At 37.8% G+C, this 57671-nt stretch carries 38 protein-coding genes (1 of these 38 running past the window's edge); 3 read left to right on the top strand and 35 right to left on the bottom strand.

The window, feature by feature from the left end; translation table 11 throughout:
• From B5D25_RS07580 to ectB, 3 genes are all read right to left on the bottom strand, one after another.
• Positions 1–2051: non-ribosomal peptide synthetase (locus tag B5D25_RS07580; RefSeq protein ID WP_143000654.1), on the bottom strand; the 2051-nt coding region annotated here is incomplete at its 3' end.
• 31 nt (positions 2052–2082) lie between these two features.
• Positions 2083–3780 carry an ABC transporter ATP-binding protein gene (locus B5D25_RS07585; RefSeq protein WP_078787373.1) on the bottom strand — a complete coding sequence of 566 codons (1698 nt, stop codon included), beginning with the start codon at positions 3778–3780 and terminating at the stop codon, positions 2083–2085.
• Positions 3755–5050, bottom strand: a complete 1296-nt coding sequence (gene ectB, locus B5D25_RS07590) for a diaminobutyrate--2-oxoglutarate transaminase (protein WP_078787374.1) — start codon at positions 5048–5050, stop codon at positions 3755–3757. The genes B5D25_RS07585 and ectB overlap by 26 nt, the downstream gene beginning before the upstream one ends.
• A gap of 588 nt (positions 5051–5638) precedes the next feature.
• On the opposite strand from ectB, the gene yfbR reads away from it, so the two are divergent.
• Both yfbR and B5D25_RS07600 read left to right on the top strand, forming a co-directional pair.
• Positions 5639–6238 carry a 5'-deoxynucleotidase gene (gene yfbR / locus B5D25_RS07595; protein WP_078787375.1) on the top strand — a complete coding sequence of 200 codons (600 nt, stop codon included), beginning with the start codon at positions 5639–5641 and terminating at the stop codon, positions 6236–6238.
• A gap of 137 nt (positions 6239–6375) precedes the next feature.
• Positions 6376–8034 carry a glutamate--tRNA ligase gene (locus B5D25_RS07600; RefSeq protein ID WP_078787376.1) on the top strand — a complete coding sequence of 553 codons (1659 nt, stop codon included), beginning with the start codon at positions 6376–6378 and terminating at the stop codon, positions 8032–8034.
• A 169-nt stretch (positions 8035–8203) separates the two neighbouring features.
• Here B5D25_RS07600 and ftsH read toward each other — a convergent pair whose 3' ends face one another.
• From ftsH to B5D25_RS07615, 3 genes are all read right to left on the bottom strand, one after another.
• Entirely contained in the window at positions 8204–10642 is a 2439-nt protein-coding gene (ftsH, locus tag B5D25_RS07605) for an ATP-dependent zinc metalloprotease FtsH (protein ID WP_078787377.1), read from the bottom strand.
• Between the two features lie 8 nt (positions 10643–10650).
• On the bottom strand, positions 10651–11901 hold the full coding sequence (gene glyA, locus B5D25_RS07610; protein WP_078787378.1) for a serine hydroxymethyltransferase: 1251 nt from the start codon (positions 11899–11901) through the stop codon (positions 10651–10653).
• Positions 11902–12126: 225 nt separating this feature from the next.
• Complete coding sequence (locus B5D25_RS07615; protein WP_078787379.1) at positions 12127–12546, bottom strand: rhodanese-like domain-containing protein; 420 nt, start codon at positions 12544–12546, stop codon at positions 12127–12129.
• Positions 12547–13045: 499 nt separating this feature from the next.
• Here B5D25_RS07615 and B5D25_RS07620 point away from each other — a divergent pair, with 499 nt between their 5' ends.
• Positions 13046–14437 carry an MATE family efflux transporter gene (locus tag B5D25_RS07620; protein WP_078787380.1) on the top strand — a complete coding sequence of 464 codons (1392 nt, stop codon included), beginning with the start codon at positions 13046–13048 and terminating at the stop codon, positions 14435–14437.
• Between the two features lie 37 nt (positions 14438–14474).
• Here the strand turns inward: B5D25_RS07620 and B5D25_RS07625 are convergent, their stop codons facing one another.
• The 29 genes from B5D25_RS07625 to B5D25_RS07765 form a co-directional block, all read right to left on the bottom strand.
• A complete protein-coding gene (locus B5D25_RS07625; RefSeq protein WP_078787381.1) occupies positions 14475–15365 on the bottom strand; it encodes a hypothetical protein in 891 nt (296 codons plus the stop codon).
• A 135-nt stretch (positions 15366–15500) separates the two neighbouring features.
• A complete protein-coding gene (locus B5D25_RS07630; protein ID WP_078787382.1) occupies positions 15501–15962 on the bottom strand; it encodes a hypothetical protein in 462 nt (153 codons plus the stop codon).
• Positions 15963–16174: 212 nt separating this feature from the next.
• Complete coding sequence (locus B5D25_RS07635; protein WP_078787383.1) at positions 16175–16498, bottom strand: hypothetical protein; 324 nt, start codon at positions 16496–16498, stop codon at positions 16175–16177.
• A gap of 94 nt (positions 16499–16592) precedes the next feature.
• Positions 16593–16934: a type II toxin-antitoxin system RelE/ParE family toxin gene (locus B5D25_RS07640; protein WP_078787384.1), complete on the bottom strand. Its 342-nt coding sequence runs from the start codon at positions 16932–16934 to the stop codon at positions 16593–16595.
• Entirely contained in the window at positions 16927–17244 is a 318-nt protein-coding gene (locus tag B5D25_RS07645; RefSeq protein WP_078787385.1) for a type II toxin-antitoxin system RelB/DinJ family antitoxin, read from the bottom strand. The genes B5D25_RS07640 and B5D25_RS07645 overlap by 8 nt, the downstream gene beginning before the upstream one ends.
• A gap of 225 nt (positions 17245–17469) precedes the next feature.
• Positions 17470–28713 (bottom strand): hypothetical protein, encoded by an 11244-nt coding sequence (locus B5D25_RS07650; RefSeq protein WP_078787386.1) that lies wholly within the window; start codon positions 28711–28713, stop codon positions 17470–17472.
• Positions 28714–28762: 49 nt separating this feature from the next.
• Positions 28763–29845, bottom strand: a complete 1083-nt coding sequence (locus B5D25_RS07655) for a hypothetical protein (RefSeq protein ID WP_078787387.1) — start codon at positions 29843–29845, stop codon at positions 28763–28765.
• A gap of 69 nt (positions 29846–29914) precedes the next feature.
• Entirely contained in the window at positions 29915–30700 is a 786-nt protein-coding gene (locus B5D25_RS07660) for a hypothetical protein (RefSeq protein WP_078787388.1), read from the bottom strand.
• 5 nt (positions 30701–30705) lie between these two features.
• On the bottom strand, positions 30706–31812 hold the full coding sequence (locus tag B5D25_RS07665) for a hypothetical protein (protein ID WP_078787389.1): 1107 nt from the start codon (positions 31810–31812) through the stop codon (positions 30706–30708).
• A 248-nt stretch (positions 31813–32060) separates the two neighbouring features.
• Positions 32061–33674 (bottom strand): O-antigen ligase family protein, encoded by a 1614-nt coding sequence (locus tag B5D25_RS07670; protein ID WP_078787390.1) that lies wholly within the window; start codon positions 33672–33674, stop codon positions 32061–32063.
• Positions 33675–33815: 141 nt separating this feature from the next.
• Positions 33816–34922, bottom strand: coding sequence for a hypothetical protein (locus B5D25_RS07675; protein ID WP_242870211.1), 1107 nt, complete (start codon positions 34920–34922; stop codon positions 33816–33818).
• 237 nt (positions 34923–35159) lie between these two features.
• Complete coding sequence (locus B5D25_RS07680) at positions 35160–35384, bottom strand: hypothetical protein (RefSeq protein ID WP_078787391.1); 225 nt, start codon at positions 35382–35384, stop codon at positions 35160–35162.
• Positions 35385–35453: 69 nt separating this feature from the next.
• Positions 35454–35981, bottom strand: a complete 528-nt coding sequence (locus tag B5D25_RS07685) for a hypothetical protein (RefSeq protein WP_078787392.1) — start codon at positions 35979–35981, stop codon at positions 35454–35456.
• A gap of 24 nt (positions 35982–36005) precedes the next feature.
• Positions 36006–37289, bottom strand: a complete 1284-nt coding sequence (locus B5D25_RS07690; RefSeq protein ID WP_078787393.1) for a signal peptidase I — start codon at positions 37287–37289, stop codon at positions 36006–36008.
• 11 nt (positions 37290–37300) lie between these two features.
• Positions 37301–39595, bottom strand: coding sequence for a DUF2357 domain-containing protein (locus B5D25_RS07695; RefSeq protein ID WP_078787394.1), 2295 nt, complete (start codon positions 39593–39595; stop codon positions 37301–37303).
• 136 nt (positions 39596–39731) lie between these two features.
• The gene (locus B5D25_RS07700) at positions 39732–41303 is read right to left on the bottom strand and encodes a hypothetical protein (RefSeq protein WP_078787395.1); all 1572 of its coding nucleotides are present in this window, start codon (positions 41301–41303) and stop codon (positions 39732–39734) included.
• A gap of 173 nt (positions 41304–41476) precedes the next feature.
• Complete coding sequence (locus B5D25_RS07705) at positions 41477–42229, bottom strand: signal peptidase I (RefSeq protein WP_078787396.1); 753 nt, start codon at positions 42227–42229, stop codon at positions 41477–41479.
• Positions 42230–42282: 53 nt separating this feature from the next.
• On the bottom strand, positions 42283–42996 hold the full coding sequence (locus tag B5D25_RS07710; RefSeq protein WP_078787397.1) for a hypothetical protein: 714 nt from the start codon (positions 42994–42996) through the stop codon (positions 42283–42285).
• 153 nt (positions 42997–43149) lie between these two features.
• Positions 43150–44037: an EAL domain-containing protein gene (locus tag B5D25_RS07715; RefSeq protein WP_078787398.1), complete on the bottom strand. Its 888-nt coding sequence runs from the start codon at positions 44035–44037 to the stop codon at positions 43150–43152.
• Positions 44038–44488: 451 nt separating this feature from the next.
• Positions 44489–45241, bottom strand: a complete 753-nt coding sequence (locus tag B5D25_RS07720) for an NAD-dependent protein deacylase (RefSeq protein WP_078787399.1) — start codon at positions 45239–45241, stop codon at positions 44489–44491.
• Positions 45242–45320: 79 nt separating this feature from the next.
• Positions 45321–46625 carry a CdaR family protein gene (locus B5D25_RS07725; protein ID WP_078787400.1) on the bottom strand — a complete coding sequence of 435 codons (1305 nt, stop codon included), beginning with the start codon at positions 46623–46625 and terminating at the stop codon, positions 45321–45323.
• Entirely contained in the window at positions 46615–47484 is an 870-nt protein-coding gene (cdaA, locus tag B5D25_RS07730; protein WP_078787401.1) for a diadenylate cyclase CdaA, read from the bottom strand. The genes B5D25_RS07725 and cdaA overlap by 11 nt, the downstream gene beginning before the upstream one ends.
• 24 nt (positions 47485–47508) lie before the next feature.
• The gene (locus B5D25_RS07735; protein WP_078787402.1) at positions 47509–48879 is read right to left on the bottom strand and encodes an MFS transporter; all 1371 of its coding nucleotides are present in this window, start codon (positions 48877–48879) and stop codon (positions 47509–47511) included.
• A complete protein-coding gene (locus B5D25_RS07740; protein ID WP_143000655.1) occupies positions 48851–49369 on the bottom strand; it encodes a hypothetical protein in 519 nt (172 codons plus the stop codon). The genes B5D25_RS07735 and B5D25_RS07740 overlap by 29 nt, the downstream gene beginning before the upstream one ends.
• A gap of 226 nt (positions 49370–49595) precedes the next feature.
• Entirely contained in the window at positions 49596–51284 is a 1689-nt protein-coding gene (locus B5D25_RS07745) for a sodium:solute symporter family protein (RefSeq protein WP_078787404.1), read from the bottom strand.
• 92 nt (positions 51285–51376) lie between these two features.
• Complete coding sequence (gene asnB, locus B5D25_RS07750) at positions 51377–53245, bottom strand: asparagine synthase (glutamine-hydrolyzing) (RefSeq protein ID WP_078787405.1); 1869 nt, start codon at positions 53243–53245, stop codon at positions 51377–51379.
• A 281-nt stretch (positions 53246–53526) separates the two neighbouring features.
• On the bottom strand, positions 53527–55011 hold the full coding sequence (locus tag B5D25_RS07755; protein WP_078787406.1) for a DUF1846 domain-containing protein: 1485 nt from the start codon (positions 55009–55011) through the stop codon (positions 53527–53529).
• A 26-nt stretch (positions 55012–55037) separates the two neighbouring features.
• Entirely contained in the window at positions 55038–56750 is a 1713-nt protein-coding gene (locus tag B5D25_RS07760; RefSeq protein ID WP_090168560.1) for an FHA domain-containing protein, read from the bottom strand.
• Positions 56751–56939: 189 nt separating this feature from the next.
• Positions 56940–57671, bottom strand: partial view of an MSCRAMM family protein gene (locus B5D25_RS07765; protein WP_078787408.1) — the 3' portion only. 4068 nt of this gene lie beyond the right edge of the window; 732 of the gene's 4800 nt are visible here — the last part of the coding sequence; its start codon lies beyond the right edge, outside the window; the stop codon is at positions 56940–56942.

The raw sequence follows: 57671 nt of genomic DNA on the forward strand, positions 1-57671 counted from the left end.
AGATATTTTTCAATACTTCCATCTGTATCATCAACCGTTACTTCATCAACAGGAATAGTTACCTTATCAACTATTTCCTGAACATAATCTCCATTCTTATCCGAGAATTTTGTTCTAAGAATCTCATATCTGTCAGCAAGGAATGCCATACAGTCACGAAGAGTTTCAAGCTTTAATTCACCCTCTACCTTCATAGCTTCCGTAACGTTATAAGCAATCTTTGTATCATCCATTTCATGAGCTATGAACATTCTCTTCTCATGATCTGACATTGGATATGACGGTCTAACTTCAGCCTTTTCTATACGAATATTTGACGAACTTCCCGAATCGATCAAAGAAGCCATTTCAGAAAGAGTTCTGTTACTTAAAAAGTCCTTCATTCCAAGGCTGATATTCATTTCATCATTTATATAATTCAGAGCCTTAATAGCCTTTAAACTGTGACCGCCGAGTTCGTAAAAGTCATCATTTCTGTCTATCACTTTAAGACCGAGGACCTTCTTCCAAATTTCAGCCACTTTCTTCTCAGTATCAGTTACGGCTTCCTCAACTTCTCTTTCCGAAAGTTCTGTACTGAGCGGTCTTTCCATAAGCTCTCGTCTGTTGACTTTAAGATTGTCCGTCATCGGCATCTCATCAACATATTCAACAGCTTGAGGTATCATATAGTAAGGCAGACTTTCTTTAAGAAGACCCATAACTTCTTTTCTGGAAATATCACTCTCCTTACATCTAAGATAAACTGCAAGAATCTTATCCTCGCCTTCACCCTTAACTACAGCTACAGCCTGCTTGATGCTTTCATGCTTTTCAAGACAGTTTTCGATATCGCCAAGCTCTATTCTGTATCCTCTTATCTTTACCTGAAAATCGACTCTTTCGATATATTCAAGCATTCCGTCATCATTTATAAAAACTCTGTCACCTGTTTTATATACAAGTCCTTCGATGCCAGGAACAGTCTTAAATGCAGCTTCTGTCTTCTCATCATTATTGAAATAACCACATCCGACATTCTTGCCGCCGATATATAACTCACCCGGTTTATGATCTTCAACCGGCTGCATATTTTCATCCCAAATATAAAGATCGACATTATCAAGCGCTTCACCCAGAACAACAGCTTTGTCTCCCTTTTTGTATAAACTCATAGTTACATAAACTGTTGCTTCTGTCGGTCCATATGCATTCCATAACTTGCCACATCTGTCTGCAAGAAGATCACCAAGCTGAGTACTCCAGCTTTCTCCTCCGCAAAGAGCCTGAAGTTTGTTATTTCCCATCCATCCGCTTTCAATCAGCATATACCATGTAGATGGTGTAGCCTGCATAACAGTTGGATCTGTCTCTTCACAAAGCTTCTTAAGTTCTCTTCCGTTTATAGCAGTATAGTAATCCGAAAGAATTATCTCCGCGCCCTTACAAAGAGGAAGGAAAATCTCAAGAACAGACATATCAAATGTTACTGTTGCAGTAGCTAGAAATCTGTCTTCATTCTTAAATTCCAACACCTTTGCAATTGAATCTACGAAATTAATAACATTTCGATGTCTTATCTGAACACCCTTAGGCACACCGGTGGAACCGGAAGTAAAAATGACATATGAAAGCGTATCTTCATTAATATCAAGATTTAAATCCTCAGGTGATTCATTATTTAATTGTCCTTCAATATCGTGATAACAAAAGAAATTATCGATAGTATCAAGATCATTCTGATACCCATTAGAACAAATGGCAAATTTAAGATCTGCCGTTTCAGCAATAAGATTGATTCTCTTTACCGGCTGCTTTGGATCAAGCGGAACATAAGTTCCGCCCGCCTTCAGAATAGCCATCATGGAAATGATCATATCCTGGCTTCGATCCATGTAAACGCCCACAAGAGTTCCTTCATTCACTCCCTTATTTCTAAGGAATCCGGCAAGTCTGTTAGATGCTTTATTTATGTAATCGTATGTATACTCCTTGCCTGCAAAGTATACTGCTTTAGCCTGAGGATTCTTCCTGACCATATCCTCAAACATCACATGTATTAAATTATTCATTTACTTCTCCCAAAAAATGCTGTAACCCGGATTACATGATACTTTCCGAATTAGTATACAGTCTGTAAAATGCATCCTTTTTCTCGATCAATGCGTCAAAACTTCCCTTTTCTATGACCTTACCCTGATCCATAACAATAATCTCATCATATCTTTTCATGATGTCTTCAACCAATCTATGCGATACTGCAACAACCGTAAGTTCTTTAAGATCAAGAATCGTCCTCTCAATCTCATAAGAATTCTTAGCATCGAGTGATGATGTTGCCTCATCCAAAAGCATGATAGGTTTACGTTTAAGAAGCGCTCTTGCGATGGCAACCCTCTGTCTTTGTCCGCCCGAAAGCCTTCCTCCACTTTCTTTGAGAGATCCATCAAGCCCACCTTCTATAAGATCAAGGAATTCATTAACACCACTGTCTCGGAGAGCACGTTCAAGCTCTTCTTCGGTACACTCTCTTCCAAGTGTAATATTCTCCCTTAGAGTCTCATCAAACATATATACATTTTGATGTATAACTGCCATGAGATCATATAATTCATTTTTATTAACTCTTTTTACGTCCGTTCCGTCCAGAGTTATACTTCCCTTATTCAAATCATAATAACGTAAAAGCAACTTTATAAGTGTTGATTTACCGCTACCGCTGGAACCCACAATTACGTATTTTTTACCTTTTTCGAGCCTTAAGTTCATCCCGTCGATAACTATTCTGTTATCATCTTCATATCCAAATGATGCATCTTTAAATGCAATTTCATTTTTAAAACCATCAAAATGAATATCAGTTTTTTCTTCATCTTTGATATTCATCATTTGGATCAGTTTACTCTTGATTTCCTTCATGCTGGCTACAAGTGTAAATTTAGCAGCGATCTCTTCCATAGGCGATACAAGATTTCCACCCAGAGCCACTATTGCAAAAAGGCTTCCGATTTTTAAAACACCTTTAAGCACATAATAACCACCGAGACCTATGGCAACCGCCTCTGTCATAATACTGAAATATGTGGATAATGAAGCCAGTCTGGAAATAGCTTCTATAGACTTAAATTTTCTGTTTTCAACCTTCTTGTTATATTCATCGAATTCTCTAACAGCATTTTTCTTGGTGCCGTAAGTTTCAATAACCTCATAGCCAAGGAAAATATCCTTGATCTTTGAGGTAAACGAACCAAGACTTCTACTGTACTCTCCCTGCTTTCCGGATAAAACCTTTCCGAAACATTTTGGCAGTGTAAGTATAGCAAATGCCGTAATTATCATCCATAAAGATATAATGGGATTATAGTAGATAAGAGCAACCATACTACCAATCATTATGGCAATATGTCCGACCGTCTCAAGAAGCGGTCCGAAATAGTTCTTGTCCATGAGATTAATATCATTTGTCAGGTTGGAAATATATGTTGAAGTATTCTCCTTCGAGAACTCACTGTAGCCTTCTCTCATAAGGCCCCTGAATACAAGGCCTTTAAGATATCTGAGAGTCTTCTCCATATATTTCGCCTGAACAACTCTATTTCCGTAATCTAACAGAAAAACTACAAGGAAGAAAACAACTACCATGACGCATCCCATCTTAAAATCATGACGGGATCCAGCTTTGGCACTGTCTACTATTACCTGAAGTGAAATGGGTACAAGAACAAACGCCCCACCTATCAGAAGTTTAAAAAGGATAGTCAGTGCCAGCCACGCCTTATGCGCAGTTAGAACTCTTCTCATCGCCCTCTCTCTTTCTTCTTATCAAGCATTTTTCAATAGATTCTCTAACTATCTTGCAACCTTCTTTAAGTTCATCAAATTTGATAGTAAGTGCCGGCATAAGTTTGACAACACTGTCTCCACGTCCCGCTCTTTCTATGATCATATTTTTTGAGAAACATTCCTGGCAGACTTCCTTTGCAAAATCTCCACCGCCAAGTTTGCTGCAATCAATGCCCCAGATAAGTCCGATACCTCTTGCATAAAGGTTCGGATCAAGAGGGAGTATATTCTGTTCAATATAATTTTTAATGAATTTCTCTTTTTCTTTGACGCTTTCTTCAAGCTTAGATTCTTCTCTGTAAATAAGAGCAGCCTTTGCTGCAACGAAAGCCATCTGGTTTCCACGGAATGTTCCGTTATGTTCACCCGGCTCCCATATATCAAGTTCAGGTTTTAAGAGAAGAAGTGACATTGGAAGCCCATAACCACTGATTGATTTAGATAATACAACCATATCAGGTTCGATTCCTGCTCTCTCGAAAGAGAAGAATTCTCCTGTTCTTCCGCATCCTACCTGAACATCATCAACTATAAGTAAGATATCATTTTCTTTACAGATTTTACTTACTTCCTGAAGCCACTCTGTAGGCGCTACATTTATACCGCCCTCCGCCTGAGTAGTCTCAAGGATCACAGCAGCCGGCTTATCGACACCGGAATGATCATCTGTAAGAACCTGTCTCATAAATGCAAGTGTATCTATACCTTCAAACTCCTGCGAAGGATATGGAAGGAAACTTACATTTCCAAGTGGAACTCCTGCTCCACGTCTTATATCAAGTCCACTTGTAACCGAAAGGCTTCCAAGTGTCATACCATGAAATGCCCCCATAAAAGCAAGCACGTTGGTTCTTTTCTTTACTTTTCTAGCGAGCTTCAGTGCAGCCTCTACAGCATTAGTTCCTGTAGGTCCACAGAACTGTAACTTATAATCAAGATTCCTTGGTTCAAGAATTAACTTATTAAAAGTAGTCATAAACTCTTTCTTGGCAACTGTGTACATGTCAAGTCCATGACTAATTCCATCCGACTCGATATAGCTAAGCAATGCCTTTTTTATATATTCATTATTATGCCCGTAATTTAATGCCCCTGCACCGGCAAAAAAATCAATATACGCATTGCCGTCTTCATCAAAAAGTTTTGAACCCTTTGCCCTGTTAAATACTTTCGGGAATGAACGACAATATGATCTTACATTCGACTCCATCTTCACAAATACATTCATTCAGTTAAATCCTCCTCTTTTTATGCGTGTCCTGGCTGAAATTGTGCATTTTAGTCAATATATGTCGCCCTTTTAACATTATTTTTGACATTTTGCACAATGAAATCATTATATAATAGTAAATTATTATTATCAAATAAATATATCCTTAATAATCTTTTGAATCTTCTTAAGGTTTATTAATTATTTTCAAAAAAATATAACCATCGTTATTTCGCCATATTTCGTACTTTATCAATACTTTTGTTATTTTTATCAAGGAAACGCCTTAATATCATATTATGACTTTATTAATTTATTATTATAAAGTAGCCTACACATTGAGCATCGGCATGAAATTTTGTCACATCATGTTCATATTTTATAATTTTTCTATCTTTTTTTATAATATTATACATATATTATTTTCCTTATTTGCTTTTTAAAAAATGCTCTGCTAGAATCGTAAAGTAACTACTTTAAATACAAAATTATTTAGCAAAAACAGATGAAATTGCATAAGCTAATTAGAATATACGATTGCATAAAACAGTCAAAAAACAATTAGAGCACAATTAAATAAAGACCATTACATAAAAGGGGATAAACATGAATCATAATTTTTTCGCAACAATATCCAGAATGAAATATATAGAACGCTGGGCTCTTATGAGAAATTCCAGAGCAGAAAATCTTTCAGAACATTCACTTGATGTAGCCATGATCTCACACGCATTATGTGTAATAGGGAATGTCAGATACAATAAAAACCTCAACGGAGAAAAGGCTGCTCTCATCGGTCTCTATCACGATTCATCAGAGATCATCACAGGAGACATGCCAACACCTGTTAAGTATTATAACGAAGACATCAAAGCAGCTTATAAAGAAGTTGAGTCAATCGCCGAGAAAAAGCTCCTTAATGAGCTCCCTTCCGATCTTCGTCCTGAATTTGAGAAGATCTATAAAAGTGATCGCAGTGAAGAAGAAAAATATATGAGACACCTTGTTAAGGCTGCCGACAAACTTTCCGCATATATAAAATGTATCGAAGAAGAAAACTCCGGTAACAGAGAGTTCCGAAGCGCCAAGGAAAGCATAGAGAAGAAGCTTATCGAGATGTCGGAGGAATATCCTGAGGTTAAAGATTTTATGGAGGAATTTATCCCGCCATACGGAAAGACCCTGGACGAACTGTCCGCCAGATGATTTACATGACTCCCTTCGGGATAACATATAGAACCAGCGCATAAGATAACTTGCAATAAATGTAAATATATGGTGTAATTATGATAATTGTGCAGATTATTGCATCACGATAAAATATAACAAAAGAGGTAAATAAAATGGATAATAAAGCATTGGCTACTTTACTCTTCCCTGAGACAACACTTCTTCCTCAGGACATGGAGAACAAGTATCCTGAAAGACAGCTTCCGGACAATGCTGCTGTTACACGTATCGGTCCAAGCCCTACAGGATTTGTTCACCTTGGAAATCTTTATAATGCCATCATCGCAGAAAGACTTGCGCACCAGTCAAATGGTGTCTTCTATCTCAGAATCGAAGATACAGACAACAAGCGTGAAGTTGAGGGCGCTGTTGATACTCTCATTAATGCAATGGCATACTTCGGTGTAAAGTTTGATGAAGGTGCTACAGCTGACGGAGACAACGGTTCATACGGACCATACAGACAGCGTCAGCGTAAAGATATATATCATGTATTCGCTAAGTGGCTTGTTGAAAATGGTCTTGCATATCCTTGCTTTATGACAGCTGAGGAAATCGATGCAATCCGTGAGGAGCAGACAGCCAACAAAGAAGATCCCGGTATTTACGGCAAATATGCCAAGTGCAGAGATTTAAGTCTTGATGAGATTAAGGCTGCTATCGACGCAGGAAAGCCTTGGGTTCTCAGATATAAAGGTGAAATGAATGATGAGAAGATCACAGTTGAGGATGCTATCCGCGGCAAGATTGAAATGCCGCGTAACTTCATGGACTTCGTTCTTTTAAAGAGCGACGGAATCCCAACATATCATTTCGCACATGTAGTTGATGATCATCTTATGCGTTCAACTCATGTAATCAGAGGTGAAGAATGGATCAGTTCTCTTCCAATGCATGTTGAACTCTTCTCAAAACTCGGTTGGAAGCAGCCAATCTACTGCCACACTGCTACATTGATGAAAATTGAACCTGACGAGGAAGATCCTTCTAAGCTCAAGAAACGTAAGCTTTCTAAGAGAAAGGATCCTGAACTTGCACTCGCTTATTATCAGCAGGAAGGTATCAGCAGAGATGTTGTATGGGAGTTCCTCTTAACTGTTCTTAATTCTAATTATGAAGAGTGGAGACTCGCTAATCCTGATACACCTTATACAGAATTTCCATATACGATCAATAAGATGTCAATTTCAGGCGCTCTTGTTGATATGGATAAGCTCCGTGACATCGCCAAAGATACTATCGGAAGAATGGCACCTGAGAAAGTTTATGAGAACTGGCTCTCTTGGTGTGAAGAATATAATGAAGAATTTGCTTCTCTTCTTAAACAGTACAAAGACAGAACACTCGCTGCTCTCGCTGTAGGTAAGAGCGGTAAAAATCCTCGTAAAGATATTGAGAACTGGAAGCAGGCATGCGACTTCATGAGCTTCTACTATGAAGAAACATTCAAGCTTGAAGATAACATGGATGAGCAGGCAGCTCCTGATGTACAGAAAGAATTCTTCGCTAAATATCTTGAAAGCTATGATCATAATGATGATTCATCAGCTTGGTTTGAAAAGGTTAAGAATATCACAACAGAACTTGGTTTCGCAGCTAAGCCAAAGGATTATAAGAAGAATCCTGATGATTATAAGGGAAGCATCGTTCATATAACAAATATGCTTCGTATCGCCCTTACAGGTAGAGCAAACGCTCCTGATATCCATGAAGTAAGTCATGTACTCGGAGAGGACATCGTAAGAGCTCGTCTCGCTAAGTGGGCTAAATAAGCAGACTAATCAATATCACATTATCATCTATGGATATCTATCGGGCTTAAGACGTCAGATATTTTTAATGATGTTAACAATATAGATAATGTTAGTGATGTTAATGACATAAAAAAGCAGTTTTGATAGCATATATCAAAACTGCTTTTTATTATTTTAAGATCAGATTTTACTCTTCATCATCAGATTCAGCTTCTACAGTACTTTCTGTATTCTCTTCTCTGATGTCATCATCTGCAGTGTCTTCATCTGCATCTTCCGAACCAGATTCTTCTTCTGAATCTTCCGAATTATTTTCAGCAAGATGATCCTCAGCTTTTTTGTAATCATCCCAAGGCATCTTTATCTTTTCTTCAGCATTTTTCTTTACTTCAGCGATGTCTTCTTTGATTTTTTCTTCGACATTCTCATTGATAGTTTCATCTATCTTTGCATCGATCTCATCATCACCATCATCCTCGTCATCACCGAGTGAAAAATCCTTATAATATTCAGGACTTGATTCAAAATCCTTATAAGCCTTATACTTTTCCTTCTTCTTCATACTTTTAAGAAGAGCTTTAAGTTTGGCTTCCTTCTTAGCTTCTTTTTTAAGCTTTTTCTCAGCCTTCTTTTCGGCTTTCTTTTCAGATTTTTTATCAGTCTTAGATGTATCTTCCTCAACAACCTTTGAAGAACGTGTAATCTTTTCTTTTATATCAGAAGAGAAGATTTTTCCGATAAGTTTCTTAGGTTCCTGATCGTAAACAACCTTCTGATCCTTAGTTACTCTCTCAAAGATTTCCATGAATTCCTGGCCTGTTATAGTCTCATGTTCAACAAGGAACTCTGCTATAGCATCAAGAATCTTTTCATTCTTCTTAAGAAGATCAACTGCCTTCTGGTAAGCGGCACCGATAATTCTTCTTACCTCTTCATCAACCATGGCTGCTGTCTGGTCAGAACAGTTATAGTATGATTTATTGTCCAGATACTGTCCTGTTGTCTCTTCCATCTGAACCATACCAAGTCTTTCTGACATACCAAACTTAGTAACCATAGCTTTGGCAATTCCGGTAGCCTGCTCAATATCATTTGCAGCACCGCTTGTTACTGAATCGAATTTAATCTGCTCAGCTGCACGTCCTGCCATGAATACAACTATCTGAGCTTCAAGTTCTGCCTTTGACTCAAGATATTTCTCATCTTCAGGCACATGCCATACATAACCAAGCGTTCCCATTGTTCTTGGAATGATTGTAATTCTCTGAATAGGAACTTTATGCTTCTGAAGAGTTGAAATGAGTGCATGACCTGTCTCATGGTATGCAACAATTCTCTTCTCTTCCTGGCTAAGTATTCTGTCCTTCTTTTCCTTACCAGCAAATACAACTTCAACAGATTCGATAAGATCTTTCTGTGAAACTGCATTTCGTCCCATTCTTACAGCACGAAGAGCTGCTTCATTTACGATATTCGCAAGATCGGCACCTACCGAACCACTTGTTGCAAGTGCAAGTTCGTGGAAATCAACTGTCTCATCAAGCTTAACATTCTTTGTATGAACCTTGATGATATCTTCACGTCCCTTAAGGTCAGGCTTTTCAACAATTACTCTTCTGTCGAAACGACCCGGTCTAAGAAGCGCTTTATCAAGTACTTCAGGTCTGTTTGTAGCAGCAAGTACTATAAGACCCTTTGATGTATCAAAACCATCCATTTCTGAAAGGAGCTGATTAAGTGTCTGTTCACGTTCGGTATCTCCACCCATGTGTCTTGTATCACGGCTTCGACCGATAGCATCGATCTCGTCGATGAAAATGATACATGGAGCCATCTGATTAGCCTGCTTAAAGAGGTCTCTTACTCGGCTGGCACCGACACCGACATACATTTCTACGAATTCAGAACCTGATATCGAGAAGAAAGGAACATCTGCTTCACCGGCAACGGCTTTGGCAAGAAGTGTCTTACCTGTTCCCGGAGGTCCAACAAGAAGGGCACCTCTTGGAAGCTTCGCACCGATTGAAGTATATTTTTCAGGCTGGTGAAGGAAATCAACGAGTTCTACAAGAGACTCCTTAGCTTCTTCCTCGCCCGCAACATCCTTGAATGTTATACCTGTCTTCTTCTGTACATACATCTTGGCATTGGACTTTCCAACACCGCCCATGATACCGCCGCTCTTTGTAGCACTCTTCATGATAAGCATCATAAAGATATAGAAAATAGCGATCATGATAACATATGACAGAATTGTACGTATCAATGCATTTCCGCCTTCATCAATTTCTGAGAATTTAACGTCGGCTTCTGCAAGACGATCGACAAGACCATAGTCATCGGTTCTTACAACATAATACGTAACATCCTTCGTTATGTCGCTTTGTTCCTTAGGTGTGAAATATATCTTATCATTATATATCTCAACCTTCTCAACCTCTTTCTTTTCGATCATGTTGATGAATTCATCATATGATACTTCTTCTTCCCCTGATGTTTTGTAAGCATTGTACTGCTGCCAGAATACCAGAGTCAGAACTATTGAAATAATGAGTAGGATGAGTGTGGCTGAAGGCCCGCTTTTCTTTCCGTCCCCATTATCTCTATTATTCTGGTTATTATCCATATTTACTCCTAAGCCATTGCTGTTCCGCCGTAAAGAGGATACTTATCTGTGATGCTCTTTACATAAGCCTCTGCAGCAGCATTATCTTTATCAATGATAGCAGCCTTGAAAGCATCTGCTATTGTAAACATATCTTCCTTAACAGCACCTCTTGTTGTAACTGCAGGAGTACCAACTCTGATACCACTTGTTACGAATGGTGAACGAGGATCGTCAGGAACTGTATTCTTGTTAACTGTGATATGAACCTCATCAAGAAGCTTCTCAACTTCCTTACCTGATATATCAAGACGTCTAAGGTCAACAAGCATAAGGTGATTATCTGTTCCGCCTGAAACGATATCAAATCCTCTGTCGATAAGTGCACCTGCAAGTGTTGATGCATTTTCAACTACTCTTCCCATGTAATCTTTGTATTCCTGTGAAAGAGCTTCCTTGAAACATACAGCCTTACCTGCAATAACATGCATAAGAGGACCACCCTGGATTCCAGGGAAAATAGCCTTGTTGAAATTGTATTTTGCATTGAACTCTTCGCTACAAAGGATAAGTCCTCCTCTTGGTCCACGAAGTGTCTTATGTGTTGTAGTTGTTGTAACATGAGCATATGGTACAGGACTCATGTGTTTACCTGCAGCAACAAGACCTGCGATATGAGCCATATCTACCATAAGGATTGCTCCAACTTCATCAGCGATCTCACGGAATCTCTTGAAATCGATTGCTCTTGCATATGCAGATGCACCGGCAATGATAAGCTTTGGCTTACACTCTTTAGCCTTTGCAAGAACTTCATCATAATCGATACGTCCGTCTGAGTTAACCCCGTAAGGAACGCAGTTGAAATATTTACCTGACATATTTACAGGTGAACCATGCGTAAGATGTCCGCCGTGATCAAGTGACATACCCATATATGTATCACCCGGCTCCATGATTGCGAAGAAAACAGCCATGTTAGCCTGAGCACCTGAATGAGGCTGTACATTTGCATATTCTGCACCGAAAAGTTTCTTAGCTCTTTCTCTTGCAAGTTCTTCTACAACGTCTACATACTGGCATCCGCCATAATATCTCTTTCCCGGATAACCTTCAGCATACTTATTAGTAAGAGGGCTTCCCATAGCAGCCATAACTGCTTTAGATGCAATATTCTCAGAAGCAATAAGCTCTAAGTTAACATTCTGTCTTGTGATCTCGTCTGTCATCGCTGCAGCGATTTCAGGATCAACTTTAGTAATTTCGTCAAAACTATACATTTATACGTCCTCCATTTTTCTTTTAAACTCCGCTGTTCAATATAAATAGGGCAGAGTACACTCTGCCCTACAGTATAACATAATATAATTTATATATCTATAAAAATTCTGTGTATTTTTCCCGAAACAATCCGCCGGAAAAATCAATATTCGCATGCTCTTAAACTATCAAAAAGAATTCTTTATCAAGAAAATTTCTTCTATATTAATACGCACGCTAATTAACTATTTCACAGTCTTCTCTATCTCTCCGTCCCAGTCGATGAACGCTTCAAATTCATAAATATTAGTATATCCCATCTTGTAAAGTTTCATCGCTACTTCCTTACTCTTCTTACCACTTCGACAGTAAATGAGTATCACCTGATCTGTGTCAGGAAGCTGGCTCGGCTTCTCCGTTCCTATAGAATCGGATGGAATGTTGATAGCCTTCGGTATATGTCCTTCGTCATATTCCTTCTGTTCACGAACATCAACAATGACATGACCATCATCAACCTTCATCATCTTCTTCGCCTGATCCATAGTTATCTGATTGTATAAAACTTTTTCTTTTTTATCCTTATTCTTGCCACAAGCTCCCAATACAAGTAAAGTCAAAACAAGTACACTTACAACAAGCCATCGATTATTCCGTGTAACCATGACTTTCCCCATAAATTTAAAATATATTACTTAAAAATTTGTCCCATTACGGCAATGGATTTTAGAGCAAAATACTCTTTCTCCGAACAAAAAGGCCGAAACAAAACTGATAACTAGCATAGCATAATTTTTACTAAATTTCAACTTTTTAAGTCGCTAATAGCAGGGCAAAATCTAGATAAAATCATGACAAAATGCATAAATGATGTTTTAATGTCCTTTATAAAAAATCCACCCTTTGACATAATCATTTTTTCAAATTATATTGTATCAGTATACTTGAAAATGTTTACTGTACATACATTTGAAATCATGTTTCATTTATGTATAGAAGCACTAAATCATGAGCCATATATATGAACACTCGGACTAATATCATTTATGTGTGGACACTAGACTAATCATTCACATGTGGATATTAAACTAATCATTTATGTATGGACACATATACTAACCATTCACATATGGACAATCAGTTATAATAGAAAGAAGAAAAATCATGTCTAACGAATCATCTTCATTTTATAAAAAGGTTTTTAAACTGGCTTTACCGATTGCTTTACAAAGCATGATCGTAATAGGCGTAAACATGCTCGATACCATGATGGTCGGAAATCTCGGAGACAATCCTTTGAATGCTACCTCTCTGGCCAATTCATTTATCAGTGTATTTCAGATATTCTGTATGGGCCTGGGAATGGGTGCGTCAGTTCTGGTATCCAGATACTGGGGAATAAAGCTTAGCGCATCTGACGAGAAAACTTCCTCCGAGGCATCAACCGCTTTGAAGCAGACAGTCACATTAATGCTGAGACTTACAATTATTCTTGCTACGTTATTTGCCATAGCAACCTATCTCATACCCGAGATTATAATGAAGTCATATACAAAGGATATGAATGTTGTAAAACTCGGTGTGAAATACTTCAATTACTCAATTCCTACATATTATTTTGTCGGACTTTCACTCGTAATAACCATAGTTCTGCGAAGTGTCGGTCAGGTTATGTATCCGCTGATCGTATCCATCGGAGCCTTCTTTGTAAACTTTGGTATGAATTACATTCTTATCTTCGGTAAATTCGGTGCTCCAAAAATGGGCGTTGCCGGAGCAGCACTCGGAACACTCATTGCGAGAATATTTGAAGTAATAATAATTGGCGGTTATCTTCTTTTTTATGACAAGAAGATCGGATATAGATTACGCCACCTGTTCATGAATACAAAATCACTTATCAAAGAATATATCCGTATATGTATCCCGGTTCTGATAAGTGACGGAATACTGGCACTCGGCAACAATTCCGTAGCCCAGGTAATCGGACATTTAGGAAAATCCTTCACGTCCGCTAATGCCATAACAAGTGTTACACAGCAGCTCAGTTCCGTTGTTATAACCGGCGTCAGCCAGGCAGGTGCAATCGTAACCGGTATAACCCTTGGCGAAGGAGATGTAAAGAAAACCCAGAAACAGGGATATAAATTCTTTAGACTCGGATTGATCCTTGGTGTTATTTCAGCAACCTTCATTTTTATTTTCAGTGGCGCCATTATCGGTTTCTATAAAAATGTCAGTCCTGCAACAGTAAACAAAGCCCACCAGCTTATGAATGCTATATGCATTATAGTTATATTCCAGGGTACCAACAGTATCATGACAAAGGGCGTCCTTCGAGGCGGCGGTGATACTAAAATCCTGATGTTAACCGACAATATATTCCTATGGATACTTGCTATCCCACTTGGTCTTTTAGCGGGATTTGCTTTAAAACTTTCTCCATTCTGGATATATATTTGTCTTAAATCAGACCAGATCGTAAAAACCTTCTGGGCATTCAGCCGACTTAAAAGTGGAAAATGGATCAAAAAAATATCGACCGGAGCTAAATAACCTTGCTTCGGTCGATTTTTGATTTTTATCTACAGAATCATCTGGTAAACACATACTTTCTCATACATTTTCTATACTGCTGTCTAACATGGGCCTTATTTTTCTGAGCCATCTCTTTTGCAAGCTGCATCATAATCCTAGAATTTTCCTTTTTCTTCATATGAAACATTACTTCAGCATTTAATATACAAGCAATAAAACCGGTTTTATTATTTGAACTATACGTGGTCAGGTTGTCAGCATATTCTGCCGCCTTTGAATATTCATTTCGAAGCATATGATAATGATAATGACATACATCTTTCCAAAAATGATTATTATCATCTTTATGGAGATCTTCATCCCAGTACTTTTCAACTGTTCCAATCAGCTTTTCAGCTTCCGATTCATCCATAACACCTTTTGCAGTATCTAACTCATCGTCCAAGCCTCTTAAAACTTCCATCTTCAGAGCCCAGTATTTATATGGTGTAAACTCTGTATTTTGGTCATCAGCATAATTATCAATAAAAGTTTGAGCTGAAATATGCTCCAGATATTCATCAGCCTTTTTATAATTTTCTTGAAGAATACAAAACTCAGCAGGATATATAATATAATCCACATATATAAAAATATCATCTATCTCATGCGTTTTATAATATTCTATAACTTCATCAGCAATCTCAAGAGTTCTATACGTGTAACCTTCCCATTCTATTTGATGCACGAATTTCTCATGATACTTATAGACCAAATCATCTTCTACGATACTATCATATGGTTTATACAACATAAATTTTTCGGAATCAATTTTAACACTAATATGATTTAATAATATTATAAAAAATATAAAACATAAAATAAAAAACAAAACGAGAGCAAAAATTTTAATTTTCCAGTCATCATCATAATAGATTGCACTACCAAATATTCCAATTCTTTTCATAGTTTCCTAAGACCTTTGCCAGCAAAACAAATAAGTTTTTTTCTACTCTTCGCTGGTATTATTCTTATTAACGTTACCTTCATTTTCATCTACAGCATTATCTTTGTCGCCATCCTGAGAATCTACGGCATTATCTTAATCTGCTGAGATTAAATTCAACTCATCCTTTACTCTCGCAACAATCACTCTCTCTCCCGGTCCATATTCTTTTCTTCCAAATAATACAGAAATCTTCTGATCTTCAAGACCTCTGATCACATAGTTATCATTCTCTGTTTTACCAAGTACATCACCAACGAAGAACTGATAGTCACGCTTTTTTATTGCACCAAATGTAGAAAACAAATTATAAACAGCATAGATTGGAAAAAGGAAAACCACGATTACGAAAAATCTTATTCTAACAAATCCAACATAATTATAGAGCACATATATAATCGCAGCCATCACAATTACAGCTATTATCGACACAGGTATAAGCACCAACGCACTGCTCTTTGTTTTCTTTATAAATTTATCTTCTAAATTCTTGTCTACTGTAATCGGAAACAGACTTTGATTATTAACCGCTCTATTTACTGAATCTTTTACTTCCATTTATATTTCCTCCGGCACTTGTGATTCATGTATTTTTCTGTTATTTTGCCCCTTAAAGATTCTATTGTCAATATCATTTTACAATCATTTCTCACTTTGTCTGTAAGTGGTAGAAACTTATACAAAATCCCGTTCTACATATCCATAGAACGGGATTATTGCTGTTTAATAACCATAAAAGAATCTTGGCACTTATTTATTCTGGCACTTATTTATTCGCCCGGATCTTTGATGAATTCTGTGATTATCTTAGCATTTGTATATACGACATAATCTCCGATACCACTGTTTGGATATCTGTGCTGATCTACATTTGATGCGTCATCATAAAGTTCAGCAAAAAGATTTATCTTATAATTTGCATAATCCGTAAATCCATCACCTGTTACCGGATAGAATGTAATTGATATCTTATAATACACCCTCATCAACATTTCCAATCCAAGCACCTTCATTGTGCTGTTGATTTCCGACAGTGCCTTCTTGAATTCCTTTTCGCCCTCGACACCGATCTTAAGCCCGAAATTATCTGCCATTGGCTGCCTCCTTTCTTCTGCGGTTAATATTTTGAGATCGAAAAAAGCACCCCGGAATTAACCGGGATGCTTTGTGCATCACAATGCTATAACTTTATAACTCATCCATTTTCCGTTCTGTCATTTGTTTAGTCTGGTCTCTGCCTACATAGATCACAGCATTGACTTTTACAGACATTTCATCATCATCGACAAGGAAATATATATAATATTTCTTTACTCTTGTCTTGCGAATGCCCGCATCTTTCCATGGCTGTTCGTCAACGGTCTTGATCCGCTTCGGTTTGAATTTCAGAGAATTGATCTCTTTCTCAAAAGCATCCTGAAGATTAAGTGCAGCCTGCGGAGCCGCAAGTTCCTTCGCAATATAGATAATGATATCACGTATATCCTTCTGTGCTTCGGGAAGAATTATCAGTTTGTACTCATCAGACATAAGACTTTAAGATTTCCTCCCTTAAAGATGAAAAGAATTCATCCGCAGGAACTCCTTCACCGTTCTTAGCCTGTTCAAGACCGCGCACCATTTTGGCATCAAATTCCTCTTTGGTCATCTCATCAAGAGATGCGGGTCTGCTTGCGGGAACAGACGGTCGGAAAGGAAGTCCTTTCCAGAGAATAATCTGTCTGTAGAACATATTAATTCCGTTAGATGCCGAAATACCAAGCTGTGAAAGGATAGCCTCAGCCTCTTCCTTGATTTCCGGCTCTACTCTTGCCATTACATTTGAACTTTTAACTGCCATAATCGACACCACCTTTCTTTGGTCTTATTATACCTCTTTGTATATCAGCGTGCAATACATTTAATGGCAATTTACAAAAATTCCCATACAGATTGAACACGAGAGGTTGTCTCTTTGGAAGCTTTGACGTAATTCACAAAGATATTTATGCAAAATCCCGTTCTACATATCCATAGAACGGGATTATTGCTGTTTAATAACCAATAAAAGAATCTTGGCACTTATTTATTCGCCCGGATCTTTGATGAATTCTGTGATTATCTTAGCATTTGTATATACGACATAATCTCCGATACCACTGTTTGGATATCTGTGCTGATCTACATTTGATGCGTCATCATAAAGTTCAGCAAAAAGATTTATCTTATAATTTGCATAATCCGTAAATCCATCACCTGTTACCGGATAGAATGTAATTGATATCTTATAAACACCATCATCAATTGTCTCGCAATCTTCAGCCGGAAGATCAACATATATCTTATCCATATCGGAAGTGATATTTACAGTTTCACTCGCAGAACCTGAAGAAAATACAACATTTCCTGAGAGATAGTCATCTATATGAACATCTCTATATTCAACACCGGTTACAGTGCCTCCATTCTTGATATCATACTTCTGCTGAAGCGAGAATGAAAGTCTTATATGATCTGCATTTTCATGTCCACTTATAGAAGTAACGTTGTATGTAGCTGTAGTTTTAATCTCCATTCCTTCCGGTGTATCAGATTTCTTTCCGTTGATACCGAGTCTTGAATGGTTCTCACTACTTCTACCATCCTTATCATACTGATCGAGAAGGCCTGTTACTGAATAATATAAATGCGCTGTATCAACAGACTCTCTATAGTAGTAATGATAATCCTGAGGTGTAAATGCCTTCGCCATACTTGAATATGCAAGACTGTTAGCATCACCCTTATATGCAAGGTTTGATGTTGCTCCGACGTTAACACCGACTGAAGTGTTTCCTGTACCAAGTGGGAATTCATTATCAATCTTATCGGCATCGAACTTCATCACAACCTCCGCATTAATAACAAGCGGTTTCGGTGTTGCCAGATTCTGATCCGCCAGCAGCTGAGTCATAACAGATGTACCTGATGTCTGAACATTTATAAATCCTTCATCACTATTCAGATTTATGTTGTAGCATTCAGGACTTTCATCATTCAAATCCGAATCAATACTATATCTGGCTTTTATCTTGTCATATTCTGCCGGATTCTGATCTTCATCTCTGTCAAGACCTACGATATTCTTTAAAGTTGAACCATCATTATAATATCTTGTAAGAGAAAGGTTAAATGAATGATAAAGGTCTGCAGATACAAGATGGATCAAAGCTGCTCTGTTCTTAACTCTTATCTCTGTTCTCGCAGTTACCGTTAACTCTCTGTTATTTGAAGTAATCTGCTCATTTTCCGGTGATACGTTGAGCATATTTGTTGTAGTCTGCTCATAAAGGTCAGCCACGAACATTGTGAACTTCTTAGTCTTATTCACAAGATCCATATTCTTTACATGGGCTGAACTTGCTCCCACCTTATTTGGTTTCTCAAGAGTATCATCTACTGTTATCTCATACCAGTAAAGTTCGTTATTATAGACTCCTTCATTTAACGGAACATACATACTTAAATAGTAATCTTCTGTATAATCATGATTGAGTTCTATAAGAGTATTACCATTTCCCGCGGCAGCAAACAGATAATAAACCTTATCTCCGTTTTCATCATATGAATAAATATCATAGTTTGAAGCTGTTCCGCCTGTATTGTAATTTCCTGTTCCGCTAACCGTTGTACATTTAAGTTCCGGAGCTATAGTATCAACAAAATCATTAACTGTGAAATTCGTATTGCCGTTCTTGAATTTATTGAAATCTATGATCCATCCGTTATTTGAACTTGCTCCGCCATCGGTTTTAACATATGTTTCGAATCCGCCTACTCCATTGTTACCCGTCATACCGTCCATGTAAAATACTCTGTCTGAACCACCATTTGGATCTACAAGTACCATGTAGGTATTATCCGGAAGTCTGGCATTTGTATCACCATTAGCCGTATCAAATATTACAAACTTATCATGATTCCACTTAAGATTGTTGGTATTGATCAATCCGTTTATATCTTCTTTTGTGTACTTAAAACGAACATACTGTGTTATCCAGGTATTCAAACTGTCGAAATGCATCGTCTTTGAATTATCATTGATAACTGCATTATATTCTGAAGCCGTAACAGCTCCTGTATCCTTATTATACTGCGTTGAGTTTGTTTCACTGACGGCCGCTGCACTAAACTCTACCTCAATCTGCTTGATGGTATATACAGGAACATACAGATGATAAGCAATCTTATCAGGATACATAGGATCCTTAAACTTAACATCTATAAGGGTAAATGTATTGCCTCTCTTAGAATCGGCATTTTCACCAACAAGGGAGAAAGTCCCTGCACTTGTATCATTTGATATAGATGGTAAAACTGTATTATCTACTGTAAATGCTCCCGAATTGAATCTACAAGTTTTTATATCCACATCAAAATACTCATTTGTTGATGCATAATCAGTTGTAGTATTGGTTACAAGCTGAATATACCTATTGATAAGATTTGTTGTTTCAGTATTGTCATTATTGGCAATAACTATTACCGCAAAGTCATCAACACCTGAAGGAGCAGAAGTTTTCTTCTCTGTATAATAAGTAGAAATTCTGTCACCATCATCATTTATACCGCGCTTCAGATAAGCATCCAACTTATCATTTCCCTTGATAATCGTGTCTTCAAATGTAGAATAATACTGCTGTGCTGTTCCTGAAGTACTCTTCTCAGAGTAAATCTTTGCAGCCATTGTATTTGCTGAAGTATAACCGCTGTATCCCGAAACAGTTCCATTATATAAAACTGCACCGTCTCCTGAAATGATCTCATCAGTTCCTATATCAGACTGAGGATTAATATTTACATATGGATATTTTGGCATATCTACAACAGTACCCTTATTCAAATTCGAAACAGGTATCGTATCTGTACTACCACTGCCTGAATTATCAGAAATGTTATTGCAGGCACCTGTGTAATCGGCGAAAACGAAGGAAGCCTTAGAGAAGTTTGTTCTATTACCAACGTTTCTAGCAAAACCATTTCCATAGATACCAACACCTGTGAACTGGATAGATGTTGTATTATCATTTGATGCAACATTTCCAATCCAAGCACCTATACTAGAACTATCACTTGTAACATTATCCAGCTTAATGTTATAACCTAATATTTTATTATTACTACTAGCTGATTTTCTTACTACTTTACCTATAGCTCCACCAGAATAATTATCTCCGGTTCCTACAATGCAATTTTCAACCGAACTATCATGAATATAGCAAGTAATCGAACTGTTATTAGTATATGAACCTGAATAACCTATAAAGCCTCCTGTTGAAGCATTTGATGAATCAGATGTTATAATATAATTTGATACAATACTATCTTTGATATGGATATTAGGATTTCCATTTGTATAAACATTTCCACATCCAAGAAATCCACCTGCATAACCATCAGCTGCCATTTCATTTCCTTTTATTGTATTTTTTATATTTTCATTACCAAGCATCTGACAGTTATCCAATTCTATTCTATAAGGTGCATAATTATTAATCCATTTTCCTCCATAAAAACCTCCAGCATAATGACCGTTGATATTGATTTCTTCGACAGTACAATTATGGAATTCGGCCACACATGTTTGTTGTCCTTCTTTATAGGGCTGCATAAGCCCAACGAGTCCTCCGGCATATCTGGTCAAATCAGAACCTATCGTAATACTCTTTCCCTCGGATGGCATAACTTTCATGTCATATACTTTACATCCATTACCGGCAAATCCTACAAGGCCTCCTGCTGACACATAATATTCCTTACTATAGTCTGCAAAATCGAACGCTTTGATTTTCACAGTTGAATAATCTTCAAGACTAGTATTACTATCTTCAGCAGATGTGCCATAGATAACAACACCACCTTCCAGAACCTTGCCTACAAAACATCCCATTCCATTTCTCGCTTTAAATGAATCCGTATCTACTTTATGCGAAGCTGTCATTTCAATAGATATATCATTAGCACCGCACTCTACTATCTTAACCAAAACACTTTCACTGCTAGTTCCGGAATATGCCAGAAGTCCGCCGATAAACCCTGAACCTCTAACAGACAAGTTATTCATTAATATGTTGTCAAAGGTAATCCAATTTCCATTACCACTCCAACCACAAACACCGCCTGTACTAATCCATAGTGCCGAACTATCACCGGTATATATCTGTTCTTGATTTGATGTTAAATACTCATTCGAATAAATCTCCGTATTAACCGATCCTGACAACGTAAAATTATAAATTTTACTGTCTGAATTTTTGGTATTAACACGATCAAATAAACCTATACCATTATTTTTATTTGTACCACCTGTAGCATTTCCGAAATAATTTATATTGTCGGCGCTGAAATTCTGTGTTGTACCAGAATGAAGTATATTTAAATAATTATCTATTTTAAACTTATTTAAATAAATATCCTGATCAATCGTACAATCATTCCCATCAAATATATCGAGTTTTATCCCGAACTTTGCTGTGTTATCTACAGCCTCATCATAAATTCCAATGCTTCCTATTCCTCGATAACTATCAGGTAACTGATATGTTCCATTTCCAGTCAAATTAATATCATAATATCCCGCTGTACTGGTTACACATCGTGCTGGATAACTTAAACCTGTTGTTGTGGTGTTCGTTGTGGTTATAGTCGTGGTAGTAATAGAAGTGGGTGGAATATAAACGTAAAGTGTCAGCGCAGTATCATTACTATCTGATAATTGACCTGTAATATGAGTTGAATTTCTTAAGCCTATATACCTTCTTTCTTCTTCAGAAATGTTTCCTATTATATTCCATTTACCCGATGAAAGCTTTGTAACATCAAAGTAATATGGTGTGGGACTTACAATAAGCTTTCTTTTTTCATTAGAGCTACCAGTTTGTTTAAATGCAAGATATTTTGTTCCGCTGCTTTCAAAAGAAATAATATACTTACCGGCATTTTCACCACTATTCTGCCTAGTAAACAATAACTTTGTCGCACTACTGATACTTGCCGTAGCTTCTAATCCAACGTCAACTACTTTATTTACATTCAAATATTTACCGCCGGAATAAATATATATTTCTTTTCCATCAGGATCATCACCATTGAATACATCCGTTCTCCCTTCAGCTGATGCCTCTTCAACCTCTGTTGAAGTTGTTGTAGATGTTGTTGTACCATATTCTCCTTCTGTATAATGCCTGATAATATACGGTAAAGCAGAATTTGCTGCTGTGTCACCATTTATATAAGAGTTATAATCATCACTTGATTCTCCAGATGTTCCAACATCATTGTATGAAGCATTGTGACTCATACCATAAACCAAATCATCATATGTACCATATGAAAGTGAATTTGTGTAATCACAAAGTGCTCCATTATTAACGATATTTCTGGTTTTATAAATTGTTACATTACCTTCATCATCTGTTTCACGGCCTGTTTCTGTCATTACATCAGTTTGTGACCCTGCCCCTGAACTTTTTATAGCCTTTGCTGTTCCGGCTGTAGACTGTGTAATCAACGATAATATAAATAGTGCCTGTGCATTAGGAACATCGATATTACCATCTGTAGATGCATTTGAAGGAACACTCGTTACATCCAGCTTATCTGTTTCAGTCTTATCAATATCCGCTATTGAATAATGCTTTTTACCATTTTTAAGAGTATGTACTACTCCTGATCTGGTAGTACCTGCACCATTATTGGCATCATCATGATATGTATTATCTTCAGTTACTGAAAACCGGTCAGTTTCATTTACTGCATATCCATTGATGACACGACCTACTATAGGATTGACATAGATAGCCGCCCAAGCTTCCTTGTTACCATTATTAGCAAGATTGTAGTTTTCTCCAATGGCATTTACTCTTAAACCGGTTGCAGATATAGTAGTTTTTTCTGCATCCATATTTTTAAATATAAGTCCACCGAATACTATTACACCAACATATCCACCTACAGGAACTATAGTACCGTTTGTTCCTTTAAGTGTTATAGCTGTATTGGAAAAAGTTATATATGAATTATCAATGATGGTATCTCCACCCATCAATTCACCAATAATTCCTCCATAGAACTTACATGTATTTGTAGATTCATACTCATATCCAAAATATGCCTTATCATATGCCGCATTTTGCTGCTCAAGAGAAATTCCACTCGAAAAGTTAACATTAATATTTACATTTTTAATTACACATCCATTTGATACATTTATAAATGGATTGCTACTTTTATTTGTTATTGTATATAGTGGTGCGCCTTCAGAATCGGTATCACCTACGATTACTCCTCTAAATGCTGTATTGGCTGAAGGACCACCAAGTCCCGGAAATGTACTGTCAAGTACGATATTCTTATTTATCTTATAATATGCATTTGCAAGATAGTATTTAACATTATCTTCTTGCCAAGCACTGCCATTTTCAGAAGTAAAATCCGTACCTACTTCTGCAGTGTACTCAGCATGATAACCGTCCCCTTCTTTATCAGTACACCAACGATTTCCTGTGGTATTTGCAGCTATTCCATTAAATGCTGATGAATCTTTTGGTAATGTAATACTACCCAAATTAAGAATCGGACTATTACCACTCTTTAAAAAGTTAGCTATCGCAACAAGCTGATCCGCACTTTCAATGATATATGGATCATTATATGTTCCACATCCTTTTGACTCTATCTCAAGAAGGTAGTTAACTTTTAACTCTCTATAATATTTTCCCGAATGATCTGCATCCGGATTAAATGGCTGATAAACATATGGAAGGAATACCGATTTAGAGAAATCATATTCCTGATCAACAGTTCCTACATCAGGACGAGTATAGCTCTTATTAGTTCCTGAGTACTTGCTTTGACGAGACTTACTTCCTTCTGAATCCCAGTTTTCTACTGTGTGAGAAATCTCCATACCATATGTAACATCTCTTTTAACTGTTGATCCTTCTGTTCCCCAGTCATCATCATGTGTGAAATTATACGACATCTCCGCATTCTGATCTGTATTGATTGAGTAGAACAGTGTAGCATGCGAGAATAACGATCTGGATGTACCATAAGTATCAGTTAATGATGAATTAAGTTCTGTTTTATTGGCTGTATCAGGAACAGTTGCTTTTCTACCATCAAGTTTTATATTCGTAAGGTTGAATGAAAAACCTCTACCATCTGCACTACCTATAAGGCTTCGCGCTATAGGAAGTGTTACTGAAGAATATCCGCTTGCACCCAATCCGCTGATATCTACGGATACTGTTGGAACCTGATCGTCCGGTCTTGATATGGAATTAACAAGAAGATAACCATTACTAAATGCAGTATCACCTGTTGTTTTAGGTACAAGTTCATTCAGAGTAAATTTTCCCGAAATATTCAAGTTTCCTCTCATAGTGCCACTTATCAGTGACGCTTTATAACTATCAACTTCAAGGAAAGAACCACTCAATGAAGAGGTTCCTGAAACATTTATAGTTTTACCTGCCGGAAGATCGATGAACAGTCCTGAATGCATCAAATAATGCTGATTCTTATCAGTACTTGTAGCACCCGGATCACGAATATAATTATCAGATACTACTGAATTAGTAAATGTATTCTCAGCTGTTGTATATAATCCGTCATAATCAAATGTTACATTCAGATCTTTGAGTGTATAACTATCCGCTACAGCTATAGGATAATATGAAAGACCTGTCAGATCTGCATTTCCTGTAACATTACTATCTGCCATGCCCGAATCAGTTATTGTATCACTGATACTTGAGTGAACATACTTTTTAGCACTCCATAATACAAGCTTCTGACCTGCATTTGAAGTACTCATTTTGTCGATATTATAGTAATATCTCGAATTAGGATTTGCATATTTTGAAGATGTGAGCGCTGCCGATGATGTAGTACCGAGCTTATTCTGATATGTACCTGTAGTTGTAATCTTAGCTTCAGATACACTTCTTGAACTATTCATATTGATAGAAATGAGTCCCGCATTACCTTTAATAACATCAGTTGCCGAATACGCTGCTATCTCATCATATACTCCCAAAGTTCCCGGAAGACTAATGCCACTTCCATTAAGCACATATCCCTTATTAAGAACATCGAGATAAAGTGCTCCATCAACATTATCACTTTCCAACGAATACATCTTATTTACAAGTATGCCAAGTGATGTACTTCCACCACCTGTAAGTGTAAGTCCATCAACATTAACCGAATCAACTATCCATCTACCTGTTCCTGCATATGCGAATATACCAACTTCAGGAGCTGAATAATCAAGATTTGCATTTGTTACAGTTACTCCCTTAACATTAACATCACAAATATTCCAAGAATATCCAAATAAACCACCTACGCTCTGTGTCGATGGATTACTTAACCTCAGTGGATTATCTGATTTTCCGAAAGTTGTATGATCAACTATTATTTTTTTATCGCTATATTTTCCTACCTTATCAACATAAGATATAAGTCCACCTATGCGGACTGCAGTATCAGATCCAACTCCTACTGCAGGAACACTATCCATGGTTACTGTCAATGAGTCAGAAGAACCTTCTGCAAATTTGATATTAATCTTTTTAGAATTAACACCGGCTATTGCTCCGGCACACATGAATCTGTCCTTAAGCTTTCCGCTAAGATTAAATGTAGTATCAATAACAGTTGTGCCTTTTATATCAACTGTTCCGTTATCTTCTTCCTTATCTGTATAACCGATAAGGCCACCAAGGTACTTTGCCCATCCGGCTGTTGCACCCGTTGTATTTCTATTTTCATAATAATTTACAATCTGAGAAGCTGTAATATTCTCTAACGTTGTATTACCATGAGAACGTGCAGCCACACCACCGTAGCTCATTCCATTTGGTCCTGCGTTATGTATATATACATTTCCACCGATTGTAAGATTCTGAACTTTTCCGGTGCCTGTTGTTCCATTTCCGATAACTGAGAAAAGACCATTATACTGATGGCGATATATCTGACCAACGCCTTCCGATGATACGGAAACTGCATTTCCCTGATAATCCTTACCATAAGCTTCGCCGGTAGCAAATGTTATTGTATGATTGCCACCATTAAATGTTCCTGTATAAACTCCGACACTTCCTGTATCACTTATTGATATAGAAGGAGAGCCATCTCTCATAAATCCATTTATACCTGTTCCTGCAAGAGAAATGTCACTGTCGATGGAAAGATTTCCTGCAAGAAGGGTATCACGTGCTGAACCACCGTTGAATGTGATAATATCACTGCTTGAACCATTATTAAGCATTATATTAAGTGCTGTCTTTGTGAATTCAACAGTGTTACTCATATTACTTGGGACAGCCGCTGCCAAAGTTACCGTATGTGCAGCCGGATTAAATGTCACGATACCGGCTGTTTCGATATTCATATCATCTGAGCCGTCACTTACAATTCTTACAACTTCGCCCCATGTACCAAGATCATCAGCAACTGAGCCGTTTGAACGGATGTATTTCCATCCAACAGTCTTTCCGGCGCCTTCATCTTCAAATGAAGCCGGATCAGAATCTTCACCATTTCCGAGTGCATATACAAGGACGTTATCATTTTCTCCTACAAGCTGACCATAACAGCTTTCAATCTTCGCCGTATTGTCACTTGTTGAATATGTGCCATATGTCGCAGCTGAAGATAAATCTGTTGTTCCACTTATTCTAAGGACGCCATTTTTAAATGAACCTACAACTCCGCCTCCTCGGAATTTCTCACTTCCCGTTCTGAGTTTATAATCTCCGAGGTCTACAAATACATCGCATTCTTCGGAAGTTCTTCCTATAACTCCTCCAAAGTAAGCTCCTTTTGTATCTCTTCTTCCGGTTCCTTTAGCTGTAACGTCAATCGTATCAACTTTAATATAAGCATCATTCTCAACTATTCCTATAACACCACCGTATGACATGAAGGATAAAGCTGATTCCGACTTAAATTCAAGATCAGAAAGAACCAGACTGTCACTTAACTTTCCTGTAATATACTTTCCTATAAGTCCGCCATAATGTCCTATTTTATCATATGTATTATTATTTCCTGATTTATGATTATCAGAAGTATTTGTGCCTGTAAATGTTACAGTGAAGTCTGATTCATTACTGTCATTTTCAAACACACCAAAAAGTCCACCGGCATAGGTTCCTACGGCTGTTGCTTTTACTCCATTAAAATATGTTGAGATATCGAAAGATTCTGTAAGATTCTTATTCAGATAATGACCAAAAAGTCCGCCTGCTCCATTACCAACTATAGTTCCATCTATGGCGACATTTGCAGGGAAAGAAAGTGAAATGTCAGAATTCACATCACCCGCTATACCGCCGGCATAACCATTACTTGCATTTACCGAAGGAGCATATCCTGAAGGAATAGAATTAACTGTAAGGCTGGCAGTATCTTCCATACTTCCAACAAATCCGCCTGCATTTGCATTTGTAGATGTGATAGAAACATTAGCAGTTCCGGAATAAGTAACAGTAAGCTGTGAATCCTTCTTCATTCTACCGCAGATAGCTCCAACATTCTTATTATATCCTTCAGAATTCGAAATCATGGCAGCTGAAGATTTATTATCGAAATTAACTTCTACTACTGCACCTTCATCGATGGTTCCGATGAGACCTGAATATGTATATTCTGAAGAAGAAGCTTCCACATTCCAAGGGTAGCTGTTTCCATTTCCGTGAAGTACATGATCCGCAAAAAGAGGCGAACTCTTTCCGTCTTCTACAGAACCATTTCTTGTAAGCTGTAAAACAATATCCGTATTCTTATTGTTATTACCATAGAGGATAACGTGATCATATACATAGCCAAAAAATGCTCTCTTAAGAGTAAATGGCTGTGTAGCATTTCCAGCAAACTGCACTGTACCTGAGAATGGATAATCCTTACTTCCAAGTCCTACAAAGTTATCTCCGAGAGTTCTGTTAGTCGGATCGTTTGTAAGAGACATGATAACGTCATCATTCTGGTGTACACTTGCGAATGAAGTGTCGCTCTTATAAAGGTAACAGTAATCTACGATTGACTGGATTGACGGAAGATAAACTGTGCCCGGTGTAAATGAAGTAGTTGTCGGAGTATAAGTCGGAAGTGTCTCATTATCAACTTCTTCCTCTGCCGCACGCACAACAAGACCGGCAGATTTATCCTCCAGTAAAGGAAATCCGCTTCCAAATAAAACATTTAAGATTAAACCAAATGTCATAAAAAAGCTAAATGCTCTTTTCAGTTTTCTTCTTGGTCTTCTACCTGACTTCATATATATCACCACGCTTTTTTCATAATTCTCTAATTCTCTCTATAACTTACTAATCTTCTCTGAAGAAGCATCTGATATAATTCGATGCTGCATTTTCTCCTGTATAAGATATATTTTCTTTTTCTTTATAAAGCTGAAGCTCATATCTGTTCTTATCATTAAGCGAATCAACCTCAAGAGTTATCTTGCTCCAACCTGTGTAATCACTGTATAAAGGATCACTTGAAGTTATCGTCTCAGCTACTACAGGATTTTGTTCAAAAGTATTTCCCGACATATTTGAGAAGAAAAATTCATTGATCTCGAAATATTCACTATTCCATATTATGTCAACTTTTCCTTCACCGTTTCCGGTAATTATATAGTTGTAAAAGTCATAATCAACTTCGCTGCTGTTGGTTTCTCTGAGCATCCCGCCCCAAGATGATGCATTACCTACGCTGATTCCTCCGTAAATTCTTGATTCGATAGTATGTAAAGAATTGACTGATGGCATTGCCCAAACATGTATATAGAAGTCAGGATCCTGTTTACTTAAATCACTCTCTGAAATCTTTATTTTATATTTATCCGTTGATGAATCATTTGGTGCTAAAGTTTCTCCCTCAAATGAAACCTTATAATTTCCGGCACTTGTAAAGTAATGCTCTGCGCTGTCCTCAGGAGAAATGACACTTGCTGTATCATCTTCCTGCTTTGCCACATAGTAGTTGGTAGAAATCTTATTTACAATTTCCTGATATCTGGTTGCAGCATTGTCCGGATCATCCTGCTGAAGTCTTGAAAGGAACTGAGCCATATTCAGATATTCATCTCCGTATTTGACCTGCAGTTCTGCATAGAAATCATATGTTATCTGTGCAGGGCTGAATGTAAGCAGCTTATCCTGGTCATAGTTACAGACAGTTACTGTATACTGGCTTGTAGAAAGCATTCTGCTCGAAAGATCCTGTCTCATACAGTTAGATGAGAAAAGCTCACCTTCTGATTCCTTGGTAGATACAACTCGCTTAACAACAGATACTTCAGTATATGCTGCATATGTAATTGCAATACCTGCAGAAATGGCAATGACCGTTACAAGCCATACACTTATCCAGTTTTTCTTTATGAATTTAAGTATCTTTTTCACGGTCCTGCCTCCTTTCCTCGATATCTGATATATTACTATCATTTATGTGGGAATCTTTATTCACTCCAATCAGTGAGTACTTCTGCTTGCTGTGATACAGATTATATCTGTTTCCTTATTGTTCTCTGCTTTATTCCACTTTGTGAAACCTTTATTTGCAGCTTCTTTATCCCACTCTATTTTTAATACATAATAATCATGTTCATTTGATTCCTTATTGGCCGGTGTTATCGAACCGGTCTGGCTGTAAATCGGAACCGCATATATTTCAGGCGAATCCCCGGCCCCGTCATATGTATCGTTGTAGATCTTTCCTGAATTTCTTGCGATGACACGTCCATAGGTATTCTCATTACTCATGTCCGGATTGATCTCATGAAGCGGAATCTCTTCTCCAATCTGATAATATGAGATAACCGAATCATCATTTATCGGATGATATTCAACATATGAATTGGCACTGTCCTGCTCTGTCACATCCTTCATCCAAGTTGCTGAATAAAGAGTGTATTTGAAAGGAATATTCGTTGTATGTGTCAACTGAAGCTTGTAAGCAATCTTGTAATCACCGGCACTTACACTGAATACTCTGTATTCTGCATGATCATTCTCAGCCATGTCTTCAATGTTGATACCATTAAGATCAAAGTTGATGATAGGGTTAAAGTTACCTGCTCTTATATCAAGATTGTCCGGTTCCTTGACCTTCGTCATCGTTTCCATATTGCTTGCCAGAGAAAACCATGCATAAACCGATATAGCGATAATAATGGCGATAGTAAGAACAGATGCGATGATTATCTGTATCTTCTGAACTCTATTCAGTTTTTTATCTTTCGTATCTGTCTTATTCATACCGATCACTCTCCTGAACCACTACTGCTTGTCGAATTCTCACTAACACTCATTTTAAGAAGTATAAAATTAACTCCCATTCCTATATCATTATCAGCCTGATCGTAATAGTCACCGTAAATATCATAATCTCTTGCGATCACAGCCCTTGTTACTTCGCCCGGTCCTGTGGTTCCTGATCCATTTGAACTTCCCGATGAATTGCCGGTATTTGTTCCCGATGAATTGCCGGTATTTGTTCCCGAACCGTTGATACTGTTTTCGCCATCCATTTTCAAATAATACTCAGGATAGGTTTCAACATTTGTAACTATAGCTGAATAATCATTTCCTGATGTAAATGGTGTTTCAATTACTACCATCTTCTCGCAAGAAGTAGCATCTACTATATTGCTGAGGGTATTAGGCCATACCCAATATATATCAACCTGATTCCTTGTTCCGATTCCTGTATAACTTTTGCTCTCCATAACTCTCAGCATATCTTCGTTTGAAAGAATAGGCTTTGAGTATGTATAAGTATTTCCTATTTTAGTCCTTTGTTCGAAAAGTAAAATGTGTCCATTTAGATATCTTGCAGGTCCGGCCGTGCTGTCAAGCTTTGTCATCTCTATCTCGCCTGTATCTTCATCTTCAGAAGCTACATAACCGATAATCTCAAATCTAAAATCAAGATTAATATGTGCTATCTTTGGTATTACGTAGAAGGAGATAACTCCCTGCGAACCCGGATGGATACCATATTCTATCTCTTCCTCTTCGTCCGAACCGCTTTCATTTGAACCACTACCCGACTGAGCAATCTCATAATTATCCATATTGCTTTCTGCCGTCATCTGCCAAACCATAGCGTCCGAGCTCTTAACCAAACTATGATAATCATCATAATAAAGTCCGTTATTTCCATCTGACAAAGAAACTATCTCATAATTCATTCCTTGAGATGCCATCTGCACTCCTTCGCTTTCGGTCTCTCTACTCATTGTGAACCATGCGATACATGCAAAAATAAGCAGAATTAAGGACAGCAAAAAGACTGATGCTAATTTAATTATCTTGGGATCAATGACCATAATGGCATTGTCATCATCTTTATCTTTCTCATCTTCCATTCCGCTCACCCCCCGCAGATGAAATCACAAACAATAAAGTATCAAATAAACAAGCCTACAATATCCGGAAATACCCTGAATTGGTACAAATTTTAGAAGAAACACCCCATTGTTCTCCATAGTTACACTTACTAGTATTTTACATCATTTATTGCAAAAAATCAATAAAACCTTAAGAATTTAGCACGTGATTTTGCCGCTCCCTAAGGTTTTAAATCCAATTCTTAAATTGTCAGAAAATTCGTCTTTCATGACGTAAAATCGTCATTTTTTATACTATCCCGCAAGTACTCTGCATAGGTAAGTCCCAGGAAAATATAAACAAAAGGAGTTGTATAATAAATAGCTACTCCAAAAAATGAAGAAGCAAGATACGTAAAGCATGCGAAGAAACAAAGCATGGTACTTTTACTCATCTTTTTAAAGTTTCTGAACACCCGCCACATAACAAGCCATACAGCAAGAATATAAAGTGCGGTTGTTATTACCCCAAAAAATTCGGCATACTGCAAAATCTCATTATGAGGAGTTCCGATTTCATATTGTATCAGCAGCCCTTCAACGCCAAATCCCAAAAGCGGTTCTTCGACTATATGCCGGACTGCCCCCTTCCATAATCTCCACCTGCCGGAACCGGCTTTATCATTTTCCATAGGATCCGACAATATATCTCCTACATCACCAACCATCACCGATACGCTCGAGCCAACAGTATTATAACGCCTACTCATCAAAACCGTTATTCCTATGAAAATCACCAGGATAAGTATTGCACACTGCCAGCCACCCGGCCAAAATATCTTCTTCAAAAAACCTTTATGCTTTACCGGAGCACTTCCGGTTTTCTCGTCGTCGCCACGTTTCCTGCGATTACTCAAAATGCTGTAAATTATGAATAATACAAATGATAGACTTACTGCAAGATATGCCCCTAATGTATTATTGATTATGAGAACTATAGTCGCAACTATCATGGAAATAAGACTTACTATCCTGCGCCATATTTTTTCTTCGATAACAAATAATATTCCCGAAGTGAAAAGCACCATCGCCAGATAATAACCATAATGATTAGAGTTGTGAAAAACAGCAACAACTCCACTTCCTCGAAAATAAAGAAATCCCCCGCCCCACTCATTATAGAGCGCAAGAATATTCAGCGGAAAAGCTGTAAATATCAAAGCATACAGCAATATCTTCTTGTACGAACTTTTCCATACAAATAACCCGCAGAAAAAATATGATAAAGGGTATAGCATGTATGAATAAATACTTTCATTCATATATGGATGACCTTTTTTGTCAAACTCATTAAATCCTCTGATACAAGTCACAACTATTATAGACACAGAGAACATAAGAAAAATTATTAATGGCAGAGCAGCCGATAGATATTTTTTTATATTCCCGAATATCTTCTTTCTTTTCGTAAAGGCCTTGTATATCACCATGATATATAAAAATGCTGCAGTAAGACATACAAGCGCATTTATATTCCCAATCATATGCTGATAGTTATTGATAAATTTCCGATTATCAACGATTCCGCTAACGCCGACATTCCATTTTGAATCAGTCAGATCATCTATCACCCTACAAAAAAGCTGGATGAAAGGTGATGTGATGAAAATACCCAGCACAAAGAAAACCAGGCCATTCATAATAACCGAAATCGCCTCGATATTGATCCTTGCCTTTTCTTCAGTATCTTTTTCCGGAAGTTTGATCCCCTTCTCGGCAAGTATCTTTTCCACTAGCTCCGGATCTTTCATAATGTCATCCAGGGATTGTTGATTTTTGATATCAGGATTTTTATCATAAGGATCATTGTAATCAGGTTTTTTGTTTTCTTTCTCGCTCATATACTCCCCCGAATACTCTTCACTTACTGTATATAATTATTTTACGGAAAATATACAAAGAAAATCCCTCTCCTGCATCTTGTACAAGAGAGGGACCATCATTTCATTCTTTCTTTTAAACTTAATCCATATACTATCAGACTAAGGTGTTGGATTAGCTGTTTCATTGTTGAACTTAAGGCTTATTGACCAATCCTGTCCGGCTGTCTCGTTGTAGCAGTCAGGATCTTCACCTTCAAGCCATACTCTAACTATAATCTGTGTAGGATTACCATATTTCTGACCTGTACCTGCAGGAACAGTTGCAACTTTTGTTCCGGCTGTATATACCGCAGGACTAGCATTATATGTTGCTGCTTCACTAGCTACTGCTGAAATTGCACCACCATGAGCTACAGCAGGAGTTGTTCCTGATGTACTTGTTGCTGTATACCAATCAAGTACAGAAGTACCAGCATATGGATCTGTTATACCTGAAGCATTTCCATCTGCAACAGGAATAAGGTTTCCACCTGAAGCTGCTGCTGCACCGACAGGTGTAAGGATAGCAACTCGAACCGCTCTGTAAAGTTCTTTACCTGTCACTGATCCTGAATCATCTTTACCGAATCCTGTGATTTCATTTTTATCTACAACATATGCCTTAACCGATAAGTTAGCTCCTTTTGTACTTGATGTTCTAAACCATACAGGAATATCGATATAATAACCATCATCATTAGTAGAATTCCAACCTACAGCACCGGATGGTGTCCATTCTGTTGCAGTATTGATATGAGATGTTGCATTATAATTATCTGTTACTGTAGTTCCGGAAACTGCTGTATAATATTTTGCATCTGTCTTTACAGTCTGTCCAATACCATTTGCATCAGGTGTGAAGAAGATTGATTCACCTGTATCAGATGATGCAGGAATCAACTTACCAAATGAATAGTAGTGAGATATATCAGCTGTATTCGACCAGTCATAATCACTTGTTGGTACTGTAGCTTTTCCCTCACTTGCAGTTAAGTAACCTGTATTCTTTGCCAGTGAAGTAGTATCACCGTGACCTGAAATTGTTCCCAAAGATATCTGAATATCTTCAGGTGTGGTAGCTGTTAACTGGATGTTGTTAACTTCTACTTCTCTACTCATTGTAAACCATGCATATGTTGCAGCTCCAAGCATGGATGCTGATAATGCTAACATCGAAACCGAAGCGACGATTTTTTTACTTGTTTTGTGTTTCTTGTCTTTTCTCATAAGCCTATCCTCCTTTACCCAAAATTTTGAATGATTCTCTCTTCAATTCAAGTTCGTTCTAAATGTTAAGTTAATTATATAAGGAAATATTAATATTTGCAAGTAATTTATTTAGATTCATTAAAGATTTACGTAGAATTTCGAAACGTTTTTGCGTACTTTTAACAGAATCATTTGTGCATTATGTACAAATTGATTTACATAAAGTCACAACCCAAAAGAATGTATCTTAATTTTTTATAAAGACTCCAGTTCTTTTTTCATTTCAAGCATATGATTACGACAAGCTGTAATTTCACCTGTATATTTATTGAACCACTCTACATCAGCTTCATTTGGTTCTTCCTGGAGAAGTATGGCCTGAACCAGCGCAGACTGGGATCTAGCACGTCTTCTTTCGATCTCTACTATAGTTTTTTGACATGTTTTAATCTCTTTTTTAAGCTTGCTTTTTCTACTCATAATCTTTTCCTTTCACACGGAAGCCTCATATTACTTGCATATTTCCCCGAGTCTTCCATGATTCAAATACTAATATCCCTTTTTGTCTATAGATTCTACAAATTTATCCATCTCTTCATAGCCTTTATCCAGATTAGCTATGACATCCTTTATAAAAACCGCAACCTCATCAAGCCTTTTTTGGGTCTGTTCAGGATACTTGATAAATACTGTATAAAGGCCGTTGATACTCTTCTGTTTATCTTCATAATCATCCACAAGAAACACAAATGCGTTCACGTTTGATATGTCTGAAAGTAAAACCCTGTACCGGAATTCAAAATCCCCATCAGCATTTAAATAGTTATCCAGATCCATTGAAAATGTATCCAACGATTTTCTATACTGTTGCCTGAACTTTTCCTTAACCTTCGCAGTCTCTGCTATATAAAGTGCAACGAAAACAGCTAAAGCTATCAGAGAAAGAATGGATAAAACTATCGCACGGACCATCTTCCGTTTCATTATGTATTCCTGACCAAAATCCCTGGCCGTGTATTTGACCATATCTTTTGCAGGAATTTCTTTTTTAGTCTTTATCTTTTCCTTTTTAGCCATATCGTTGCCCTCACAGTTTCAAAATCAACTGTTTTTTATTTCATCTTTTGCATCTGTCGTCGCACTGTTCTCTTTTCCAGCGGCGCCATAATTCTTTACATCATCACTCGCTGCATTTTTCTCTTTTCCAGCGGCATTTTCATTCTTTACGGCATCTTCCACCGCTTTATCATCCGCTGCAGATTCATTTGATGCTTCATCGCTGTCTTCATCTCCGATCCAGAATGTTCCGGATTTATTCAGAAGATTTTCTACAAGATTCTTTGCGACTCCCGCTTCTATAACGCCACTCTTTTTTGTATCATTATTTGTGTCATCATTTGCGTCATTTTGTATATCATTTTGTAATTCTTTATTGTCTTTATCTTCCGAAGAACCGTCCTTTTCATTTGCCTTCTCTTCATTTAATGCTCTTTTTGAGCCTCTAAATGATGCGCCGATTGCCCTTATGGAGCTATTGGCACCATCCTGTACCCAGAAGGTTTTATCTCTTTTTACAGGAGATTCTTCTACATCATAATCTTTCTCTATCTCTTTCCAGAGTTTATCAGCTTCGAGTGCTATTTTAGCTTCACTTATAGTCTTCGCAGACCTTTCAGCTGATTTAACACCTGATGGTCCTACCCAGAAGGAATTAACCTTATTTGCTTCAGCAGCCTTATCCGCTTCTTCCTTCTCCTTAAGGTATTCTTCTATAGCTTCTTTCTTAAGCTCTTCTATTCTGTCATTCAATTCTTGTTCTTCGGCAGTCATTCCACCATTTTTCTTTTTAACCGAATCCTTTACCGCTCCGGCAAGATTCTTTGTCTCAAATACAGCCATCAAGAAAAGCGGTATAACCACTACAACCAGAAGAAGCTTTTTCGGATTACCAAATGTCGAAATCCAGTTAAATATTCCGGATCTTCTGACATATTTACCTATGATCTGATCATAGCTTACCAGGAAATCATCAGGCACCTGGTTGGCATCACCCTTTGTTCTATATCTTCCTTTTTCCGTTATTTCTACAATTCTGTGAATTACGATCCTTCCTTCAATCTCAGGATCTTCACTGTAATATGCTATTATGTCCCCAACTTTTAATGTATTTGCATTTACCTTCTTAACAACTACATAGTCATCCACTGAAATGGTAGGCTCCATACTTCCCGTAACTATGTGAAGCAGGCTTCTCCCCATTATTTTTGCAGCTTTACCCTTTGCCGTTTCAGACAGCACATAAATCATAAAACACATGCTGAAAATAAGGATTGCCCATTCCAAACCACCCACAATCTTTCTGCACAATGACTTCTTTTTATTCATTTTTCATATCTCTATCCTTCATTTACTTCTGCTTTACGATCCTCGAAGAATCGTTTGATCCTAAGACCAAGTTTAACATGATATTCCTTGTAAAGACGTTTCATGTTCACTTCTATAGCCTTCTCCTCCTCAGGCGTACGTTGTGGTTTAACAAATACAGGCTTTGGTTTATCCTTATCTGCCTTTTTCTTCTTACGCTTGAATTTCTGATCGGCTATGAACCTCTTTATGTTATACGGGAAATTAGTTGCATACTTCGCATAGTATACATCGAATTTCTCTCTCTCACCTCTCTCGTACTCTTCCTTCCTTGCCAGTTCTTCCTTCTCGAGAAGTATTCTCTTCTGATCAGGATTATCGGTATCCTTAGGAATTATACCAAATAGAACAAATAGCAGCCATCTGAAGAATCTCGGAATCGAATAAATCGGATTCCATGTATAATCTTTGTAAATTTCCCTAAATGGCTTCGCTTCGTATACAGCTCTTTCAGCCTTAAGCCTAATAGCTCTTTCCTTTTCTTTGAGTTCCTTCGCCTTACGCTGCTGCTCAAGTTTCATTCTAACAGCAACTTCTCTTGGGTCTTCATGAAGGTCCTCTTCAGGAGCTTTAACTTCTTCTACCTTATTTTCTTCTTCACCTTCTTCAGCAAATTCTTCGGCAGCTTTTCTTTCCTGCTCCTTCTCTAACTGTTCCTGCATCATTTCCGATGCTTCATCTATATCTTTCTGAGTTACGGTACCATAAGCATTGGTTCTTTCATGTTCTTCTTTCTGTCTGTCAAATACTTTTGTATCGATACCTTCAGCTTCACCGAATTCAGAACGAATAGCCTTCTTCTCAGCTTCATGCTTCTGTCTCTCAGCCTCTTCTCTGGCTGCTTCCTCAGCAAGACGTCTTTCTTCTTCAATCCTTGCTTTACGCTCAGCTTCGATTCTCGCTCTTTCCTGTTCTTCAGCTTCAATCTCAGCTTTACGTCTTTCAAGCATTTCCTGAATACGTTTTTCTTCTTCCTCTTTCTCACGCCTTATACGTTCACGTTCTTCCTGTCTGAGAGCTTCAATCCTTCTCTTCTCAGCAAGACGTTCTTCTCTTTCATGTCTTCTTCTCTCTTCTTCTTCCTGAATAGCGAGTTCCTCGAGACGTTTTCTTTCCTTCTCAGCATAATAATTTCTTTCTATATTTATAGCATTATCAATTTCACTGAATACACTGTCAACATCATCAGGAAGCTCATTATTTACATATACTTCCGGGCCTTCTGCCTGAATATATCCAACACCGGCTTCAGTATGTATGCCGTAATGTCCCGAAAGAAGTTCGGTTTTATATCTCTTAACAACTTTCGGCTGAACACTCTTAAATCTCTTCTTCCCTATAGGAACATATTCTCCCTGCCCTTCTTCCGTATATGTCTTAAAAAGAAGCATATCGCAGGTTATCATATCCTTAAGATCTTCAAGATAATTCTGATCCGGCCTGACAGCTGTATCTTCTATATTGATCTCGTAACCAACTTTGTCATAACTTAAAATGTATTGCCAAAGCATAAGACACGCTTTAAGGTCAACATTTTTCATGATGGCATTGGTTCTCATGATCGGCGGCTGAACGAAGTTATTGCCAAGGGTAGTACAGAGTTCCGAGCCCTTATAACCTTCAATGGTTTTCTTGAGCTTTTCAACTCTCTGCCAGATAGTATAACCGCTGTCATTGGTTGCTTCAAGACTACGTCTCGCATCGATGGTAACTTTGAACGTCAGCTGGCTGCCCTTCGTATCATCCATCTCATTTTCAAATTCGAGACTATATACTTCTTCATCTTTTTCTACTTCCGCCAGCTTCTGATATCTGGTCATGATGAAGATATAAAGTCTGTCAATGAGAGTATTTACAAACCTGTTTTCATAGGTTTCAAGACTTTCTTCTTTATGTACATTTAAAAGTTTAGAGGGAGTTATCTTGCCTGTTCTTTTATCCACACTTTGTATAAGATCTGTGTGCTGAGCAAGATGTTTAACGGATTCTACAGTAACTTTCTTCGAGAGGGCAATTGGCACAATTTCTTCCACGTCAACAATGGTACGACTAGGTCTTCTGATAACATTATCTACATGAATAAGTCCATTTTCTATGGCTTCAACCCAGGAGACATCAATACTCTTCTCCATAAGTTTTCGGTTCATGGAAACATTAGAACGTCCGGAACCTACCACCTTATTCATATCGTCATAGATAACATTTTCCTGCATCGTACCAAGGGCGTCACGTAATTCCTGATACCATTCCCCGTACTTTCCGTTCAATATGATTTCCCTCTCTATCGTTTATATAATCCAAAATAGAATGTAAAATGCTTTGCGGGACGGTAGACCTTCTTCCCGCAGACAAAAGCATTTACATTATTATTTCTATTTATAAGCAAAAAGTAATAAATCTTTTTTAGAAAAGTTTCTGCAGTCTTTCAAGATAAGCTACAGATTCATTCATTTTATTCTTTCCAAATGACTTGTTGATATAAACTACAAGTTCTTTAAGTTCGTCTCTCAGCATTGCAAGGTTGAGGGATTCAAACTTTCTGAAGATCTTTGTGGCAAGTACATAATCGATACCGTCAAGCTCGTCTCCACCGCAAGCAACATATACAGGAACGAACATACTCATCTGCTTTATAATACGGTTACCAAATGCTACACGGAGTTTATCGATAACCCACAGATCGAGCTGATGTATCTTCTTCATGCTTTCCTGAGAAACAGGATATTTCTCTATAGCATCTGTAAAGAGCTGATTAAGATGTGAGAAACTGAGTGTAAGAGGAGGTGTATCCTCAACATTGAATGCCACACCTTTTGCGTCAAGGTTGATTGGCTGAGCACGGTCGTAAACCTTATCGGAAATAGCATATGTAGAATCGTCGTTGTTGGCGGTTCCGATATACCATATATTCTGAGGTATACGAAGTTTACCATGATCAAGATTCTCAGGATCTGAGCTCCATACATTTGGAACAAGATCAAGTTCCCACTCATCAGCATTTGGCATTTCGAGTATGGACAGCATTTCTGCGAAATAGTACTCGATACGCGCAATGTTCATCTCGTCGAGAAGGATAAGATTGACATTGTCGTTATATCCTGAATCATATATTCTCTTAAGAACTTCTGTTTCGTTGAAGTTTTTAGTGAATTCATTGAAGTATCCAAAAAGCTCGGTTCTGTCTCTCCAAGAAGGCTGTACCGATGCGATGGTTGTATCAACCTGCAGGAACTTACCAAATGAATATGGAAGGGAAGTTTTACCTGTACCGGAAATACCCTGAAGGATGATAAGCTTTGTAGAAGCCATACCTGCCATGAAAAGCCTTACGGTCTTAATATCATAGTAAAGATGCATTCTTGAACAGGCAAATCCACGGAAACGTTCGCATATTCCCGGAAGATCGATCTCATTATCATATTCAGGTGGCGTATATGTCTTGTAGAACATATCCACTTCGAAGAGTTTTGAGAATCTTCTGTCCTGTGTAATGATAACACCTTCTTCTCCTGCTGCCATCTGGATATTCTCCGGAGACTCACCTTCATAATCTATAGTTCCGCCACCTGCAAGACCAAGTGCCGCACTACCCGGAACACCGATCTGAGCAACCTTCATAGCCATGATCTCGTCTTTTTCTCTGGTCATCTTAAGAACCTGTCTTTGAAGAACAGAAATCTCTTCAAGAAGGTCTTCGTTGCTGACAATTGAATGTCTGAATCTTATATACTTTCTGATAGCAAATACTATCAAAAGGAAGATAAGGACATAGATCGCCACAACAATGATGATACCAAGAATGGCAAGAATCCATCCAATCGCATCAAACTTGCTTGAATACTGCTTAAAGATATCTATATAGCTTTTGATGTTAAATATCTTTGCAAATCCATTTCCAATGCCCTTGAATATCATTCCCCATCCTTTGAGCATCTCGGAAATAAAAGCAAAGAACCATTTTAAAAATCCGTTCAATACTTAACCCCTCTCATTGTTGCCACATCTCTAAGTTACCCTTACCTACGTCGTATAATTACAACTAAAAACACCTTTTCTTATACAGGATATCTGTATGCTTTACTCTTTTTCGGAAAATCCACTCAGAGCTGCCTCATCTTATAAAGTTTCCGAAAACCCCATCACGTTCATTATGCTTTAATTTCTGTGTCTACTACTTCTTTGGCAATCGCAACATTTTCCTGTACATCAGCATCGATTTCATCAACAACTTCATCAACCCCATTTTCGATGTCGTCCTGAATCTCATTTGTGGAATCTTCTTCCTTTTTCTTAGCTGCAAGATATTCCTCGACAGCCTTTCTCTTAATCTCTTCCTCGTCTTCTTCGGATAACTTTGGTTTCTTAACCTCTATAAGCACAACGATAAATTTGTAAAGCTCATAAAGGAAGAAAATTGCCATCGGAATAAGGATACATATGAAGAAGCCCTTCTTGGTTCTAAGGAAATCGAGCACTTTACCCATTCCATTAAATTTTTTTCCTGTCCATTTTCCGATGATATCCGATGCATATGCCGGAAGTTCATCATTGATACTATTGTTGTCACCTCGTGTTACGAAACTTCTTGAATTCTCAGCTTCATTGATTTCAACAATCCTATGCGTATTGATAACTCTCTTGCCCTGAATGATCGTGTAAAAAGTGATAACATCCCCCTCTTTAAGATTGTAAAGATCATCAATCTTCTTAACAAAAATCAGGTCGCCTTTCTTAAATGTCGGACTCATGGAATCTGATTCTACCGCCATTGGTGTAATTCCAAAAAGCGATGCAGTCTTGCCGTTCCTTGAGCTGGCAAAGACAAGAAGTGTTATCAGAAATGCCATGATAAGCAATGCCCATGCGACTACGTTAGCTACAATCTTTAATACTTTTTTCATACTCCCCATCCTCACGTTATTGTTATTATGCCTTACTATTAACCAGCATTTATTTATGTTGTCTCTTTTATCTTAAAGATCATCGTAAATTTAATCGTTCCTCCGATTATCTTATCAATGCAATCAGGATCATTTCCCTCAAGCCATATTACGACCGTGTACTTATCTCTGTCCTTCGGTTTAAACCCTTCCGACTCAGTTCTCATAACGGCTGTCGATGAAAGGAATTCCTTATCACAATCCTTTTCCTTTCCGCTACCGTTCGACTTCGTCTTTCCGTAAACGGTTTTTTCGCCATTTTTATATACAGAAACTCTGATTGCCTCATCTACGCCTTTGGTCACGTTATCTATGTGAAGCTCCCCTTCGTATGATAAAGTATCATCTCCGGAGTTGATCAGATAAAATGTATATGCGATATAATTCGGGCCATTATGGCTTCCGTTAACCATATCGACATTTGCAGGTATATCCATTCCGCTGATGTTGGTCATATCATAAACGATATCCGCATTCAGCTTAGCATTGGCGTGTTCATACTCGGGTGTTTCAGAAAGGCATAAACCCTGCTTGGCCATATCATATTTATTAACTTTTACGGTAAAGCTGCCGAACTTATCATAGAAATACGATATCGCGTATGCAACAGCGACTATCGCAATAAGAATTCCGGTTAGAAGTGCCATAACACGCGTAATGATGACATGCTTTTTAACTTCTTTTGCAGTCCTTCTCAGTTCTACAATATCCTTCTTATTTTCTGCCACATTTATCCCCTTCTTTTCAAGTAAAACAACACTGCCACAACCTTGTGCAATAATTCGGTCTCTTCAGGATATTATACTTGGGTAGAAGCATTATATGTCGAAATGTCTGCCTGTCTCGCAAAATTACTTTACAAATTTAGCCAATCGATCCGCTTAATTATCAGCCTGAGTCTCAACAACTACATTAGCTTCAGTAACTTCAACCTGTTCTTCAGAAGTTTTAGTTACATCTGCATTTGCTTCAACTGTCTCTGCGCTAGCTACGGCTGTCTTAGCATTTTCTTCCGACTTTTTCCTCTTCAAATATCTCTCCGTAACATATCTGCCGGCAAGACTTCCTGCTCCAAATCTGATATGAGATTTGAAAAGCTGTTCAGCCTGGTCAACATTAGAGACACCATCCGCTATAACATCCGCTTCCATTCCTTCCACGAAATCAACTATGGAGCTTACAGCTGATAAAGATCTGTCATCCTTGTTAAGATAACCGATGATTTCCTGACTGAGCATCACATAATCAACTGGGAAGTATGCAAGTTTCATAAGCGGTGAATTAATGCCTCCAAAGTCTGTCAACATGAAATGAAAACCACGATTTCTGAGTTGCTCGATAACATTCCTGTGAACATTAGTTCCATGCAGCAACAGTTCAGGTGCAACCTCAAAACAGATTCTGTTTGTATCGGTCGACATCTCGTCCATGGTGTCCATCAACTTCTGCTGAACATTCTTGGTCTCAAGATATCTGAGAGGCATATATACCGAAATCCATCTGAAATAAAAGTCTTTCTCCAATAGACTTTTGACAGTTTCGATACACTGCTTCAATTCAAGCTCAAACAGTGATACACACTGATTACTGAGCTCAGCTACCTTCCTGAAGGTTTCCGGCATAAGAGTCCCCATTCCGGGCGTATTAAGCCTGGTTTTCGATTGAAGAAATGTAGTATCGCCTGATTCAAACTCCCTAATACCGCGATAGTACAGCTCAACCGCTCTTAGCCCACCTACTTTTGTTTCAATATTATTATTTGTCCCCATAAGCATTCTCTTTTTCATTATATAAAAAGCATTTTGAACGCAGTTATTCACCATTTATTATATTTGAATTTGTGTATTATGTCAAGTTTTCGACGTGTTTTTCAGACATTTTGGACACTATGCACAAACCCTTGAAAATACTAGCTTTTTAAATTTATTTTATTTAATTTTTTTGCTTTTTTTGATGCTTTTTCGCCTCACCACCCTACACTTTTTTCGTATTTTTTCTTTCGGCGTCAGAGCATGTTTTTGTATATGTTCTTTTATATGTTCTTTTATATATTCTTTTATATATTTTTATGAAATTAAAATCTCATACATAAAGATAATTTTGCGGATACGGAACCTCAGTATTAAACCTTTTTACTAAGTTTCCAAAAAAAGGCATAAGAAAACCGTGGCTATTAAACCACGGTTTTTCTGTTAATTATCACTATATATTCTGTCCCGATCAAACTACTATCTGAGAGAATACTTCTCCTATTTTCTTCGTAACAAGGATATCAGCCGATACATCTCTTGCTGTCGGAGACATATTTATAACTGCAAGATGCTTTCCTCTGAAATAGTCAATAAATCCTGCCGCCGGATAAACAACAAGGCTTGTTCCGCCTATTATCAGCATATCCGCCTTTGAAATATGTTTGATGGATCTTGAAATAACATCAGAATCAAGTCCTTCTTCATAGAGAACAACATCAGGTCTTATGATTCCGCCACATTTATCACATCTTGGAACCCCGTCAGAATTAAGGATATACTTAACTCCCGCATGCACATCATCATCTGTACTGCTGAAAGTCTTACCGCATTTCATACAATAATTTCTGAGAGTTGAACCATGAAGTTCAAGAACCTCTTTACTTCCTGCAGCCTGGTGAAGGCCATCAATATTCTGAGTTATAACCGCCTTAAGCTTCCCTTTCTGTTCCATCTCTGCAAGCTTCTTATGAGCAGCATTTGGCTTTGCGTCCGTTATAAGCATTTTGTCTTTATAAAACTCATAGAAGTCTTCGGTTTTATTCATGAAAAATGAATGGCTGACTATGGTTTCAGGCGGATATTTATACTTCTGACTATATAAACCATCCTGGCTTCTGAAATCCGGTATACCACTTTCAGTTGATACTCCTGCCCCTCCGAAAAATACTATATAATTTGATTCATCGATGGCATCCTGTAGTTTCTTAATGTCTTCATCCATTCCAAAATACCTCCCTTGATCAAACTTTATAAAGCACATTTACTTTATACTTTTATCTCTTAGTAAAATATATCCCGACTCACTCTTCCTCTCCGGAACCATTTTCACCGGAAGCATTGTCATCGGCACCGGTATCTTCAGTTGCTTCTTCCTTCTCGGAAATAGTTACAACAGCAGTACCGCTCTTATTGATCGTAAATTTGCCCTGTTTCATCAGTTTTACATCAAGCTCATATGTTCCCGGCTCTAAGTCAGCGCAATCTATAACAGGACCATACTCAGCAAGATCTACATTTGAAACATATCTCTCAAGTCCGATAAGCTTAATCTCATAAGGTCCAGTCAATTCCACCTTATAATCATAAGCACTCTTAGTATTTATAAAGATTATATCTTCTGATTTCAATTTAAATGATTTTTCATACAGCTTTTCAACCTTGATCTCAACTGTCACCTTATCGGATGAATCAGCGAAATCAACGCCTTCCGGAAGATAATCCGATATCACTCGTTCAAAAGTTTTATCAGATGTAAGTCCGTCTATATCAATATCATTTACAAAAATATAATTGATACTGTCAAGAGATTCTGCAGGTCCGGATACAAGGACCTCATCAATGCCTTCATTTATGGCTGTAAGCATATATCCATTCGCCACATGTCCTTTGGTACTGAATTTAACAGGAACTGTTTTTGTCTCATTTACAGGAATAGTTACTTTAACCTTAGTAGTATCGATATCAAGTCTTGAAAATGAAACATTTTCATCATTTCCATCAAGGAGGCTGATTGCAACTTCTACAGTCTTGCTCCCCTTAAGCCCTGATGTGTCTACGACCGCTTTAACATTTTTAATCTTCTTTATAAGTGATTCCGGTCCTGTGATGCTTACTGTTGAAGGTGAAATCTCAGGAGTTCCGAGAGCATATCCGTCTGCTACCGAACCCTTTGTATCAACCTTAACCTCAAACTGCTTAGCCTTCTTCTCTTCGATGGAAAGCTTAAGCGCATCGTCCTTAACCGTTATGGTTATCTTGTTATCATATCCGGCTTTCTTACATGTTACACTGATCTTTGCCGTGTCTGTATATGAAAGCTTTGAAAGATCGGCCACAGCTTCAAAATCCGACTTTGAAAGTGAATCCAGCACGGAACGTCTTCCTTCTACCAATATATCAACTGTCTCGCCTGAAATAACATCATATACATATCCCCTGCTTTCAATCTCTTCACCGTTAATCTGATCAACAGGGATTTCATAATATTCCTTAACAACCTTATAGTCATTTACATTTACAACTATAAGCCAGATTAGAAATGCTATAAGAAGGGATAAAAGTTTAAGTGGAAAATTTTTAAAGAAGCTTTTTTTCTCACTCTTCATTCTTCACGCCCCCTCTCTTATGCTTTCTATGACGAGTCTCTTCAGTCTTGTCCTGAAGTCCCTGAAGATGCTTTCTAAGACTGTCTTCATCAAGATCTCTGTAAAGAGTACCCATATATGCAACAGCGATACCACCTGTTTCTTCTGAAACAATGATGGTCATACTGTCAGTAGCCTCGCTGATTCCAAGACCTGCTCTATGTCTTGTACCAAGCTTTTTATTGACATCGTTTCTCTCTGTAAGAGGCAGGTAACAAGTAGCCGCAACTACTCTGTTGTTCCTGATAATGACTGCACCGTCATGAAGAGGTGTATTCTTCTCAAATATATTGACGAGAAGCTGTTCTGTTACGACTGCATCTATACTGATACCTGTATTCTCGTATTCACCGAGAGGTGTATCATGTTCAAGCACAATAAGAGCGCCTGTCTTATCTTTCGATAATTCAACAGACGTCTTAACAAGCTCATAAATAGTCTTATCACTGAGCCTTTGTACTTTTGAATTCTTACTGTCTACTGCGAAAATATTTTTAAGAATCTTCTTCCTACCAAGTTCGTCCAAAGCATGACGCAGCTCCGGTTGGAAAAGTATGATGATAGCAAGGATGCCCACGCTGATCATATTCCGCGCCAGCCAAAGCAGAGTATTAAGTCTCAGTATAGCTGCGATTCCGATAAAAAATGCAATCAGAACTATTCCACGGAGCAGAGTCCAGGCACGGCTGGATTTGATCCATGAAAGAATATGATATATAACATATGCAATTATAATGATATCAAGTATATCCTGCCAGCCTATCTTAGGAATATAGAACCAGTCAAAATACTGCTTGATCTGATACCAGAAACCATACACTCAGCACACCCCATTTGCCATTAATTAACTTCTATTTGGATTCCTGTTAGGATTCTTATTTGCAGATCTCTCAGCATTTCTGAGTACCTGCGAAGCACCTCTCTTAACAGAAGGCTTCTCACCACCGGCCTTTACCCTTGAAGGTACTTCTTTTCTTGTAAATGCTCCGGGATTTTCACCCTTTGCAACTCTCATAAGCATCTCATCTGTCTCTCCCGGCTCTGTTGCTGCGAGAGGAGTTTTGATACGTGGTTTTTCCTGTGTTGCAACAGGTCTTCCACCACCATTTGATGTATTTGTTTTCTGAGGTATACCGGCAGGTCTTCCCTGCATCTCAGCATTCTGCTGTCTCATTCTTCTCTCAGTTGCTTCCGCTGCTTTTCTTTCTGCCGAAAGCTTCTCAGCATTAGCGCTGTCTGTAAGCATTTTCTTCTTTGTCTGCATGCTGTTAGCGGCAGGAATAACCTTTCCCTTGATCTGTCCACGCATACGAGCCGCCTTGTCGAGATCTTCACCAAACTTAGGAACTGCCTTAACATAGTAATAATATTCATCATCCTCGAACTGAACACGTTCAGTCTTTCTGTAATCGATGAATCCTTTACAGAACTGGAATGCACATACTGCAACAAGTGCAAGAAGCGTTGAAATGAATATGCCACCCATGCTGATATCCGCACCAACCTTTGTTGATACGATCATGAATGCAACGATATTTACAAATGCACCTGCAGCGATTGCTACATACTTAGCATATTTGAATGTAAGACGATAAACAACACCTACAACAATGATAGTTACAGCAAATGCAGCGATCATAGCTATAAGCTCTTTATTGCCTTTAAAATAATCTTTGAGATAATTAAATGCTTCGACCTTCTCAGGATCCTCAGCTGTCTTGATGGTATGATCAAGATTCTTGAGAACGTCTCCGAAATAATAGAGAACGATACCGAATGCAGCAGGAACAACACCTGCTATACCTGCTACTACTCCTATAAGAAGTGGCAAAACTCCCTGTATTGAGAAGTAACTAAATACAAATGCAAGTAAGATAATATAACAATGTTTTGGGAAAAATCTAAGATATACACAATACATTGCTATAAAAATAACTATAAAGAAAAGTCCTGTTTCAAGTCCGACTACAAATGAGTTTACACACATGATAGTACCGACTATAAAAAGCATAAATGAATCCGGCATAAGTGCGCAAAGAATTGAAACTAAAAGAACGAACATCCCCTTACTGAAAAGAGGTGTATATCCAAAACTCTTATTGATAGTACTGAAAACTATAAATGCCCATATAAGTTTTATGACAGGAATAATGATGTCATCAAAATCCCTGATAATATTTCTAACTCTATTCTTTATCTTGACCAGTTCTTCCATGATCAGCTTCTCCTTTACTCTGTCCGAATGTCTGCATTACAAAATCATCCAGGCTTTTATCTATTCCGTCGCTTACTCGGTACTTTGTCTTGTCTGTTGTCTCAAGTTTTTCATAGTACTCAATAAGTCTTCTAAGATTTCCGTTATATTCCACAAGTCCGGGCTTTGCCTTGTTATACCTGTATGAATACGCAAAGAATGCAACAACTTCGAAGAGCGCCAGGAAAAGACAATACTTGCCCATCAGCTTCCCTACAAGTTTAACGTAATCTACTGAATTGAATTTTTGTAAATATTTTTCGAAATTAACGACAGCAGAAACAGCTACAAACAGCCAGAAGCAAATCGTTGAAGTAACGAGAGTCTTAAGCATATTGAATCTTACATAGTCCTCTCGGAAGTACTTACTCAGGGCTAACCCTTCGTGTTCCTGATTTTTTTCATAAATTGCGATTTTGGTCATTATCCTGACCTTTTCGTTGTCCACCATAATACTAAACCTATCCTAAGATATGATTTGGGGCATAGTTTCCCCATAAACTATCCCCTATATCTTATGTTATCTACACCAAAAAATCAAGCATAAAGTGATACTTCACTAAGTCTTAATGACTTTACACCTTATTATCCGCCACATAAAAAATCAGCCGCGACTTATCATTTCGGGAAATGATATTCCCTAAAACTGATATATCGCAGCCGATAATTTGAATTATTTATCTTCTTTTGCCGGATTTGTTGCCGGATTTATGATTTGATTTATTACCGCCCTGTTTGTTGCCCTGTTTGTTGCTCTGCTTATTTTCCTTATTGGCATTTGAAGAATTCTTAGCTGAAGAATCCTCAAGTTCCTCTTCCAGAGATGTTGTATTATGTACAACTACTGTACGGTCATAACATTTGAAGAGTTCTTCCATTTTCTTCTTGTCAGGCTTTGGTGTTATAAAGCTTACAAGAGGAACGATCAAGAGACCTGCAAGCATTGTTAATGCACCTGCATTGATCGGTGACTGGATGATAGGATGACCATACTGAGAACAGATAATATTTGCAACTGTGAATCCTACACCAACGATATAACTTGCCCATACAGCGATCTTTGTAACATTCTTGCTGTAAAGACCATACATGAACGGTGCAAGGAAAGCTCCTGCAAGAGCACCCCATGACACACCCATAAGCTGAGCTATGAATGTAGGCGGGTCAAATGCGAGTACAACTGAAAGTGCGATAAATGCAACGACAAATATCTGCATAAGTCTAAGCTGTGTTTTTTCTTTCATGTTCTTATTAAATACAGGCTTAATAAGGTCAAGTGTAAGAGTTGAGCTTGATGTAAGAACCAGTGATGAAAGTGTTGACATCGAAGCTGAGAAAACAAGTACAAGTACTATACCGATAAGAATATCAGGAAGTGATGAAAGCATTGTAGGAACGATATTATCAAATGCTACTGCTCCGTCTGCAAGGACGATTCCCGGCTCATTTCTGAAAAGACGTCCGAAACCTCCGAGGAAATAGCATCCGCCTGCTACAACGATAGCGAAAAATGTTGAAACGATTGTTCCTGTCTTGATAGCTTTTTCATCTTTGATTGCATAGAATTTATGAACCATCTGAGGAAGGCCCCATGTTCCGAGAGAAGTAAGTACTACTACTCCGAGAAGTGAAAGTGGGTCAGGTCCGAAGAAACTTGCGAAAAGTCCCTGACTTCCCTGAAGAGGTCCTGTTGTAACTGCTGATTCAACAGGTATATTTGATAATTCCTTAAGTGCTGCAAGGAATCCACCCTTACCTGCAAGAACCGAACCGATAACGGCGCAGATACCTATTAACATGATGATACCCTGAATGAAATCATTAAGAGCTGTTGCCATATATCCGCCGACAACTACATAGATTGCTGTAAGAACAGCCATTACGATGATACATACATGATAATCAACATCGAAAGCCATTCCGAAAAGTCTTGAAAGACCATTATATACACCTGCTGTATATGGAACAAGGAATACGAAAGCTATGATCGAGCCCACAACTCTGAGTGACTTTGAATCATATCTTTTTCCAAAATATTCCGGCATTGTTTTTGCATCGAGGGCCTGTGTCATGATTCTTGTTCTACGTCCGAGAACGAGCCATGCAAGAAGGCTTCCTATAAATGCATTTCCGAGTCCTATCCATGTTGAAGAAAGACCGAACTTCCATCCGAACTGTCCCGCATATCCTATGAATACAACGGATGAAAAGTAAGATGTTCCGAAAGCAAACGCTGAGATCCATGGACCTACCGAACGTCCGCCAAGCACGTAATCATTGACGTTTTTTGCTTTTTTTCTGGAATAAAAACCAACGCCGATCATGATGCTGAAAAATACTACGAGTAAAATAATCTTGACTGCCATTTTTCCATACTCCCTTTTACATTTTTCTTTGATAAAAGTGAAAATGTTACACTCGGATATTGTCCGGGCGTAACATTTTTTGCACACCAAAATTAATTATAAGCTACGGTAATATCAGTGTCAACGAAATATACCTCGTACCAACACAGGAAAGCGTATACCGTGTAAAGCTGCCTGTGGAACATTCTTTTCCCTGCACAATGTTCATCAAGCCATTCATTTAATATGTCTGTATCAAAGAATTCTTTTGCAAACGGTTTCTTAAACATTTCCCTAAATCTATCAGCATATTTTTGCTCTTTAAGCCACTTTGCAAGAGGAACCGGGAAGCCTTTTTTCTTTCTTGTCACCCACTCTTTCGGAAGGATCTTCTCAGTACTTTTTCTGAAAGTCTTTTTGGTCACTTCTCTATTTACAAGATACTTCTCCGGAAGAACACTTGAAACCGCCCATACTTCTTTATCAAGATAAGGAACACGAAGTTCCAGAGAATTTGCCATGGACATTTTATCCGCCTTCAGAAGTATATCATTCGGCAGCCAGAGATTCATATCAAGATACATTTTCTTATGAACCTCATCATACATTTCAGCCTTTTCAAAATACGGTCTTGTTATATCCTTAAAGCTTATGCTGCTTTTGTATTTATCTTTCAAAATGCTGTTTGCATCATCATCGTTCATGATAAATGCCTGTCCGATATATGATTCCGTAAGTCTGTCGGTATTTCTCTTCAGGAAATTAAGACCTTTGATATCTCTGTCACCAATACCTTTAGAAATAATATGTCTGATAGGCTTCGGAACGATCTTTCTGTAAACCGTCCCAAGAGTGCAGCCATGATAGGTTTCATATCCGCCAAAGAATTCGTCTGCCCCTTCGCCTGACATGACAACCTTCACATTTTCCGCTGCCATTCCCGACAGAAAATATAACGGCACCGCTGAAAGGTTGGCATGGGGTTCATCCGAATAATACTGAACCTTCGGAACAGCTTCAAAAAAGTCTTCAGCACTCACTTCCTTATGAAGATTCTTCAATTGAAGATTCTCACAAAACTCCGCTGCCTCAGGTCCTTCATCGAAAAATCCGGGAGCAAATCCAACCGAAAATGTATTCTCCGGTCTTGCGATGGCTGTTATGAAGCTCGAATCAGCTCCTCCCGAAAGAAAGCTTCCGACTTCAACATCTGCTATCTTATGATATTTCACCGACTCCTTCACAGCATCAAAAATCTTAAGAGCCGCCTCATTTTCGTTTAATTTTTTATCTATCTTATACTCCGGATTAAAATAAGATCTCACATCCAATTTCTCTCCGTCATATATAAAGAAATGTCCCGGTTCCAGCTTAAATACATCCTTAAACATGGTTTCAGCTATCGGAGTATACTGAAATGTAAGATATAACTTCAGCGCGTCTTTATTAACCTCTTTCTTAAAATGAGGATGTGCGAGGAAGGCCTTTATCTCTGAAGCAAACATAAAACTCCCCTGCATCTTAGTATAATATAAAGGTTTTATGCCAAAAGGATCCCTGGCGCCAAAAATCTTCTTTTCTTTCTTATCATATATAATAAAGCTGAACATTCCACGAAACATGGAAAGAGCCTTCATGCCGTAAGTAACTATAGTTTCAAGAAGAACTTCCGTGTCCGATTCTGTCTTGAATTTCATACTGTATTCATTTTCAAGTTTACTTCTTAGCTCTTTATAATTATATATCTCACCATTAAATGTTATAACATATCTTCCATTACTGCTTGTCATTGGCTGGGCTCCATTTTGAAGATCGATAATGCTCAATCTTCTGAAACCAAGAGCCACAGTATCATCTGTATAAAAGCCTTCTCCATCAGGCCCTCTATGGACTATCAGATCCCCCATTTTTCTAATAATATTATTCTTCTCAGACCCGGTAAGCGCCCCCGAGTCGCTAACAAAACCAACAAAACCACACATCAGTGTCTCAGCCTCCTTAATGAATGTAAATACCTCACTCTATACTTTCACGTCTCTCCACATTCCCCACATCACCCTTATGTAATAAGTATAAATATCCATCGCATTAATATGAATAAACATAAGGTTATAATTACACTAAATTTATGAAAGAAATTATTGTCGAAAAAAAGATATATATGCCATTTTATTAAGATGATTTTATTTTCATTAAGAAGATTAAAAAAAGACCGCTCATCCTATGAAGAATTTATTCTTCTCAGGACAAACGGTCCATAATTTTACTGATGGAACATTTTATTTGTCTGATATCTTGGTTCGCAAGTAAGATTAACTCCCAACTTTGCGAATACATTTTCATCTATTCCGGAAAGAATTACAGATGAATGTGCTTCACATCCGCGGAGCTTATCAAGCTGGCCAAGAGCTACTCTTGCATTATCATCACTCTCAGCGCAGATTGTAAGCGCTATAAGCACTTCATTGATGTGCATGAGCGGATTATGATCACCAAGATGATGAACTTTAAGATGCTGTATAGGTTCGATTACTGATGGTGAAAGAAGTATAACATCATCAGCAAGTCCTGCAAGATGCTTAAGTGCATTAAGAAGCATTGCAGAAGATGCACCAAGAAGGTTTGTTGTCTTACCTGTGATAACTGTTCCGTCATCGAGCTCTATAGCTGCTGCAGGAAGACCTGTTACTTCAGCCTTAACATTTGCAGCTGTTGCACATTTACGGCTTTCAAGACCAATTCCTGCCTGCTGCATAAGTACTTCAAGTTTGCTTACGATATCCTGACGGCTGCTGCCCTTACGAAGCGCACAGCATTCTTTATAATATCTTCTGATGATTTCCTGATTACCTGCTTCTTTAGCATTTTCATCATTTGAAATACAATTTCCGGCCATATTTACACCCATGTCTGTAGGTGACTTATATGGAGAATCTCCGTAAATCTTCTTGAACATGGCATTAAGTACAGGGAATACATCTATATCTCTGTTGTAATTAACTGTTGTAACACCATATGCTTCAAGATGATATGGATCAATCTCATTTATGTCATTAAGATCTGCTGTTGCGGCTTCATATGCAAGGTTAACAGGATGATTAAGTGGAATATTCCAAATAGGGAATGTCTCGAACTTAGCATAACCTGCCTTGACACCACGCTGATTTTCCTTATAAAGCTGTGAAAGACAAACTGCCATCTTTCCGCTTCCAGGCCCCGGTGCCGTTACTACAACGAGCGGTCTTTCTGTCTCTATATATTCATTTTTTCCAAAACCCTCTTCACTGATGATGTGTGGAATATTATTTGGATAACCATCGATAGGATAATGCTTATAAACTTTCATACCAAGACTTTCAAGTCTCTTCTGGTATTTGATTGCTCTTTCCTGTCCGTTAAAACGTGTAAGAACAACGCTTCCTACATAAAGTCCGTATCCTCTGAATGCATCGATCAGACGAAGTACATCAACATCATATGTTATACCAAGGTCACCTCTGACCTTATTCTTCTCAATGTCATTTGCATTTATGACAATGACAATCTCTGCATCATCCTTAAGCTGTGTAAGCATTCTGATCTTACTGTCAGGTGCAAATCCCGGAAGTACTCTTGATGCATGATAATCATCAAAAAGCTTTCCGCCAAACTCCATATAAAGCTTTCCGCCAAAGTTTGAGATTCTTTCTCTGATCTTCTCTGATTGCATTGAAAGATATTTGTCATTATCAAATCCTATCTTACTCATATGCGTTATCCTTTCTCCCATCATTTTTATACAATAATTTTTCCGGCCAGTTTAACCAATTCAGGACATTTACTAAGGTCGGTACAATAAAGTGCGTCGATATTTCTAAAATGCTCGATATAATCAGATATATCTACTCTGTCAAATCCTCCGGATTCGCCCGATGCATCAAAGCTGTACTTGTCATAATCATTTATAACATAGATTACTTTACCGGCTGCAACATTTCTGATCATTTCAGCAAATCTGACAGTTCCTCCGTATTCGATACCGCTCTGCTTTGTAACCATAATAACCTGATCTGATTTCTCTATAAGATATCTGTTGAGATTATTAATTGTGCTTTCCGTATCAACTATAACAAGATCATATCTTCCGCTGTTAAGAACCATTTCAATGATATTGATATATCTTCTGCTTGAAATACCCGACTTATCGGAAAGGCCGTTTCTTCTGATCTCAGGAATATAATCAAATGCAGCATGTCCAAGATAACCATTAAGATCATCAAGATTCTCACACGCAGCGATATTCGATGATTTGATCCTTACTTTATCCTGAAGAAGATTATTGAAGGACTGATATGATGATGTACAGATATAAAGAACTCTAACCCCTTCAAATGCAAGGATATTGCTCAGTCCAAGAGCTATCGTTGTTTTACCCGTGCCACCTGATGCCGAATGCACCATAAGAAGCTTTGTCCTCTTCTCTTCACGTCTTATCTCTCTTTCCACAGGCATACTGTTCACAGCCACCGGTTCAAGAGTCTTCATATATTCAATATATTCCTCAGGGAATTTAATAAGGAAATCACTATTGGCTATGCGAAGCACATCATTATCCGAAATGAAATGCGGCTGATTCGGGATAAGTCTCGAACCATTTACATATGTACCATTTGCACTTCCAAGATCCAAAACAGCGATCTTATCATCAATCTTTGAAACTTTACAATGAATCCTGCTGACCGCAGCTTCCAAAATAGCACAGTCTGAAATATCAGGACTTCTTCCGATTACATAATCCTCGGAATCAACAACTATGTCAGGAATATTACCGTTGAGATTCTCAAGTCGAATCTTAGGCATGGCTACTTCAGCATTAACAGGCGCTTTCTCGATACCTGATGATATACTTCTGCCAAATCCCATTCCTGCCTTTATCATATTCATGAGATTTCCACCCATCATACTATAAAGTATCTCTATGGAAATATTTGGATCCGAAAAAGAATTTGCAACGCTAAAGGTCTTCTCACCTCTGACATTCTCGGTATTACGCATGATATTGGCGAATACCTTTCTCATTTCCATCTCAAAGTCATCAGCTTTACCGTCATTTCCGTCAACCATAGGAAGGTATGTGATCTTAACTCCTTCCATACCATGTTTAACATATATCTTGCTGAGTGAGATAACTATATGATTCTCTTTAAGTTCAACGCAGTTCTTTACTGCGATAACTGCTCCGAGAAAATCCTTTACTATCTTCAGAAATGCGCTTTCGTTGATCATCGGTAAAAGAGTTGTTACTGGCACATATCCTTCTGTAGCATAATAAAGAGAGTTCTGCCCATTATAGCTTCCGTACATGCACTTAAGGAAAATACTGTTCTCCTCAGCCGCTACCACTTCATACTCTCCGCTTATAAGCTTTTCTTCATTATTGAGCAGATATACAAAATCCTGTCCGGCAGTTTGTTCTGTAACACTGCCATCCATCAAAATATCGTTCACAGATTTCTCCTTTATTACTTCAAAAAAACAATCAAAAAACAACTTATATGATTACCGTTCTCTCATACCTATCAAAAAAAACAGAAATATTATATCATCATAGAAATGTTGTTGCAACAATACTTTTGTACCAAAAACCCTCTCTACCGTATGTTAGATAGAGAGGGTTTCAAGCATCATTATAAAGACTTATTTATTTGTCTTCTTTTTGTAAATGAGAGTAACTATACCCATACTTGAAAGAAGTGCGATTATGATCATAAATCCGATCATATTTCCGGCATCGTCACCGGTCTTAACTGTTGAATCTGTTGCTGTCTTATCTTTTTCTGTAGTTTTTGTACTATCAACTGCAACTTCATCTACTGTAACAAGGTTATCAGAACTTGTATCATCTTTATCTTTGATAATTTCTGAATCACCGGTTTCTTTATCCTTGTCTTTATCAGTTAAATCAGTGTCATCGTCACCTGTATTGTCGTCTTTGTCGTCGTCTTTGCCGTCGTCTTTGCCGTCGTCCTTTTCTTCTTCAGTTTCATATACATCCTTAAATGCAACTACAACTGCTTCATCACTTGATACTGCAATACCTTCGGCAGTTGCACCTTTATTTTCTTCGCCGCCACCGATTGTATATGTTACTTCTTCAGTAAGACCTGTTATGTCATAAAGTTTTTCTGTCACTGTATATGTCTTGCTGAGATCAAGACCTTCTATAAGAACTGACTCATAACCGCCGTCACGGCCTTCAGTGAATTTCTCTTCATCACCGAGTCTTCCGCTCCATACTTCTTTACCATCGCTGTCTTTAACAGTAAATGTGAGATTTTCCTTATCATTATCTGTTATAGGACCTTCGATTGTCTTTGTGATACGGAGACTACCGCCCTTATATATATCTCTGAAACTAACAACTGCTGT

The sequence above is a fragment of the Eubacterium ruminantium genome (assembly GCF_900167085.1).
GTDB lineage: Bacteria > Bacillota > Clostridia > Lachnospirales > Lachnospiraceae > Eubacterium_Q > Eubacterium_Q ruminantium.

Coding starts and splice junctions, on each gene's coding strand:
- ectB (WP_078787374.1), bottom strand. CDS start 5,050: ATGAATGTATTTGTGAAGATGGAGTCGAATGTAAGATCATATTGTCGT.
- B5D25_RS07645 (WP_078787385.1), bottom strand. CDS start 17,244: ATGGCAGTTAAAAGTTCAAATGTAATGGCAAGAGTAGAGCCGGAAATC.
- B5D25_RS07755 (WP_078787406.1), bottom strand. CDS start 55,011: ATGAGTAAGATAGGATTTGATAATGACAAATATCTTTCAATGCAATCA.
- glyA (WP_078787378.1), bottom strand. CDS start 11,901: ATGTATAGTTTTGACGAAATTACTAAAGTTGATCCTGAAATCGCTGCA.
- B5D25_RS07680 (WP_078787391.1), bottom strand. CDS start 35,384: ATGAGTAGAAAAAGCAAGCTTAAAAAAGAGATTAAAACATGTCAAAAA.
- asnB (WP_078787405.1), bottom strand. CDS start 53,245: ATGTGTGGTTTTGTTGGTTTTGTTAGCGACTCGGGGGCGCTTACCGGG.
- B5D25_RS07720 (WP_078787399.1), bottom strand. CDS start 45,241: ATGGATGAAGACATTAAGAAACTACAGGATGCCATCGATGAATCAAAT.
- B5D25_RS07690 (WP_078787393.1), bottom strand. CDS start 37,289: ATGAATAAAAAGAAGTCATTGTGCAGAAAGATTGTGGGTGGTTTGGAA.
- B5D25_RS07640 (WP_078787384.1), bottom strand. CDS start 16,934: ATGTCTGATGAGTACAAACTGATAATTCTTCCCGAAGCACAGAAGGAT.
- B5D25_RS07740 (WP_143000655.1), bottom strand. CDS start 49,369: ATGGTGGACAACGAAAAGGTCAGGATAATGACCAAAATCGCAATTTAT.
- B5D25_RS07660 (WP_078787388.1), bottom strand. CDS start 30,700: ATGAATAAGACAGATACGAAAGATAAAAAACTGAATAGAGTTCAGAAG.
- ftsH (WP_078787377.1), bottom strand. CDS start 10,642: ATGGATAATAACCAGAATAATAGAGATAATGGGGACGGAAAGAAAAGC.
- B5D25_RS07630 (WP_078787382.1), bottom strand. CDS start 15,962: ATGGAAGTAAAAGATTCAGTAAATAGAGCGGTTAATAATCAAAGTCTG.
- B5D25_RS07685 (WP_078787392.1), bottom strand. CDS start 35,981: ATGGCTAAAAAGGAAAAGATAAAGACTAAAAAAGAAATTCCTGCAAAA.
- B5D25_RS07725 (WP_078787400.1), bottom strand. CDS start 46,625: ATGAAGAGTGAGAAAAAAAGCTTCTTTAAAAATTTTCCACTTAAACTT.
- B5D25_RS07625 (WP_078787381.1), bottom strand. CDS start 15,365: ATGAAAAGAATTGGAATATTTGGTAGTGCAATCTATTATGATGATGAC.
- B5D25_RS07620 (WP_078787380.1), top strand. CDS start 13,046: ATGTCTAACGAATCATCTTCATTTTATAAAAAGGTTTTTAAACTGGCT.
- B5D25_RS07585 (WP_078787373.1), bottom strand. CDS start 3,780: ATGAGAAGAGTTCTAACTGCGCATAAGGCGTGGCTGGCACTGACTATC.
- B5D25_RS07735 (WP_078787402.1), bottom strand. CDS start 48,879: ATGGAAGAACTGGTCAAGATAAAGAATAGAGTTAGAAATATTATCAGG.
- B5D25_RS07705 (WP_078787396.1), bottom strand. CDS start 42,229: ATGAAAAAAGTATTAAAGATTGTAGCTAACGTAGTCGCATGGGCATTG.
- B5D25_RS07650 (WP_078787386.1), bottom strand. CDS start 28,713: ATGAAGTCAGGTAGAAGACCAAGAAGAAAACTGAAAAGAGCATTTAGC.
- B5D25_RS07615 (WP_078787379.1), bottom strand. CDS start 12,546: ATGGTTACACGGAATAATCGATGGCTTGTTGTAAGTGTACTTGTTTTG.
- B5D25_RS07635 (WP_078787383.1), bottom strand. CDS start 16,498: ATGGCAGATAATTTCGGGCTTAAGATCGGTGTCGAGGGCGAAAAGGAA.
- B5D25_RS07600 (WP_078787376.1), top strand. CDS start 6,376: ATGGATAATAAAGCATTGGCTACTTTACTCTTCCCTGAGACAACACTT.
- B5D25_RS07745 (WP_078787404.1), bottom strand. CDS start 51,284: ATGGCAGTCAAGATTATTTTACTCGTAGTATTTTTCAGCATCATGATC.
- B5D25_RS07715 (WP_078787398.1), bottom strand. CDS start 44,037: ATGGGGACAAATAATAATATTGAAACAAAAGTAGGTGGGCTAAGAGCG.
- yfbR (WP_078787375.1), top strand. CDS start 5,639: ATGAATCATAATTTTTTCGCAACAATATCCAGAATGAAATATATAGAA.
- B5D25_RS07675 (WP_242870211.1), bottom strand. CDS start 34,922: ATGAGAAAAGACAAGAAACACAAAACAAGTAAAAAAATCGTCGCTTCG.
- B5D25_RS07670 (WP_078787390.1), bottom strand. CDS start 33,674: ATGAGCGAGAAAGAAAACAAAAAACCTGATTACAATGATCCTTATGAT.
- B5D25_RS07665 (WP_078787389.1), bottom strand. CDS start 31,812: ATGGAAGATGAGAAAGATAAAGATGATGACAATGCCATTATGGTCATT.